36 protein-coding genes and 3 pseudogenes (1 of these 39 running past the window's edge) are annotated in these 57,671 nt (G+C 33.8%); 30 read left to right on the top strand and 9 right to left on the bottom strand.

Features of this window, described 5'->3' with window-relative positions; translation table 11 throughout:
* From mnmE to MT340_RS12410, 8 genes are all read left to right on the top strand, one after another.
* On the top strand, nucleotides 1-267 hold the final stretch of the coding sequence (mnmE, locus tag MT340_RS12445; RefSeq protein WP_243590200.1) for a tRNA uridine-5-carboxymethylaminomethyl(34) synthesis GTPase MnmE. It extends 1,113 nt beyond the left edge of the window; only the last 267 of its 1,380 coding nucleotides appear in the window; its start codon lies beyond the left edge, outside the window; its stop codon occupies nucleotides 265-267.
* Between the two features lie 85 nt (nucleotides 268-352).
* Nucleotides 353-2,230 (top strand): tRNA uridine-5-carboxymethylaminomethyl(34) synthesis enzyme MnmG, encoded by a 1,878-nt coding sequence (gene mnmG, locus MT340_RS12440; RefSeq protein ID WP_243603931.1) that lies wholly within the window; start codon nucleotides 353-355, stop codon nucleotides 2,228-2,230.
* Complete coding sequence (gene rsmG / locus MT340_RS12435) at nucleotides 2,230-2,952, top strand: 16S rRNA (guanine(527)-N(7))-methyltransferase RsmG (RefSeq protein WP_243590199.1); 723 nt, start codon at nucleotides 2,230-2,232, stop codon at nucleotides 2,950-2,952. The genes mnmG and rsmG overlap by 1 nt, the downstream gene beginning before the upstream one ends.
* Before the next feature lie 45 nt (nucleotides 2,953-2,997).
* Nucleotides 2,998-3,837: a nucleoid occlusion protein gene (gene noc / locus MT340_RS12430; protein ID WP_243590198.1), complete on the top strand. Its 840-nt coding sequence runs from the start codon at nucleotides 2,998-3,000 to the stop codon at nucleotides 3,835-3,837.
* A gap of 205 nt (nucleotides 3,838-4,042) precedes the next feature.
* On the top strand, nucleotides 4,043-4,405 hold the full coding sequence (locus tag MT340_RS12425) for a DUF3147 family protein (RefSeq protein ID WP_243590197.1): 363 nt from the start codon (nucleotides 4,043-4,045) through the stop codon (nucleotides 4,403-4,405).
* 18 nt (nucleotides 4,406-4,423) lie between these two features.
* Nucleotides 4,424-4,822, top strand: coding sequence for a DUF3147 family protein (locus tag MT340_RS12420; protein WP_243603930.1), 399 nt, complete (start codon nucleotides 4,424-4,426; stop codon nucleotides 4,820-4,822).
* Complete coding sequence (locus MT340_RS12415) at nucleotides 4,785-5,324, top strand: TetR/AcrR family transcriptional regulator C-terminal ligand-binding domain-containing protein (RefSeq protein ID WP_243590196.1); 540 nt, start codon at nucleotides 4,785-4,787, stop codon at nucleotides 5,322-5,324. The genes MT340_RS12420 and MT340_RS12415 overlap by 38 nt, the downstream gene beginning before the upstream one ends.
* Before the next feature lie 225 nt (nucleotides 5,325-5,549).
* Nucleotides 5,550-6,122, top strand: a complete 573-nt coding sequence (locus tag MT340_RS12410) for a helix-turn-helix transcriptional regulator (protein WP_243590195.1) — start codon at nucleotides 5,550-5,552, stop codon at nucleotides 6,120-6,122.
* A 58-nt stretch (nucleotides 6,123-6,180) separates the two neighbouring features.
* Here MT340_RS12410 and MT340_RS12405 read toward each other — a convergent pair whose 3' ends face one another.
* From MT340_RS12405 to MT340_RS12385, 5 genes are all read right to left on the bottom strand, one after another.
* Nucleotides 6,181-24,003 carry a Spy0128 family protein gene (locus tag MT340_RS12405; protein ID WP_243603929.1) on the bottom strand — a complete coding sequence of 5,941 codons (17,823 nt, stop codon included), beginning with the start codon at nucleotides 24,001-24,003 and terminating at the stop codon, nucleotides 6,181-6,183.
* 263 nt (nucleotides 24,004-24,266) lie between these two features.
* Complete coding sequence (locus MT340_RS12400) at nucleotides 24,267-24,458, bottom strand: VraH family peptide resistance protein (RefSeq protein ID WP_243590193.1); 192 nt, start codon at nucleotides 24,456-24,458, stop codon at nucleotides 24,267-24,269.
* A 43-nt stretch (nucleotides 24,459-24,501) separates the two neighbouring features.
* Nucleotides 24,502-26,385 (bottom strand): FtsX-like permease family protein, encoded by a 1,884-nt coding sequence (locus MT340_RS12395; RefSeq protein WP_243603928.1) that lies wholly within the window; start codon nucleotides 26,383-26,385, stop codon nucleotides 24,502-24,504.
* On the bottom strand, nucleotides 26,375-27,133 hold the full coding sequence (locus MT340_RS12390; RefSeq protein ID WP_243603927.1) for an ABC transporter ATP-binding protein: 759 nt from the start codon (nucleotides 27,131-27,133) through the stop codon (nucleotides 26,375-26,377). Before MT340_RS12390 ends, MT340_RS12395 begins: the two co-directional genes overlap by 11 nt.
* A gap of 25 nt (nucleotides 27,134-27,158) precedes the next feature.
* Nucleotides 27,159-27,560 carry a YxeA family protein gene (locus tag MT340_RS12385; RefSeq protein WP_243603926.1) on the bottom strand — a complete coding sequence of 134 codons (402 nt, stop codon included), beginning with the start codon at nucleotides 27,558-27,560 and terminating at the stop codon, nucleotides 27,159-27,161.
* A gap of 568 nt (nucleotides 27,561-28,128) precedes the next feature.
* On the opposite strand from MT340_RS12385, the gene lepB reads away from it, so the two are divergent.
* The 10 genes from lepB to MT340_RS12335 all read left to right on the top strand — a co-directional run bounded on the left by lepB (nucleotide 28,129) and on the right by MT340_RS12335 (nucleotide 41,512).
* Nucleotides 28,129-28,701 (top strand): signal peptidase I, encoded by a 573-nt coding sequence (gene lepB, locus MT340_RS12380; RefSeq protein WP_243590189.1) that lies wholly within the window; start codon nucleotides 28,129-28,131, stop codon nucleotides 28,699-28,701.
* A 192-nt stretch (nucleotides 28,702-28,893) separates the two neighbouring features.
* On the top strand, nucleotides 28,894-30,117 hold the full coding sequence (locus MT340_RS12375) for an ArgE/DapE family deacylase (RefSeq protein ID WP_243603925.1): 1,224 nt from the start codon (nucleotides 28,894-28,896) through the stop codon (nucleotides 30,115-30,117).
* 235 nt (nucleotides 30,118-30,352) lie between these two features.
* Nucleotides 30,353-31,417: an ABC transporter ATP-binding protein gene (locus MT340_RS12370; protein WP_243590188.1), complete on the top strand. Its 1,065-nt coding sequence runs from the start codon at nucleotides 30,353-30,355 to the stop codon at nucleotides 31,415-31,417.
* Nucleotides 31,401-32,432: an ABC transporter substrate-binding protein gene (locus tag MT340_RS12365; RefSeq protein ID WP_243590187.1), complete on the top strand. Its 1,032-nt coding sequence runs from the start codon at nucleotides 31,401-31,403 to the stop codon at nucleotides 32,430-32,432. Before MT340_RS12370 ends, MT340_RS12365 begins: the two co-directional genes overlap by 17 nt.
* A 1-nt stretch (nucleotide 32,433) precedes the next feature.
* On the top strand, nucleotides 32,434-34,086 hold the full coding sequence (locus tag MT340_RS12360; protein WP_243603924.1) for an ABC transporter permease: 1,653 nt from the start codon (nucleotides 32,434-32,436) through the stop codon (nucleotides 34,084-34,086).
* Nucleotides 34,087-34,101: 15 nt separating this feature from the next.
* Nucleotides 34,102-34,722, top strand: coding sequence for a metallophosphoesterase (locus tag MT340_RS12355; RefSeq protein WP_243590185.1), 621 nt, complete (start codon nucleotides 34,102-34,104; stop codon nucleotides 34,720-34,722).
* Between the two features lie 88 nt (nucleotides 34,723-34,810).
* Nucleotides 34,811-35,068, top strand: a complete 258-nt coding sequence (locus tag MT340_RS12350) for a hypothetical protein (protein ID WP_243590184.1) — start codon at nucleotides 34,811-34,813, stop codon at nucleotides 35,066-35,068.
* Nucleotides 35,069-35,633: 565 nt separating this feature from the next.
* A complete protein-coding gene (locus tag MT340_RS12345) occupies nucleotides 35,634-37,148 on the top strand; it encodes a type I restriction-modification system subunit M (RefSeq protein WP_243590183.1) in 1,515 nt (504 codons plus the stop codon).
* Nucleotides 37,138-38,409: a restriction endonuclease subunit S gene (locus MT340_RS12340; RefSeq protein ID WP_243590182.1), complete on the top strand. Its 1,272-nt coding sequence runs from the start codon at nucleotides 37,138-37,140 to the stop codon at nucleotides 38,407-38,409. The genes MT340_RS12345 and MT340_RS12340 overlap by 11 nt, the downstream gene beginning before the upstream one ends.
* The gene (locus MT340_RS12335) at nucleotides 38,393-41,512 is read left to right on the top strand and encodes a type I restriction endonuclease subunit R (RefSeq protein ID WP_243590181.1); all 3,120 of its coding nucleotides are present in this window, start codon (nucleotides 38,393-38,395) and stop codon (nucleotides 41,510-41,512) included. The genes MT340_RS12340 and MT340_RS12335 overlap by 17 nt, the downstream gene beginning before the upstream one ends.
* A 240-nt stretch (nucleotides 41,513-41,752) precedes the next feature.
* Here MT340_RS12335 and MT340_RS12330 read toward each other — a convergent pair whose 3' ends face one another.
* A complete protein-coding gene (locus MT340_RS12330; protein WP_243590180.1) occupies nucleotides 41,753-42,895 on the bottom strand; it encodes an MFS transporter in 1,143 nt (380 codons plus the stop codon).
* Between the two features lie 74 nt (nucleotides 42,896-42,969).
* On the opposite strand from MT340_RS12330, the gene MT340_RS12325 reads away from it, so the two are divergent.
* Nucleotides 42,970-43,836 (top strand): LysR family transcriptional regulator, encoded by an 867-nt coding sequence (locus tag MT340_RS12325; RefSeq protein ID WP_334311119.1) that lies wholly within the window; start codon nucleotides 42,970-42,972, stop codon nucleotides 43,834-43,836.
* A 91-nt stretch (nucleotides 43,837-43,927) separates the two neighbouring features.
* Here MT340_RS12325 and MT340_RS12320 read toward each other — a convergent pair whose 3' ends face one another.
* The 3 genes from MT340_RS12320 to MT340_RS12310 form a co-directional block, all read right to left on the bottom strand.
* On the bottom strand, nucleotides 43,928-45,646 hold the full coding sequence (locus tag MT340_RS12320) for an ABC transporter permease/substrate binding protein (RefSeq protein ID WP_243590178.1): 1,719 nt from the start codon (nucleotides 45,644-45,646) through the stop codon (nucleotides 43,928-43,930).
* Nucleotides 45,639-46,856 (bottom strand): quaternary amine ABC transporter ATP-binding protein, encoded by a 1,218-nt coding sequence (locus MT340_RS12315; protein WP_243603923.1) that lies wholly within the window; start codon nucleotides 46,854-46,856, stop codon nucleotides 45,639-45,641. The genes MT340_RS12320 and MT340_RS12315 overlap by 8 nt, the downstream gene beginning before the upstream one ends.
* Nucleotides 46,857-46,996: 140 nt before the next feature.
* Nucleotides 46,997-47,749, bottom strand: a complete 753-nt coding sequence (locus MT340_RS12310; RefSeq protein WP_243603922.1) for a DeoR/GlpR family DNA-binding transcription regulator — start codon at nucleotides 47,747-47,749, stop codon at nucleotides 46,997-46,999.
* 147 nt (nucleotides 47,750-47,896) lie between these two features.
* Between MT340_RS12310 and MT340_RS12305 the strand changes: the two genes are divergently transcribed.
* From MT340_RS12305 to MT340_RS12255, 11 genes and pseudogenes are all read left to right on the top strand, one after another.
* Complete coding sequence (locus tag MT340_RS12305; RefSeq protein ID WP_243590176.1) at nucleotides 47,897-48,652, top strand: ABC transporter ATP-binding protein; 756 nt, start codon at nucleotides 47,897-47,899, stop codon at nucleotides 48,650-48,652.
* The gene (locus MT340_RS12300; protein WP_243603921.1) at nucleotides 48,642-50,267 is read left to right on the top strand and encodes an ABC transporter permease subunit; all 1,626 of its coding nucleotides are present in this window, start codon (nucleotides 48,642-48,644) and stop codon (nucleotides 50,265-50,267) included. The genes MT340_RS12305 and MT340_RS12300 overlap by 11 nt, the downstream gene beginning before the upstream one ends.
* Nucleotides 50,268-51,278 carry an extracellular solute-binding protein gene (locus tag MT340_RS12295; protein WP_243603920.1) on the top strand — a complete coding sequence of 337 codons (1,011 nt, stop codon included), beginning with the start codon at nucleotides 50,268-50,270 and terminating at the stop codon, nucleotides 51,276-51,278.
* 13 nt (nucleotides 51,279-51,291) lie between these two features.
* A complete protein-coding gene (gene phnW, locus MT340_RS12290) occupies nucleotides 51,292-52,377 on the top strand; it encodes a 2-aminoethylphosphonate--pyruvate transaminase (RefSeq protein ID WP_243590173.1) in 1,086 nt (361 codons plus the stop codon).
* A 13-nt stretch (nucleotides 52,378-52,390) separates the two neighbouring features.
* Entirely contained in the window at nucleotides 52,391-53,167 is a 777-nt protein-coding gene (gene phnX / locus MT340_RS12285; protein ID WP_243590172.1) for a phosphonoacetaldehyde hydrolase, read from the top strand.
* Between the two features lie 222 nt (nucleotides 53,168-53,389).
* A pseudogene (locus tag MT340_RS12280) lies at nucleotides 53,390-53,590 on the top strand (GNAT family N-acetyltransferase); the annotation flags it as partial.
* A gap of 71 nt (nucleotides 53,591-53,661) precedes the next feature.
* A pseudogene (locus tag MT340_RS12275) lies at nucleotides 53,662-54,205 on the top strand (GNAT family N-acetyltransferase).
* Between the two features lie 196 nt (nucleotides 54,206-54,401).
* A pseudogene (locus MT340_RS12270) lies at nucleotides 54,402-55,074 on the top strand (IS6 family transposase).
* Between the two features lie 516 nt (nucleotides 55,075-55,590).
* A complete protein-coding gene (gene lqo / locus MT340_RS12265) occupies nucleotides 55,591-57,090 on the top strand; it encodes an L-lactate dehydrogenase (quinone) (protein ID WP_002451369.1) in 1,500 nt (499 codons plus the stop codon).
* 25 nt (nucleotides 57,091-57,115) lie between these two features.
* Complete coding sequence (locus tag MT340_RS12260) at nucleotides 57,116-57,226, top strand: SE2200 family small protein (protein WP_276311767.1); 111 nt, start codon at nucleotides 57,116-57,118, stop codon at nucleotides 57,224-57,226.
* 279 nt (nucleotides 57,227-57,505) lie between these two features.
* Entirely contained in the window at nucleotides 57,506-57,607 is a 102-nt protein-coding gene (locus tag MT340_RS12255; protein WP_110709549.1) for a type I toxin-antitoxin system Fst family toxin, read from the top strand.
* Nucleotides 57,608-57,671: the final 64 nt, after the last annotated feature.

The raw sequence follows: 57,671 nt of genomic DNA, 5'->3' as shown, positions 1-57,671 counted from the left end.
GAAATTCAAATTAGAGATTTATTCTTTGGTGGAGAAGTTCAAAACCAAGATATGACGTATGTTTCTAATTCAAGACATATTTCTTTATTAAAACAAGCGAGACATGCGATTCAAGATGCTATTGATGCTGCTGAAGCAGGTATCCCGATGGACATGGTTCAAATCGATTTAACACGTACTTGGGAATTACTAGGTGAAATTATTGGTGAATCTGCAAGTGATGAATTAATCGATCAATTATTTAGTCAATTCTGTTTAGGTAAGTAGTTAATTATAAATATTAAAAAATGAGACGGTAGGGTGTCTTAATTTCCATAAATAAAAGTAGGAAGATATGAAGGAGGTCAATAAAGTGGCTCAAGAATATGATGTAATCGTTATTGGAGCGGGTCATGCTGGGATTGAAGCAGGATTAGCTTCAGCAAGACGTGGCGCTAAAACACTAATGCTAACAATTAACTTAGATAATATCGCCTTTATGCCTTGTAACCCTTCAGTAGGGGGGCCAGCTAAAGGAATTGTAGTTCGTGAGATTGACGCGTTGGGTGGCCAAATGGCAAAAGCGATTGATAAAACGCACATTCAAATGCGTATGTTAAATACTGGGAAAGGCCCAGCGGTACGTGCGTTAAGAGCGCAAGCAGATAAAGTGTTATATCAACAAGAAATGAAACGCGTAATTGAAGATGAAGAGAATTTAGATATCATGCAAGGTATGGTAGATGAATTAATTATCGAAGATGACGAAGTTAAAGGTGTGCGTACGAATATTGGAACAGAATATCGTGCGCAAGCGGTTGTCATTACGACAGGCACGTTCTTACGTGGTGAAATTATCTTAGGTAATATGAAATATTCAAGTGGACCTAACCATCAGCTTCCTTCAATTACTTTAGCTGATAACTTAAAAGAACTTGGCTTTGAAGTCGTGCGCTTTAAAACGGGTACACCACCACGCGTAAATTCTAAAACAATTGATTATTCTAAAACTGAAATTCAACCTGGTGATGATGTAGGCCGTGCATTTAGCTTTGAAACAACAGAATACATTTTAGATCAACTTCCATGTTGGTTAACGTATACAAATGATAAAACGCATAAAGTCATCGATGATAATTTACATTTATCAGCTATGTACTCAGGAATGATTAAAGGTACTGGTCCACGTTACTGTCCATCAATTGAAGATAAATTTGTCCGTTTCAACGATAAACCTAGACACCAACTTTTCCTAGAGCCTGAAGGTCGCAATACGAACGAAGTGTACGTGCAAGGATTATCAACAAGTCTTCCGGAACATGTGCAACGCGAAATGTTAGCAACGATTCCTGGTCTTGAAAAGGCGGACATGATGCGTGCAGGTTATGCCATTGAATATGACGCAATCGTGCCAACACAATTATGGCCAACATTAGAAACTAAAAAGATTAAAAACTTATATACTGCAGGTCAAATCAATGGTACATCAGGCTATGAAGAAGCGGCAGGTCAAGGTATCATGGCAGGCATTAACGCTGCAGGTAAAGTTTTAGGCACAGGAGAAAAAATCTTAAGTCGTTCAGATGCATATATCGGTGTGTTAATCGACGACTTAGTGACAAAAGGTACGAACGAACCTTATCGTTTATTAACGTCTCGTGCTGAATATCGTTTATTACTTCGTCATGACAATGCGGACTTGCGTTTAACAGATGTAGGTCATGAATTAGGTATGATTTCAGAAGAACGTTATGCGCGTTTTAACGAAAAACGTCAACAAATTGAAGACGAGATCGAACGTTTAACAAATATCCGTATTAAACCTAATGAGCATACACAATCTGTGATTGAAGCAAATGGTGGTTCACGTCTTAAAGACGGTATCTTAGCTATCGATTTATTACGTCGTCCTGAAATGAGCTATGATACAATCTTAGAAATCTTAGAAGAAGAGCACAAATTACCTGAAGCGGTTGAAGAACAAGTTGAAATTCAAACGAAATATGAAGGTTATATCAATAAATCATTACAACAAGTTGAAAAAGTAAAACGTATGGAAGAGAAAAAAATTCCAGAAGACTTAGATTACAGCAAAGTGGATAGTTTAGCGACTGAAGCGCGTGAGAAATTAGCTGAAGTAAAACCATTGAATATTGCGCAAGCCTCACGTATTTCAGGCGTAAATCCAGCAGATATCTCAATCTTACTTGTCTATTTAGAACAAGGTAAATTGCAAAGGGTGAAAAGTTAATGAGTGGCGTAGAATGGCTAGCTAAAGAATTAAGTGAACATGGAATTGAGTTATCAGATAAACAGAAAGAACAATTCGAAACGTACTATAAGTTACTTGTTGAATGGAATGAAAAAATGAATTTAACAAGTATTACGGATGAACATGAAGTTTATCTTAAACATTTCTATGATTCTATTACACCAAGCTTTTATTATGACTTTAATCAACCACTTACCATCTGTGATGTAGGCGCAGGTGCTGGATTCCCAAGTATTCCATTGAAAATTGTTTATCCAGAATTAAAAGTAACGATTGTCGATTCTTTAAATAAACGTATTCAATTCTTAAATCATTTAGCAGCTGAGCTTGGATTGACGCAAGTAAGCTTTGTTCACGATCGTGCTGAAACGTTCGGTAAAGGCGTGAATCGTGAAACTTACGACGTCGTAACTGCACGTGCCGTAGCAAGATTAACTGTGCTGAGTGAATTATGTTTACCTCTTGTGAAAAAAGGGGGCCACTTCATCGCATTGAAGTCTTCAAAAGGAGAAGAAGAGTTAGAGGAAGCGCATTATGGGATTGGTATTTTAGGCGGTGTCTTCAGTGATTCTTATACATTCGACTTACCAGAAGATGCTGGAGAAAGACAGATGATTATTATTGATAAACGTCGTCAAACGTCTAAGAAATATCCTAGAAAGCCCGGTACGCCTAATAAATCTCCTTTATTAGAAAATTAATCAAAAAGACATGATAAAATTAATTTTAAGAGGAGTGAATGGATAATGAAAAAACCTTTTTCAAAATTATTTGGTTTAAAAAATAAAGAGGACATCGTTGGCTACATTGAAGAAGACCGTAATTCAAGCGTTGAATCCATTCAAATAGAGCGTATCGTTCCTAACCGTTATCAACCTAGACAAGTCTTTGATGCGAGCAAAATTGAAGAATTGGCAGAATCGATTGACGAACATGGGCTATTACAACCGATTGTAGTACGACCAATTGAAGAAGACATGTACGAAATTATAGCTGGTGAACGTCGTTTTAGAGCATTACAATCACTGCATAAAGCTCAAGCAGACGTCATTATTCGTCATATGAATGATGAAGAAACAGCAGTGGTCGCGTTGATTGAGAACATTCAACGTGAAAACTTATCTGCTGTAGAAGAAGCGGAAGCTTATAAAAAGTTGCTTGAAATTGGTGAAACAACACAAAGTGAACTCGCTAAAAGTCTAGGTAAAAGTCAAAGCTTTATTGCGAATAAGTTAAGATTACTTAAATTAGCACCCAAAGTGATTACACGTTTACGAGAAGGTAAGATTTCAGAGCGTCATGCCCGAGCTGTACTATCTCTTGAATATGAAGAACAAGAAAAGCTGATTGAACAAGTGATAAGCCAAAAATTAAACGTTAAACAAACAGAAGCTCGTGTAAAACAAAAAATTGGACCTGAAAAAGTGAAAGCTCAGAACTTCCAATTTGAGAAAGATTTAACACAAGCCCGAGATGAAGTTGGCAAAAGTATACAGGCTATCGAATCATCAGGTATACGCGTAGAACAACGTGATAAAGACCATGATGATTATTACGAAATAAAAATTAAAATATATAAAAAGTAAAGTTGACCTCCTTTCACGCTAAATTTAGCAAATATGAAAGGAGGATTTTTTTATGAAAAAATTGGTTTGAAATTATAAGTTGTACAGTTGAAATAATTTGAAAATTAGTGATACTTTATTCGATATTTACATCTGAGTAATTTCGTCTTACAATATTATTAAACGAAACGTTTCGTTTAATAATTGGTGAAGAAGGGTTTTCAAAGTGTTCGGGATATCAATTTCAAGTGCTATACTTCATTTTGTCATTGGTGGCTTAGCAGTTGCCTTTGCCTCTATTATGGCAGAAAAGGTTGGAGGTAAAATGGGAGGCATTATCGCCACTATGCCTGCAGTCTACCTCGCAGCCTTGATTGCCTTAGCTATAGACCATCGTGGCGATAAACTTGTTCAAATGTCTATTCATTTAAGTTCTGGTGCCGTTATTGGCATTGTTTCATGTATTATTACTGTCTTTTTAACGTCTCTCTATATTAGTAAAAGAGATTATAAAAAAGGAACGATTTTTGCATTAATTTGCTGGATCGTTATTTCAATTTCTATCTTTGCAGTTAGACATATTTCGTAATAGTTGGAGGCATTTTCAGTGAAATTGACATTAATTAAATTTCTTGTTGGCGGTATTGCTGTCACATTAAGCTACATTATTTCCGTTATTTTACCTTGGAAAGAACTGGGAGGCGTGTTTGCTACTTTACCCGCAGTCTTTCTAGTTTCATTATTTATCACAGGCATGCAACATGGCGATGTCATTGCGAAACACGTGAGTAGGGGCGCTGTTTTTGGAATGACTGGCGTATTATTTAGTATATTAGCAACTTGGGCAATGTTATACTATACAAACCAATGGTTATTAAGCATTATCGTAGGCTTTATCGTATGGTTTGTGAGTGCAGTTATTATATTTGAATTAGTAGAATTTATTGCGCATTTAAGAAGGGGAAAACATGGCTGGAAGACCAAAAGATCCGACAATCAATCATAAAATATTTAATGAAATAGATAAATTGTTAAAAACGACACACTTTAGAGAGATTACAATTGATCAACTTGCAGAGAACACAGGTATATCTAAAGCTACAATATATCGTCGTTGGAAAGATAAATCATCTATTATTGTAGATATGTTTGTTAGCAGAACACAGATTTTTGAAAATAAATACCAAGATTTGTATAGTGATTTATATCAATTTTTAATCAAAATTATGGAAGTATATAAAACTAATTTAGGACGTGCAGTCATTGAAATATTGATTAGTAATCAACAAAGTGAAGCACGTGAACTCTTTATGAAAGGTTACTTCGAAAGTAATCGAAAGAGTTTAAAGGCTATTGTAGCTAGACATATTGATGAAGAAGATCAGGATATATTTATCGATCTTATTTTCTCACCAATCTATTTTAATATTTTGATTAAACCTAATGTACTAGATGAAGATTATATCGAGAGAATGTTAAAAATTGTATTAAAAGCATTTGATAAGTGATACAAGAATGAAGCTTATTCTTGTATCTTTTTTTATGTTGTGTCAGTCTTACGGTTGTCTAAAAACATTGATATTACAGTATGTAAAAGCATTTTGACAACAAAAAAAGTGACTTTGTCTAAAAGGTTTGATAGCTTTTTAAGAGAAGTAGCGTTTCTATAAAGTTAGCATTATTGCTAACTACAAATTAAAACAAGATCACTTACTTGTAAGGAGCTAATAATAATGGAAATCGGTCAACAAATTAAAAAGTATCGAGAAAGATTTGGATACTCTCAGGAATATTTAGCAGAAAAATTATATGTTTCTAGACAAACGATATCCAATTGGGAAACGGAGAAGAGTTATCCAGATATACATAATTTGATGATGATGTGTACATTATTTGATGTCTCTTTAGATGATCTTGTTAAAGGAGACGTGAAAAACATGAACTTGGAAAAGATTAAAAAAGAAATGGATTTTTGGGCGTGGATGATGATTATTTTTATGGGATTAGGAGCTATTTTTTTCGGTCCATTAATGTATTTTTTCAGAATTTGGGGTTATGTCATAATTCTCATCATTTTATCTATAGGCGTGTATAGTTCTATAAGAATAGATAAAATTAAATATAAAAATGATATAGATAATTATGATAGAATAGTGGCATTTATGAATGGTAAAGATCCAAGTGAGGTTAAAACGACTAAAAAACGTGATTTAGTAACGAGTATTTTGTCATTTGTTTTTGTTGTTGGATTATTCATAATTATTGCGAGTTTAAGTGTTTGGGTAACATATACATTTTTACCTTAATTGAAAAAAGACCTAAGAAGAGCAAAGTCTTCTTAGGTCTTTTGGTAGTTAAAGGAGATTATTTATCTTCTTTTTTTCTTCTTCTACCGAATAATAAGATGCTACCTAAACCTGCAAACATTGTAGCTAATAATGGTGCGTTAGTGTTAGTTTCTTCGCTACCAGTTTTAGGAAGATGTTTTGGTTTATTAGGTTGTTCAGGTGTTGGTGGCACGTGATGTGTCGGTGGTACACCTGGTTTTTCCGGTGGATTGCCTGGCGGAGTCACTGGTGGTTTCTCCGGTGTTTTAGGCGGGTTATGTGGCGGATGAACCGGTGGTTTACCTGGTTTACGTGGTGGACAATATGGTGGTTTGTCAGGTTTTGGTGGTACTGGTGGTTTAACTTTATTGTTAAACTCAGTATCATTTAATCCGACTGCTTTACCACCTGTACTGATGTAACTTACAGTTGCTTGTAAATCACCAGTTGTTGGATTTTCAGTCACTACCACAGTTGCCACAATTGACATTGTATCGTAATCGACGTTTTGTTCTGTTCCCACTTTTTCAGTGATTAGGTAAGAGTAAGTTCCTACTTTATTGAATTTAATTGGTAAGAAGTTCACTTTACCATTAGCATCGTTTGTTGCTAATTGAACTGGGTGATCAGGGTTATTTAAGTCAGTTAAGATGAATGTGTAATCTCCACCTTTAAGTTGACCACCTTCAAGTTTCTTAGTCACTTTGAATTCAAAGTTAGCCGGTACTGGTTTCACTTTGTTGACACGTTTTTCTGATGGTTTTGGTGGTGGTACTTCGTTTCCACCTTTAACTGGATTGTAGAATTGAACTGATTGGTTCGCAACGTTAGTGATGTCTTTATTAGCTTTGGCATCGCCTTTAATTACGCCGACAATGTCAAATTTGTAGTAACGGCCAAATGGAATTTGTTCGTTATCTAATACGTGATCTTTCACTAAGCTTTCTTTAGATGTAGCAGTGATAACACCATTTTCGTTAGTGATATCGAATAAGTATGTTACATCTTTTCCAGTGATACCATCGTAAGCTTTAATGCTTTGTACTGCTACGCTTGATTCATCGTAATCATCTGTAATACCTAATTTATTAATTTTATTAGCAGCAGTTAATTGAGTAGTGTCTAACCATACTTGATATACGATTTTATCTCCACGATTAAGTGCTTTAGTATTAATATTTTCAGGTTCATTGTTACTTGATTGATCAGCGTATGGGTTGTTATTAGTGTCAGCGTATTTATTAGCTAATTCGCTGTCATCATCTAATAATTTATGACCTGTTACATCGAATTTTTCTACTGATAAATCGAATTTTTCAGGTTGGAATACAGGAGTTGGTGGAACTGGTGGTTTAACAGTGTTGTTAAATTCAGTATCATTAGCTCCTAAAGATTTACCACCTGTGCTTACGTATTTAACAGCCGCTTTTAGATTACCTGTTGCTTCATCTTTAGTTACATTTACGTTAACTACGATGTTCATTGCATCATAATCAACATTTACATCTGTACCTAATTTTTCAGTAACAAGGTAAGAATGAGTGCCGACTTCTTTGTATTTCATAGTTGAGAATTTCACAATACCATTTGCGTCGTTTGTTACTTCTTGAACGACTTGGTTAGGATTATCTAAATCAGTTAAGACGAATGTGAAGTCTCCACCTTTAAGTTGGCCGCCTTCAAGTTTCTTAGTCACTTTAAGCTCGATATCTGCTGGTGCAGGTTTCACTTTGTTCACACGTTTTTCAGTTGGCGGTGGAGGTGGTACTTCATTTCCACCTTTAACTGGGTTGAAGTATTGAACAGATTGGTTCGCAATGTTAGTGAAATCTCTTCCTGCGACTGCGTCAGCTTTCACTGTACCAACGATATCAAATTTGTAGTAACGTCCGAACGGCATTTGTTCATTGTCGATGACATGATCTTTCACTAAGCTTTCTTTAGATGTAGCTGTGATTACACCATTATTATTAACGATATCGAATAAATGTGATACATCTTGATCTGTTACACCATCGTAAGCTTTGATACTTTGTACGTCTACACTTGTTTCATCGTAGTCATCAGTGATACCTAATTTGTTGATTTTATTTTCAGCAGTTAATTTCGTAGTATCTAACCATACTTGGTAAACGATTTTATCTCCACGATTTAATTCTTTCGTATTGATGTTTTCAGGTTCATTGTTATTAGATTTGTCAGCGTAAGGATCTTTATTAGTATCAGCGTATTTATTAGCTAATTCACTATCGTCATCTAATAATTTATGACCAGTTAAATCGAATTTTTCTACTGATAAATCAAATTTTTCAGGTTGATATACAGGAGTTGGTGGCACTGGTGGTTTAACAGTGTTGTTAAACTCAGTATCATTAGCTCCTAAAGATTTACCACCTGTACTTACATACTTCACATTTGTTTTTAAGTTGCCAGTAGCTTCATCTTTAGTTACATCCACATTTACAACGATTGATATAGTATCGTAATCAACGTTTTGGTCTGTACCAACTTTTTCAGTAACAAGATAAGAATGAGTGCCGACTTCTTTATATTTAATTGGTAAGAATTTAACATTACCGTTTGCATCATTTGTAGCTTGTTGTACTGGTTGATCAGGGTTAGCTAAATCAGTTAAGACGAATGTGAAGTCTCCGCCTTTAAGTTGTCCACCTTCAAGACGTTTCGTTACTTTAAGTTCAATATTTGCTGGTTCAGGTTTCACTTTGTTGACACGTTTTTCTGATGGTGGTGGAGGTGGTACCTCATTGCCACCTTTAACTGGATTGAAGAATTGTGCAGATTGGTTTGCAACGTTTGTAATATCTTTTCCAGCAACTGCGTCAGCTTTTACTTTACCAACGATATCAAATTTGTAGTAACGACCGAATGGCATTTGATTATTATCAATCACATGATCAGTTACTAAGCTGTCTTTAGTAGTAGCTGTGATGACACCATTGTTGTTAACGATGTTGAATAGATGCGTTACATCTTGTCCAGTTACACCATCATAAGCTTTGATGTCAGAAACTTCTACGCTTGTTTCATCATAATCATCAGTGATACCTAATTGATTGATTTTGTTTTCAGCAGTTAATTTCGTAGTATCTAACCATACTTGATAAACAATTGTATCGCCACGACTTAATTCTTTCGTATTAATATTTTCAGGTTCGTTGTTATTAGATTGATCTGCATAAGGATTGTTATTCGTATCTGCATATTTATTAGCTAATTCGCTATCATCATCTAATAATTTATTACCTGTTAAGTCGAATTTCGGCACTGATAAATCGAATTTTTCAGGTTGGAAGTGTGGTGGAACTGGTGGTTTAACAGTGTTGTTAAACTCAGTATCATTTGCACCAATAGATTTACCGCCTGTACTGATGTATCTTACAGCAGTTTGTAAGTTACCAGTAGTTGGATTTTTAGTAACATCAACATTTACTACAATAGACATTGTGTCATAATCAACGTTCGTATCTGTGCCAACTTTTTCAGTTACAAGGTAACTATATGTGCCAACTTCTTTATATTTGATTGGTGAGAATTTCACATTACCGTTTGCGTCGTTAGTCACTTCTTGAACAGGTTGATCAGGGTTAGCTAAGTTTGCTAATACGAATGTGTAATCTCCGCCTTTAAGTTGGCCACCTTCAAGGCGTTTAGTTACTTTAAGTTCGATATTTGCTGGTGTAGGTGTAACTTTGTTCACACGTTTTTCAGATGGTTTTGGTGGTGGAACTTCATTGCCACCTTTAACCGGGTTGAAGTATTGAACAGATTGGTTCGCAATGTTAGTAAAGTCTTTTCCAGCCACTGCGTCAGCTTTTACTGTACCAACGATATCAAATTTGTAGTAACGACCGAATGGCATTTGATTATTATCGATGACATGATCTTTCACTAAGCTGTCTTTAGTAGTAGCTGTAATCACACCATTAGTGTTAACGATGTCGAATAAGTGTGTTACATCTTGACCTGTTACGCCATCGTAAGCTTTAATGTCACTTACTTCAACGTTTGTTTCATCATAGTCATCAGTAATGCCAAGTTTATTAATCTTATTCGCTTCAGTTAGTTTCGTAGTATCTAACCAAACTTGGTAGACGATCGCATCTCCACGATTTAATTCTTTCGTGTTAATGTTTTCAGGCTCATTATTATTAGCTTGATCTGCATAAGGATTGTTATTCGTGTCTGCGTATTTATTTGCTAATTCGCTATCATCGTCTAATAATTTGTTACCTGATAAATCGAATTTCGGTACTGATAAATCGAATTTTTCAGGTTGGAATTCAGGTGTTGGCGGAGGTGTGATAGTATTGTTGAACTCAGTATCATTCGCTCCGATTGATTTACCACCTGTACTTACGTACTTAACTTCAGTTTTAAGGTTGCCAGTAACTTCATCTTTAGTTACGTCCACATTTACAACGATTGACATTGTATCGTAATCAACGTTTTGTTCTGTGCCTACTTTTTCAGTTACAAGGTAAGAGTGTTTACCTACTTCATTATATTTAATTGGTAAGAATTTAACATTACCATTCGCATCATTTGTAGCTTGTTGTACAGGTTGTTCAGGGTTAGCTAAATCAGTTAATACGAATGTGAAGTCTCCACCTTTAAGTTGGCCACCTTCAAGACGTTTCGTTACTTTAAGTTCGATATTCGCTGGTTCAGGTTTCACTTTGTTGACACGTTTTTCAGTTGGTGGTGGAGGTGGTACCTCGTTGCCACCTTTAACTGGATTGAAGAATTGTGCAGATTGGTTCGCAACGTTTGTAATATCTTTTCCAGCCACTGCGTCAGCTTTGATTTTACCAACAATATCAAATTTGTAGTAACGTCCGAATGGCATTTGTTCATTATCAATCACGTGATCTTTTACTAAACTTGCTTTAGTAGTAGCTGTGATGACGCCATTGTTATTAACGATATCGAATAGATGAGTCACGTCTTGACCTGTTACGCCATCATACGCTTTGATTTCAGATACATCTACACTTGCTTCATCATAATCATCAGTAATACCTAATTGATTGATTTTATTTTCAGCAGTTAATTTAGTTGTATCTAACCATACTTGATAAACGATCGCATCTCCACGACTTAATTCTTTCGTGTTAATGTTTTCAGGTTCGTTGTTATTTGATTGATCAGCGTAAGGATTACTATTAGTATCTGTGTATTTATTCGCTAATTCGCTATCATCGTCTAATAATTTGTTACCTGTTAAATCGAATTTCGGTACTGATAAATCGAATTTTTCAGGTTGGAAGTGTGGTGGTGTTGGTGGTTTAACAGTGTTATTAAATTCAGTATCGTTTGCACCAATAGATTTACCACCTGTGCTTACGTATTTAACTTCAGTTTTAAGATTACCAGTAGTGGCGTCTTTAGTTACATCAACGTTTACTACAACAGACATTGTGTCATAATCAACGCTTGTATCTGGACCCACTTTTTCAGTAACAAGATAAGAATGCTTACCTACTTCTTTATATTTCATAGTTGAGAATTTCACAACGCCGTTGGCGTCATTTGTTACTTCTTGAACGACTTGATCAGGGTTTGCCAAATCAGTTAAGACGAATGTGAAGTCTCCGCCTTTAAGTTGGCCACCTTCAAGTTTCTTAGTCACTTTAAGCTCGATGTCAGCTGGTGCAGGTGTAACTTTGTTGACACGTTTTTCTGATGGTTTTGGTGGTGGAACTTCGTTACCACCTTTAACCGGGTTGAAGTATTGAACAGATTGGTTCGCAATGTTAGTGAAATCTTTTCCAGCCACTGCGTCAGCTTTCACTGTACCAACGATATCGAATTTATAGTAACGACCGAATGGCATTTGGCTATTATCGATAACGTGATCTTTGATTAAGCTGTCTTTTGAAGTAGCTGTGATCACACCATTTTCATTCGTAATGTCGAATAAGTGTGTTACATCTTGTCCAGTTACGCCATCATAAGCTTTGATGTCAGATACATCTACGCTTGATTCATCGTAATCATCAGTAATACCAACTTTATTAATTTTGTTTGCTTCAGTTAATTTCGTAGTATCTAACCATACTTGGTAAACGATCGCATCTCCACGATTTAATTCTTTCGTGTTAATGTTTTCAGGTTCGTTGTTATTTGATTGATCAGCGTAAGGATTACTATTAGTATCTGTGTATTTATTCGCTAATTCGCTATCATCATCTAATAATTTGTTACCTGTTACGTCGAATTTCGGCACTGATAAATCGAATTTTTCAGGTTGGAACTCAGGTGTTGGTGGTGTAGGCGGGATAACAGTGTTATTAAACTCAGTATCATTCGCTCCGATTGATTTACCACCTGTACTTACGTATTTAACATTTGTTTTTAAGTTGCCAGTAACTTCATCTTTAGTTACATCAACGTTAACTACGATTGACATAGTATCGTAATCCATATTAGCGTCTGTACCAACTTTTTCAGTAACAAGGTAAGAATGTTTACCTACCTCTTTGTATTTCATAGTTGAGAATTTCACAACGCCGTTGGCGTCATTTGTTACTTCTTGAACGACTTGATCAGGGTTTGCCAAATCAGTTAAGACGAATGTGAAGTCTCCGCCTTTAAGTTGGCCACCTTCAAGTTTCTTAGTCACTTTAAGCTCGATGTCAGCTGGTGCAGGTGTAACTTTGTTGACACGTTTTTCTGATGGTTTTGGTGGTGGAACTTCGTTGCCACCTTTAACTGGATTGAAGTATTGAACAGATTGGTTCGCAATGTTAGTGAAATCTTTTCCAGCCACTGCGTCAGCTTTCACTGTACCAACGATATCGAATTTATAGTAACGACCGAATGGCATTTGTTCATTATCAATCACGTGATCTTTTACTAAACTTGCTTTAGTAGTAGCTGTGATCACACCATTTTCATTCGTAATGTCGAATAAGTGTGTTACATCTTGTCCAGTTACGCCATCATAAGCTTTGATTTCAGATACATCTACGCTTGATTCATCGTAATCATCAGTAATACCAAGTTTATTGATCTTATTCGCTTCAGTTAATTTCGTAGTATCTAACCACACTTGGTAAACGATCGCATCTCCACGATTTAATTCTTTCGTGTTAATGTTTTCAGGTTCATTATTATTAGCTTGATCTGCGTAAGGATTACTATTAGTGTCAGCGTATTTATTCGCTAATTCGCTATCATCATCTAATAACTTGTTACCTGTTACGTCGAATTTCGGTACTGATAAATCGAATTTTTCAGGTTGGAACTCAGGTGTTGGTGGTACTACTGGTGGTGGAGGAGTCAACGTATTGTTGAACTCAGTATCATTTGAACCAATAGACTTACCACCTGTGCTGACGTATTTAACTTCAGTTTTAAGATTACCAGTAACTTCATCTTTAGTTACATCAACGTTAACTACGATTGACATAGTATCGTAATCCATATTAGCGTCTGTACCAACTTTTTCAGTAACAAGGTAAGAGTGTTTACCTACTTCTTTATATTTCATAGTTGAGAATTTCACAACGCCGTTGGCGTCATTTGTCACTTCTTGAACGACTTGATCAGGGTTAGCTAAGTCAGTTAAGACGAATGTGAAGTCTCCACCTTTAAGTTGGCCACCTTCAAGTTTCTTAGTCACTCTAAGTTCGATGTCAGCTGGTGCAGGTTTCACTTTGTTGACACGTTTTTCAGATGGTTTTGGTGGTGGAACTTCGTTGCCGCCTTTAACCGGATTGAAGTATTGAACAGATTGGTTCGCAATGTTAGTGAAATCTTTTCCAGCGACTGCATCAGCTTTTACTGTACCAACGATATCAAATTTGTAGTAACGTCCAAATGGCATTTGATTATTATCAATCACATGGTCAGTTACTAAGCTGTCTTTAGTAGTAGCTGTGATGACACCATTATTATTAACGATATCGAATAAATGAGTGACATCTTGACCTGTTACGCCATCGTAAGCTTTGATTTCAGACACATCTACGCTTGCTTCATCGTAATCATCAGTAATGCCAAGTTTATTAATCTTATTCGCTTCAGTTAATTTCGTAGTATCTAACCATACTTGATAAACGATCGCATCTCCACGATTTAATTCTTTCGTGTTAATGTTTTCAGGTTCATTATTATTAGCTTGATCTGCGTAAGGGTTGGCAGATGTGTCAGCGTATTTATTCGCTAATTCGCTATCATCATCTAATAACTTGTTACCTGTTACGTCGAATTTCGGTACTGATAAATCGAATTTTTCAGGTTGGAACTCAGGTGTTGGTGGTACTACTGGTGGTGGAGGAGTTAACGTATTGTTGAACTCAGTATCATTTGAACCAATAGGCTTACCGCCTGTGCTGACGTATTTAACTTCAGTTTTAAGATTACCAGTAACTTCATCTTTAGTTACATCAACGTTAACTACGATTGACATAGTATCGTAATCCATATTAGCGTCTGTACCAACTTTTTCAGTAACAAGGTAAGAATGCTTACCTACTTCTTTGTATTTCATAGTTGAGAATTTCACAACGCCGTTGGCGTCATTTGTTACTTCTTGAACGACTTGATCTGGATTTGCCAAATCAGTTAAGACGAATGTGAAGTCTCCACCTTTAAGTTGGCCACCTTCAAGTTTCTTAGTTACTTTAAGTTCGATGTCAGCTGGTGCAGGTTTCACTTTGTTCACACGTTTTTCAGATGGTTTTGGCGGTGGTACTTCATTGCCACCTTTAACCGGGTTGAAGTATTGAACAGATTGGTTCGCAATGTTAGTGAAATCTTTTCCAGCCACAGCGTCCGCTTTTACTGTACCAACGATATCAAATTTGTAGTAACGTCCGAATGGCATTTGATTATTATCAATCACATGGTCAGTTACTAAACTGTCTTTAGTAGTAGCAGTGATCACACCGTTTTCATTCGTAATATCGAATAAGTGAGTCACGTCTTGTCCAGTTACGCCATCATACGCTTTAATGTCACTTACTTGAACATTCGCTTCATCGTAGTCATCAGTGATACCTAATTTGTTGATTTTATTCGCTTCAGTTAATTTCGTAGTATCTAACCATACTTGATAAACGATCGCATCTCCACGATTTAATTCTTTCGTGTTGATGTTTTCAGGTTCGTTGTTATTAGATTGATCTGCGTAAGGATTACTATTAGTGTCAGCGTATTTATTCGCTAATTCGCTATCATCATCTAATAACTTGTTACCTGTTACGTCGAATTTCGGTACTGATAAATCGAATTTTTCAGGTTGGAACTCAGGTGTTGGTGGTACTACTGGTGGTGGAGGAGTTAACGTATTGTTGAACTCAGTATCATTTGAACCAATAGACTTACCGCCTGTGCTGACGTATTTAACTTCAGTTTTAAGATTACCAGTAACTTCATCTTTAGTTACATCAACGTTAACTACGATTGACATAGTATCGTAATCCATATTAGCGTCTGTACCAACTTTTTCAGTAACAAGGTAAGAATGCTTACCTACTTCTTTGTATTTCATAGTTGAGAATTTCACAACGCCGTTGGCGTCATTTGTTACTTCTTGAACGACTTGATCTGGATTTGCCAAATCAGTTAAGACGAATGTGAAGTCTCCACCTTTAAGTTGGCCACCTTCAAGTTTCTTAGTTACTTTAAGTTCGATGTCAGCTGGTGCAGGTTTCACTTTGTTCACACGTTTTTCAGATGGTTTTGGCGGTGGTACTTCATTGCCACCTTTAACCGGGTTGAAGTATTGAACAGATTGGTTCGCAATGTTAGTGAAATCTTTTCCAGCCACAGCGTCAGCTTTTACTGTACCAACGATATCAAATTTGTAGTAACGTCCGAATGGCATTTGACTATTATCAATTACATGGTCAGTTACTAAACTGTCTTTAGTAGTAGCTGTGATCACACCATTATTATTCGTAATATCGAATAAGTGAGTCACGTCTTGACCTGTTACGCCATCATACGCTTTAATGTCACTTACTTGAACATTCGCTTCATCGTAATCATCAGTGATACCTAATTTGTTGATTTTATTCGCTTCAGTTAATTTCGTAGTATCTAACCATACTTGATAAACGATCGCATCTCCACGATTTAATTCTTTCGTGTTGATGTTTTCAGGTTCGTTGTTATTAGATTGATCTGCGTAAGGATTACTATTAGTGTCAGCGTATTTATTCGCTAATTCGCTATCATCATCTAATAACTTGTTACCTGTCACGTCGAATTTTGGCACTGATAAATCGAATTTTTCAGGTTGGAACTCAGGTGTTGGTGGTACTACTGGTGGTGGAGGAGTTAACGTATTGTTGAACTCAGTATCGTTTGCACCAATAGATTTACCGCCTGTGCTGACGTATTTAACTTCAGTTTTAAGATTACCTGTAGCTGCGTCTTTAGTTACATCTACATTAACTACGATTGACATAGTATCGTAATCCATATTAGCCTCTGTACCAACTTTTTCAGTAACAAGGTAAGAGTGTTTACCTACTTCTTTATATTTAATTGGTAAGAATTTCACGTTACCATTGGCATCGTTTGTCGCTTGTTGTACTGGTTGATCAGGGTTAGCTAAATCAGTTAAGACGAATGTGAAGTCCCCACCTTTAAGTTGGCCACCTTCAAGACGTTTTGTTACTTTAAGCTCGATATTCGCTGGTTCAGGTGTAACTTTGTTGACACGTTTTTCTGATGGTTTTGGTGGTGGAACTTCGTTTCCGCCTTTTGTAGGGTTAAAGAATTGAACAGATTGGTTCGCAACGTTCGTAATATCTTTACCTGCTACAGCATCAGCTTTCACTGTACCAACAATATCAAATTTGTAGTAACGTCCAAATGGCATTTGGCTATTATCGATAACGTGATCTTTGATTAAGCTATCTTTTGAAGTAGCTGTGATGACACCATTATTATTCGTAATATCGAATAAGTGTGTTACATCTTGTCCAGTTACGCCATCATAAGCTTTGATTTCAGATACATCTACGCTTGTTTCATCGTAATCATCTGTAATACCTACTTTATTGATTTTGTTTGCTTCAGTTAATTTTGTAGTATCTAACCATACTTGGTAAACGATCGCATCTCCACGAGTTAATTCTTTCGTATTGATGTTTTCAGGTTCGTTGTTATTTGATTGATCTGCATAAGGATTACTATTAGTGTCAGCATATTTATTCGCTAATTCACTATCATCATCTAATAACTTGTTACCTGTTAAATCGAATTTCGGTACTGATAAATCGAATTTTTCAGGTTGGAACTCAGGTGTTGGTGGTGTAGGCGGGATAACCGTGTTATTAAACTCAGTATCATTAGGGCCGATAGATTTACCACCAGTACTGATGTATTTCACAGCAGTTTCAAGATTTCCAGTAGTTGGGTTTTCAGTCACATCAACGTTAACTAGGATAGACATTTTATCGTAATCAACATTAGCGTTTGTACCAACTTTTTCAGTTACAAGATAAGAATGCTTACCTACTTCTTTATATTTAATAGGTGTGAATTTAACATTACCTTCCGCATCATTAGTAACTTCTTGAAGTGGTTGGTCAGGATTAGTTACATCTGTTAATACAAATGTGTAATCGCCACCTTGAAGTTGACCGCCTTCAAGTTTTTTGGTTACTTTAAGCTCGATGTTCGCTGGTTCAGATTTAACTTTATTCACACGTTTTTGTGAAGGTTTTGGAGGTGGTACTTCATTTCCACCTTTAACTGGGTTAAAGAACTGAACAGATTGATTTGCGACGTTTGTAAAGTCTTTATTAGCTTTAGCATCAGCTTTCACTGTACCAACAATATCAAATTTGTAGTAACGACCGAATGGCATTTGATCATTATCGATAATATGATCTTTAATTAAGCTGTCTTTAGACGTTGCTGTAATTACGCCATTTACATTCGTAATATCGAATAAGTTTGTTACGTCTTGGCCAGTTACACCATCGTAAGCTTTAATGTCACTTACATTGACGCTTGCTTCATCGTAATCATCAGTAATACCTAATTTATTAATATTATTCGCACTAGTTAAGTGAGTTGTATCTAACCATACTTGGTAAACGATTTTATCTCCACGAGTTAATTCTTTCGTGTTAATGTTTTCAGCTTCGTTATTATTTGATTGGTCAGCATAAGGGTTGTTATTTGTATCCACATATTTATTCGCTAATTCGCTATCATCATCTAATAACTTGTTACCTGTTAAATCGAATTTTTCAACTGATAAGTCGAATTTTTCAGGTTGGAACACAGGTGTTGGTGGTACCGGTGGAATAACTTTATTGTTAAATTCAGTATCGTTTGCACCAATAGATTTACCGCCTGTACTTACGTATTGTACGTTCGCCTGAAGATTACCAGTAGCTGGATCTTTATCAACTTTAACAATGACGTTTACAGACATTTTATCGTAATCGACATTTGTTTCAGCGCCAACTTTTTCAGTGATTACATAGTTATAAGTACCTGATTGGTTATATTTAATTGCTTTAAAGTTAACATTACCGTCTAAGTCATTTGTAGCTTCTTGTACAGGTTGACCAGGGTTAGCTAAGTCAATTAAATCGAATGTGTAATCATTACCTTTAAGTTGACCGCCTTCAAGACGTTTCGTTACTTTAAGTTGAATGTTTGCAGGTTCAGATTTAACTTTGTTAACACGTTTTTCTGATGGTTTAGGTGGTGGTGTTTCATTATTACCTTTAGCAGGGTTAAAGAATTGAACAGATTGATTTGCGACGTTCGTAATATCTTTATCTGCTATAGCATCAGCTTTGATTGAACCTACAATATCAAATTTATAATAGCGACCAAATGGAATTTGTTCGTTATCTAATACGTGATCTTTGATTAGGCTTTCTTTAGATGTAGCTGTAATTACACCGTTTTCATTCGTAATATTGAATAAGTGCGTTACATCTTGACCAGTTACGCTATCGTAAGCTTTGATGTCACTTACATCCACGCTTGTTTCATCGTAGTCGTCAGTGATACCCACTTTACTGATTTTGTTTTCTGCACTTAAGTGAGTTGTATCTAACCATACTTGATAAACAATTTTATCGCCACGAGTTAATGTTTTAGTATTAATATTTTCAGGTTCATTATTATTTGATTGGTCAGCATAAGGGTTAGCATTTGTATCAGCATATTTATTCGCTAATTCGCTATCATCATCTAATAATTTATTACCTGTAATATCAAATTTTTCCGCTGATAAATCGAATTTTTCAGGTTGGAACACTGGTGTTGGCGGTGTTGGTGGTACAAATGTATTGTTGAATTCAGTATCTGCTGGTGCTACAGAAGTTGCTGTAAGTACATGTAAATCTTTAGTAACATTTACTGTTACAGTTGCTTTCATAGCATCGCTTGTTACACCTACTTCAGTGCTTGGTACTTCTTCTACTGTATAAGTGAATGACTTACCGGCATCCGCATTTGTATAAGTAGGGCGTTTACCATTCACAAATGTGAAATTGATTTTACCTTGAGCATTGTTCGTACCTGTCGCAATAACGTCGCCATTCGCATCTTTCATATTGAAGTGGAATTCTTGGTCTTTTAAGTCACGTCCAGTTAAAGCTTTAGTAAACTCAACATCAAAATTCAATTCTTTAGGTGCTACATAGAAGTTGTTAAATTCAGTATCATCTGGAGGTAATACGACAACGTCGTAGTTACCAGTAGTTGAATTTTTAGAAACATTCACTGTTACAGTTGCTTCCATTGGATCATAATCAATGTTTGTATCAGTGCCTACAACTTCTTTAACTTTGTAAGTATGCGTACCCTCTTTATTGTATGAAAGTTCAGCGAATGAAACTTTGCCACCTTTATTCGTCACGGTTTGAAGTACTTGGCCATTCTCAGAAAGTGTGAATTGGAATTCACCATCAGTTAATGCTTTACCAGTTAAAGCTTTAGTGAATTCAATTTTCGCTTTTGCTGCCGTTGGGTTGTAAATATTGTTGAATTCAGTATCACTAGGTGCCACAGAAGTAACAGTTAAGACATGTAAGTCTTTCGTTACATTAACAGTAACTTTGGCTTTCATAGGATCACTAATCATACCTTGTTCGTCACTAGGCACTTCTTCTACTGTGTAAATGAATGATTTACCAGCATCTGCATTTGTGAAAGTAGGGCGTTTGCCATTCACAAATGTGAAATTGATTCTACCTTGCGCATTGTTCGTACCTGTCGCAATAACGTCGCCATTGGCATCTTTCATATCGAAGTGGAATTCTTGGTCTTTTAAGTTACGACCGGCTAAGGCTTTTGTGAATTGAACATCAAAGTTTAATTCTTTAGGTGCAACGTAATAGTTGTTGAATTCTTTATCAGCTGAGAGTGTGAGTTCAGCTGTTAATAAACCTGTAGAAGGAACTTGATGAACGTTGACCACTGCAGTAGCTACCATTGAATCATAATCAATATTTTTATCAGAACCAGCTACTTCTTTGATTGTATACGTATGCATACCGACTGCGTCATACGTAATATCGTCGAATACTACTTTACCGCCTTTATTCGTCACGGTTTGAAGTACACGGCCATTCTCAGAAATAGTAAATTGGAATTCACCATCAGTTAAATTTTTACCTGTTAACGTTTTAGTAAATTCAATTTTTGCTCTTGCTGCTGGTGGAGTAAAGACATTGTTAAATTCTTTATCAGCAGGTGCCACAGAAGTAACAGTTAAGACATGTAAACCTTGATCTTCTGATTTTGCAACATTAACAGTAACCTTAGCTTTCATTGGGTCACTAGTAATGTGTGGTAAATTACTAGGCACTTCTTCCACAGTATAGTTAAATGTCTTACCAGCATCAGCATTTGTATAAGTTGGACGTTTGCCATTGACAAATTCGAAATTAATTATACCTTGCGCATTGTTCGTACCCGTCGCAATGACTTCGCCTTTATCATTCTTCATGTTGAAGTGGAACTCACCGGCATTTAAAGAACGACCAGCTAAGGCTTTTGTAAATTGAACATCAAAATTCAATTGTTTTGGTGTCACATAGTAGTTATTGAACTCTGTGTCATCAGGCATTTCGACTAAAGTATCTAATGTATGTGTAAGAGGACTTTCAAAGACACTTACCTTAACAGTGGCTTCCATAGGATCGTAATCGTAATTAGCGTCTGTACCTCTTACTTCTTTAATAGTATAAGTATGGCTTCCTTCACTATCATAAGAAAGCTCTTCAAATGTAACTTTACCGTTTTTATTAGTAACAGTTTGAAGTACTTCATCATTTTCAGAAAGTGTAAATTGGAATGCACCATCAGTTAATTTTTTACCTGCTAATACTTTAGTGAATTCAATTTTTGCTTTGGCTGGAGCTGGTGTATAAACGTTATTGAATTCAGTATCATGAGGTGCCACAGAAGTGACTGTAAGTACGTGAAGATTTTGGTCTTGGCTCTTAGTCACATTTACTGTTACAGTCGCTTTCATAGGGTCATAAGTAAGTCCACTTTCACTGCCAGGAACCTCTTCAACAGTGTAAGTAAACGTTTTCCCAGCATCAGTATTTGTATAAGTTGGGCGTTTGCCATCAATAAATTCGAAGTTAATTTGACCTTCGGCATTGTTTGTACCTGTCGCAATCACTTCACCCTTAGAATTCTTCATGTTAAAGTGGAACTCTCCGTCATTTAACGGACGTCCTACTAATTCTTTTGTGAAGTGTACATCGAAGTTCATTTGTTTAGGCGCAACAAAATAGTTAGTGAATGCTTGGTTATTATCATTGTCAGAAGCATACGCATAACTTACTTTTGATTTTAAGACGCCATTTTCTTCTGTTACTTTAACAGTTGCTGTTACTGTTAAAGGTTCAGCATCATAATTAGAACTTAAGTTTGTTTTATTTTCAGTGATTGTGTACGTATAAGTACCTGGTTTTGTGAACGCAATTTTATCAAATGTAACTGTACCATTCGCATCATTTGTTTTTGATTGCGATGCAGTTGGGATTGCTGGTGAATTAGGACCAGCTGCGATATTAAAAGTAAATTGTCCGTTGGTTAAAGACCCACCAGGTAAAGAAGCATTACCTTTAACTACTTTTTTCGCAGTTAATGTTACTTCAACAGGTTCGATTTTAGTGTAATAGTAAACAACTGGGCGTGCTTTAGTTAATAAGTTTTGTAAACGGAAGTTACTTCCTCGTCCTACTTCTACGCCATTGACTGATTGTTTAGGTGCAAAGACGTTACCTACAGCCCCTTCACCTGCACTAGATGGTTGAATAAGGAAAGGGTGTGAATAACCAGGAATAAGAATTTGTTTTCCTAAGTCATTCATATTTTTTTCGCCAGGTTTTAACGTTGCTTCATATACTTTTACATAGTTTTTAGTATCAATACCTGTATTTTTCGCTGATTCAGACATATGGTCAGCCGATAAAGTCCAAAGTTCAACACGAGTTGTACCATCTTCACCAACGATTTCTTTAATACGTTTTACACCACCGTTATTGGTTTCAGCATCTACGTATCTTAAACCTACTTGATAAGGACGTGTAATCGGACCAGTCATATTATCAGGGTCAGCTACTTGATATAAATGATAGCCTTCAAATTGACGTACGTTTGACGCAGTATAAGTTTGACCATCCATACCTTTAATTGTGTAATGAGCTAATTCTCTTTCTCTATTATTTGCTACATAAGTTTGAGCGTTAACATCAGTTTTATTTGCTTGATACGTAGGGTTGTTTTTATCTACTACACGATAATATGCAGTTTCAGGAACAATTTTAGGAATATAGTATTGCGGATCCGTAATAGTTGTTCCTTCATTTGCTTGGTTAAACACGTCATAGATTTGCATTCCACTACGTTCATCTTCTAAGCTACCTTGCTCATCTATCGCAAATCGCGCTCTGATTGTTGAAAGCGTGTTTTTGAATGAATCTAACGTTTGTAAAAACGTAAAGTTAATATGACCATATTTAGCTTTTTTAGGATCATGTGCAGCGACGGCTCTCGCTAAAGTAGTTTCACCCATTGATATCGTTCCAGGTGAGTTAATGCGTTTAGTTTCTACTACAGAATTTGTATCACCATCTATTAATTCAATTGTTACATTATCAGAATCATCGTATGGTTTTGATAAACGGTAATAATATTTTGTATGATACGCCGCGTTAAAGTTTTTCAAATCAGTAATCGCAAATGTATATTTAGTAGGATCTGGGTTCTTTTCAAATCTTACACCTGGAGTAGGGACTGTGTTTGAATCCTTAGGTTTAGGAGTTACTACATCTCTACTCTTAACCGTTGCACCATTTGCATTATCCATGCTTGGTGTTGCTTTAGTAGTTGTATCTGTTAATACACCTTCTGATGAAAGCGGAGCAGTTGCCGAACGGCGTGAGCGTTTATGGACTGTAGGTTGCTCTGTTGTATCAGAAGCGGCTGTAACTGTGTTTGTTTCAGTTTTAGCAGCAGAATCAGTTGCAACTTCTCTATCTTCAACTTTAGTTGGTGAAGTAGGCGCAACTTCAGCTTTGGCTGAGTCATCAGATACTGCTTTAGCTTCAGTACTTGATGCTTCGGATGTTGGTGTTTCTTTAACCACTGTATTCTCTTTATTTGTAGTTTCAGGTTGAGATATCTCGTTCGTATTGGCTTGAGTTACTGGGGCTGTAGCGTCAGGGTTTGCTGAGCTATTCGCCGTTGTTGAATTCTTGTTGTTAGCGTTCAATTCGCTGGCATGCGCAACGTCTTGAACACCCAAAATTAGAAACGTCCCTAATAAGACCGAACCCGTTCCAATCGTGAACTTTCTTATTGAGAATTTCTGTTGCAATCGTTGTTTCAAATCTTGATGTCCTCCAGTATTAAATTATAATCTAGGCCTATAGTTATATTATAATTTAAACAATGTAAAAAACAATGATAAATTAAAGTAATTATAAAATTAAAAATGAAATTTTTCCTGGGAAAATAAGTGCTTTTTACATACATAATTTAGTAGACTATTTAAGGCATACTATATAACTAAAATTATAAAAACCTATAATAAAAAACACCTTTAAAGGAGAGGTGATTCTCCTTTAAAGATGCTTCTCGATGATCTATATTTTATTTATTTTTTTCTTCTTGGCGTTTTAAGAAATAGCCTCCCCCAAGTAAACCTACAGGTACGCCAATAATTGGCGTTGTAATGCTACTTAATAAAAATACAATTAAGAGTAAAATGAGCCCATTGTACCAGTTCACTTGCAAACTTAATAAATCTTCATAAGATTGTTGAATTAGTTCTTTAATTTTCATAATGAAATCCTCCAGTATCTTGTTATACTTATGCCAAAAAATCTTAAATAGAATGTTTAATGATGCGATTAGAATGGATAAATGAAATCATCGCAAAGATGAGATATACCAGTGAATAAACGACCATAACAATAATAATGGCAGTTGGAGCGTATTCACCTAATAATTTCATAAAGGCCATCGCTGCAAATAATGCATGTAATAGGGCAACAATTAATGGTAAACCAAAGTTAAACAGAATCTTTAGTCCTAACCCTTTCATCATATCAGTATGTGTGAAACCGATACGTCTTAAGATGCGATAATTATTAATTTCATCTTCAGTTTCATCCATTTGTTTGATGTAGATGATGCAACCAGCTGCAATTAAGAACGCCAATCCTAAGAATGAAGATACAAACATCAAGATACCTGTGCTCTCATCAATCATTTTTTTCGATTCACTCTTTATTTCAACACCCTGACTCACTTTTTTAGCCAATTTTTCAGCTTTTGATAAGTCATGATGATTAGTGATATTGAAACCATAGTGATGTGAAATGTATTTTTTTGATTTTAATGCATCATACTTACTAGGACTGACTTTAAGCACTGGTCCACCCATAGATGCATTCATAGGAATAACTTCATCATCGTTACGTTTATCTACATGGAAAGTAACTTTTTTCTTACCTTTTAGCGTAATGTCCTTATCTGTATGAATATCCACCATACCTTGTAAAGGACCTTGTAAATTAGTAATCGTCGCATGATTTCCTTTAATATTTTTATCTGCCATAACTGCTACATTCGCATTTTGCATTAAATCTCCAGTTTTGCTTTTTATAACATCATTTTTTCCAATCGCAGTATTCGAATTTTCGTAAACTTTTTCTTTATATTTAATATTATTTTGTGCTAACGATTTTTCATATTTTTGTGCAGATTGTTCTTTTGAAAAGTTAATATCTTGAGGCGTTGAAGCCTGGATATTAAAGTCAGTATTTGCTTTACTAATTGCGCCGAAACACAACACTGATACTGTCACAGCAGAAATAGTAGCAATAATCGTTAATGACATCGCATTTTTCTTCATTCGGTGCATAATTGATGACGTAAACACAACATCTGTAATCGATACGCGCCCATGTTTAGACTTTTTCAGAGATTTAAAAATGACCGATACGGAACTTCTAAAGAATAAATATGCACCCACAACAGTTAAGAATAAAATGATAAACGGTGAAGCAAGCGCCATTGTTAGTTCCTGGAACTTGCCAAACATCTCAGTAGAAATGTAATAACCTAGCACCATCATCACGATACCTAACACACCCGCAATAAGCTCTGGCACCGTAATCTTCGCCTTAGTCGCCTCAGTCTTCGTACTATCCTTCATCATTGATAAGATTGTTCGTTTTTTTAGGAAAAGGAAGTTCTGCAACATAATCAACACAAACGCTAGAACTAGCATGAACATCGTTTGGAACAAAGCAGGCAACTCGAATCCAATTGACACGTGTACCGACAAGTGCATCATCTTCACTAATATATTCAGTAAAATTTCCGAGCCTACCATACCAATAAGAATTCCTAAAATACCAGTGACTATAAAGAAAGCTAATTGTTCAATAGCTAACATGCGTAAAATATTGCCACGTGTTAATCCAATCAATTGAAATAACGCAAATTCACGTGTGCGACGTTTGATAAATAAGTGGTTCGCATACATTAGGAAAATAATAATGATAATGAAGAGAAATACAGCACCTACTTTAGCACCACTTTGAATAATCTTAGGAGAGCCATCGTTATTGATGCTATGAGTATACTGCAAAGTTACAAAACTAAAATATAAAATAATACTTAAAATTAACGAGAATAGATATAAAGCATAGTTTTTGATATTACTTTTTAAATTTTTAAGAGTAATTTGATTAAACGTCATTTGCGACACCACCTAAGGCTGACTGTAATTGAATAATTTCCTCGTAAAAATCACGTTTTGATTTATTCTGTTGATGAATTTCTGAATGAATATTTCCATCTTTTAACATAATCACGCGCTCAGAGAAACTTGCTGCCGATGGATCGTGCGTAACCATGATAATCGTACTATTAAATTGTTTGTTCATTTCTTCAAGACGATTTAATAAATCTTGTGCGCTTTTTGAATCTAATGCACCAGTAGGTTCGTCCGCAAAGATAATGGAAGGCTTATGCACGAACGCACGCGCCGCAGCCGTACGCTGTTGTTGCCCACCAGAAATCTCACTAGGATATTTATTACTTAAATCATAAATGCCTAGCGCTTCAGTCACTTCTTTATAATGTTTCTCCATATCATCTTTACTTACTTTTTGAACAGATAACGGTAACATAATATTCTCTTTTACCGTTAATGTAGGTAGCACGCTATAGTCTTGGAAGATGAATCCCAATTCTTTTTTTCGAAATTGCGCTAACTTTTTATCTGACATTTTATTAATTTCGTTGCCACTTACTTCCACAGTGCCACCTGAGATATTATCAATAGAACTAATCACATTGAGTAGGGTAGTCTTACCTGACCCAGACGGTCCCATAATGGCGACAAATTCTCCTTCTTCCACTGAAAAGTTAATATCGTTCAAGGCTTTGTATTTTTGTTTGCTTCCATATACTTTCGATAAATGATTGACGTTTAAAATTGGCATAATGACTTACACTCCTTAATGAAATTTATAAATTTTGTTTTGCTTTCTCAGGAATATCTGATTTTTTTACTTCTTCGTATGACGTAATCGTATGAGATTTTTCACTGACTACAAGATAATGATTAGGTTTTAATTTTTTAGCAGCTGTATATTCAATTTTTTTAGTTTGTCCATCTTTTTCGTAACCTTTTTGGTCATAGTAATAAGTACGGAAATCTTTCTCTTTATCGAAGACTTCAACTTTAGATGGCTTTTGAGTTTTTACATAATATTCATGTGTCGGCGCCATTGGATTTAATTTGTTCCAATCGTTTACTGCTTGATTATTAGGGTGCTTATCAGAATATGCATTTAATCCGAATAATCCGCCCACAATAAGTACGGCAATAATGACAACAGTAATTAAAATATTTCTTAACGTTTTCACTATTTATCACTCCTTGTTTCTATTACATTTATAATTGTAGGAGCATGCGAGGACTGTTGCCTTTATCTAACCTTACAAAGACGGCCTTGTTTCTTACGAATATGAAAGGTTACGTTATTTTTTGAAAAAATAAGTGGGACGGCACGCTTAAATGTGACATCTTGAATAGGAATAATGACAGAGGTTTGTTACGATGAAGTTATCAAGATAATAGTGAGGGGACACTTTTATATGAGAATTTCATGGGTGTTATGGTGGGTTGTGACTGTATTTTGGTTAATATGTTTAGTTGGATTTATCTCTATGGCTATGTATTATGGTATAAAGTCGCTTAATGAAGCTTTTGAATTAATATGCATATTGTTATGTATATTTTTCACTCCAATAGTATGTCAGGTAGTATGGCTAATCACTAATTTAATAGTAGGACATAACATAAAGCATACATACGCTTCAGAAGAAAAATAAAAAATTTAACGTTATAATATTTAAAAATGAGTGCAACGACGTTGAAATGTAAGTATGATAAAGTAAATGATGTTTATAAAAGATGATAGGCGGGGTTAAATTGAAAAAAGAAATCATTGAATGGATTGTAGCCATCGGAGGAACCCTATTAGTCGTAGGTCTTGTATGGAAATTTATCGGTGTATCTTACACAGTGTCAGGTTCTTCGATGTATCCCACTTTCCAAGGTAGAAATAAAGTAATTGTAAGTAAAATTTCCAAAACTTTAAATCATATTGATAACGGGGATGTCGTCGTCTTTCATGAAGACGCCCAACGTGACTTTATCAAACGTGTCATCGGGACACCTGGTGATAAAGTAGAGTATAAGAAAGATCAATTATATGTGAATGATAAGAAAGTATCTGAACCTTATTTAGATTACAATAAAAAGCATAAACAAGGTGAATACTTAACAGGTACATTTAAATCTAGCCAACTTGAAGGCGCTAACGGAGAAACTAAAATACCAAAAGACAAGTATTTAGTCTTAGGAGATAACAGACAAAATAGCGTGGATAGTCGTTTCCCTGAAGTCGGTTTAATCGATAAGAAACAACTTGTAGGTAAAGTTGTCTTAAGATATTGGCCGTTCAATGAATGGAAAGCAGGCTTTAATCCAGGCACATTTTAAGATATAGAAGAAGTTGCTAAATACGTTGGTACGTGTTAAGCAACTTTTTTAGTAAAGATGACTTCAAATGCGTTAACCGGGACTCATTTTCAAAAAATAAAAAATTAAGTTGTGAAAAATAAAAAATTAATGTTTAATAAAATGAAATAAGGTATAGATAATACTAATACTTATTCAAAGGTTGTGAACAGATTGTCTAAATTTAGCGAAGAAGAAAAAATTCAATTATTAGCTGATATTGTTGAAATGGATACCGTAAATGATAATGAAATCGAAGTTTGTGAATATTTGAAAGATTTATTAGAAAAACATGATATCGAATCTGAAATATTAGAAGTTGAAGGTAAAAGAGCGAATTTAGTTGCTGAAATCGGAAGCGGGTCACCAGTATTAGCCATTAGTGGTCATATGGATGTTGTAGATATCGGAGATAAAAATGAATGGTCATACGATCCATTCAAATTAACTGAAGAAGACGGTAAATTGTATGGCAGAGGTACCACTGATATGAAGGGTGGACTTATGGCCATGGTTATCGCGCTTATCGAATTAAAAGAAGAAGATAAATTGAAAAATGGTACGATTCGTCTGTTAGCCACTACGAATGAAGAGAAAGAACAACATGGTGCTGAATACTTTGCTGAAAAAGGTTATTTAGATGATGTCGATGGTTTAGTCATTGGCGAACCAACAGACAATGCATTGTTCTACGCCCACAAAGGTTCAATGGGTTGTAGAGTCGTAGCTAAAGGTAAAGCTGCACATAGTTCAATGCCATTCTTAGGTGAAAATGCGATCGACTTATTAATCGAATTTATGGAAAAATTAAAAGCAGAATATAAAGAAATTAAAAAGAACGATAATGACCATGAACTTGACATTGCGCCTATGATTGATAAATTTGCTGGCGATTCAATTAGTAAAGAAGAAAAAGACTTCGCGTCTGGTCTTACTATGATTGGCTCAATCATTCAAGGTGGTAAACAGTTTAACTCTGTGCCAGAAGTCGCTTCAATTGAATATAACGTAAGAACTGTGCCTGAGTATGATAATGAGTTTATTAAAGATTTATTTGAAAAAGTGATTAAAAACGTAGACGAGGATCATTTGAAACTTGAAATAGCAAGTAGTCTTGACCCGGTGGTTAGTGATCAAGATAATCATTTAATCAAAGTGATTAATGAGACAGCGGCTAACTATGTGGATAAAGATGAAATTGTAGTGAGTGCATTAATCGGTACAACAGATGCTTCTAGTTTCTTAGGAGATAATGAAAATAACGTTGATTTAGCTATTTTTGGACCAGGTAAATCTTTAGTAGCACACCAAATTGATGAATACATCGAAAAAGATATGTATTTAAATTATATCGACATTTATAAAGATGCTTTCGTAAAATACTTAGAGAAAGAATAATAAAGAATAATAAGGTGAAAATTCATCATTTAATAAAGTATATAACTATTTATATTGAAGAACTGTTTAATTCTAGGAGAGGATTAAACAGTTTTTTTATATTTCATAAACTATTTTATAGATTAAATCTATATAAGCTTCAGCTTTTTATAAATTATTTTGATATACATTAATAATATATTCATTCAATATAAACATCCTTTTCTTATAGTTAATAGTGAAAAGAGGTGAAAGGATGACATTAGAGTTAATAAATATTAAAAAATCATTTGATACGAAAAATGTAATTAAAGATGTGAGTTTAACAGTTGAAAATGGGAAGTTCGTCTCTTTATTAGGAGAATCGGGATGTGGCAAAACGACATTATTACGTCTCATAGCAGGATTGGAAAAACCAGACTTTGGACAGATTATACATGACAAGAATACATACTATTCTACAGAAAATAAGCGTTTCATTTCACCAGCGAACCGAGATTTAGGGATGGTGTTTCAAGATTTTGCGTTATGGCCACATATGTCTGTATTTCAAAATGTAGCTTATCCGTTAAAAGTGAAAAAAGATACTGAAAATTTAAAACAACGTGTGATGGATGCGTTAAAAGAAGTTCACCTAGAAGAACATTGGGATAAAGCAATTCATCAGTTATCAGGAGGACAACAACAACGTGTTTCATTAGCACGTGCGATTATCTCTCAGTCGAAATTAATCTTGATGGATGAACCTTTATCAGCCCTTGATGCAACCTTAAGAGAAGATATGCAACTACTCATAAAACGATTAGTTAAAGAAAACAATATGACAGCTATATTTGTGACACATGATCAAAATGAAGCCATGACGATGTCTGATGAAATTATCGTCTTATCTCAAGGTCAAATTATTCAAAAAGGCTCACCAGAAAACCTATATTATCATCCAAAATCTAAAAAAATCGCTACATTTATTGGAAAAGGCACATACATTGAAGGAACTATAGATAATCAATATTTCAAAACAAGAGATGACTTTAAATTTGAAGTTCCCAAGTCACTTGAAAATGGTAAATGTGGTGTGCTTGTACGTCCAGAAAATATTCATATTTCAGAAAGTGAAAAATCACTACAAGCTACAATAGAAAATGTTCAATTTACAGGAGAACGTTACCAATATTTAGCACGCATCAATAATACGAAAGTTATGTTTTACGATACTCAACCTTATGCAAAAGATACACAAGTTCATTTAGCGTTTAATATTCCAGAAAATTATTTTATTTATTCAAATTCGGAGGAAAATAAAGATGAAACACGTTACTAAATATCTGTTTTTACTACTTGCATTAGTTGTCGTTTTAGCCGCATGTCAAAATAAACCTGAAAATAGCGATAGTAGTGATGATAAATCAAAATCATCTAGTAATGGCAAAGGGAAACTTGTTTTATACGCAGCTGGACCTGACAATTTAGTTAAAGATATGGTTAAAGAGTTTGAAAAAGAATCAGGAAAGAAAGTAGAAGTCTTCCAAGGGACAACAGGTGAAGTGTTAGGACGTCTAGAAGCTGAGAAAGATAATCCGAAAGCAGACGTTGTACAGCTAGCTTCTTTACCTGCAGCTTTAGATTATAAAAAGAAAGATTTAATTGAGCCATATAAAGTAAAAAATCATAACAAGTTATATAAAGATTGGATTGATAAAGACGGTTATTATTATGGATTTAGCGGTAGTGCTTTAGGTATGTCTTATAACACTAAAAATGTTAAAAATCCTCCTAAAGATGATAAAGATTTAACTAAGTCACAATTTAAAGACAAAATTGCAATCCCTGATCCATCAGAATCGGGTACAGCGTTAGATTTATTATCTATTAAAGTAAATAACGAAGGCAATAAAGCATGGGATGACTATAAAGCGTTAAAAAACAATGGCATGAAATTAGCTGGGGCTAATAAACCTGCATTAGAATCAGTAATTAAAGGTGAAAATGACGTTGTATATGGTGGCGTAGATTATATGGTATATGCAGCTAAAGCCAAAGGTGAACCAGTTGATATTGCTTATCCTAAATCAGGTACAGCTATATCTCCACGTCCTGCTTTCATTTTAAAATCTTCATCTCATAAAGAATTAGCTAAAAAATATATGGATTACGTAACAAGTTCAAAAGGACAAAAACAAGTAGACGATCACTACTTAATTCCAGCAGATAAATCTGCAGAAAAGAAAAAAGGTAAAGCAAAACGAGCAGATATTAAAGAATTTAAATATGATTGGGAAAATCTAAGCGATAAAAGTGAAGAAGTATTAAAACAATTTACGGAATTGATGAGATAGAATGAATAGCAAATTAATAAATAGATTTAATCAGATTTTAGCATTTATTGTATTATTTATTTTAATCATCATGCCTTTATGTCTGATACTGTTAAAAGGCTTTGTTCCAGAAGGTGGTCAAACATTTTTTGATCACCTTAAACAACTGGGACAATCGTACCATTTGAAGATATTATTGAATTCCATTCTGTTAGGTATTTCTGTAGTCATTTTATGTACCCTCATTGCACTGCCTTTGAGCTATATTATGACTAAAACGACACTAGAAAGACACCAATGGTTAGATTTGTTAATTATGGTGCCATTTATGACGCCTCCTTATATTGGATCGATGGGGTGGATGCTGACGATGCAACGAAATGGGTTGCTAGAACAAATTAGCCCGATTTTCACGCATATTACACCTTATTTTTTCAGCTTTTTTGGAATGGTACTCATTATGAGTTGTCATTTAACGCCATTTTTATATATTATTTTGAAAAATGCGCTTATGAACATCCATCAATCGCAAGAAGAAGCGGCCGAGATTTACGGTGGAACATTCTTTTATCGTTTTAAAAAAATTATCGCGCCATTATTTGTCTCGGGTTATAGCATGGGCGCTCTATTGATATTTGTGAAAACAATAGGAGAATTTGGCACGCCAGTTACAATGGGCAATCGTATAGGATTTAGAGTACTGACTTCTGAGATCCATCATAGCGCCTCAATATGGCCGATTGATTTTCAAAGAGCAGCGTTATTATCAACCTTACTATTAGCTGTCAGTATGTCAGTATGGGCCTTCCAACAATGGTTTCAGACTAAAACGAATATCAACTCTAGTGCTGGAAAAGGCCGGAAAATTAAAATTCATCAACAAAGTAAATGGAATATATTATGTTACGTATTTGTGATTTGTGAACTGATTATAACGATTGTTTTACCTTATGCAAGCATCTTCGCTAATGCCTTTATGAAAAAGATGTCGCAAGGATTTCATTTAAACAATTTTACCATTCAACATTTTAGTGATGTCTTATCAGGCAATGGAAGCATCGCATTATTTAATAGCTTTTTATTGGCAACAATATCAGCCACATTAGCGAGTTTAATTGGTTTATGGGTAGTGCTAATTACAGAAAGAGGTAATACGTTAGGTCGATTTATCGATTTTACAAGTTTATTACCTAATACAGTGCCGGGGATTATTGTAGTAATCGGTCTGATACTTTTTTGGAATAATAAATACAATGTATTACCTATCTACAATACGATTGCCATCTTAGCTGTCGCTTATACTGTGCTTTATATTCCATATGCTGTGCAAAATATTAAAACAGTCAATCAACAAATCAGTAAAAATCTGATTGAAGCGGCCGAAATTTCTGGTAGTAAGGGATGGATGTTGTTTAAAACAATTATATTGCCATTATTAATGCCCGGTATACTTTCAGGATGGATTCTGATATTTTGTATCTCGATGAGGGAACTTGTTGCTTCCTTAATGTTGAGACCACCTAATACAGATACGTCTTCTACATTTATTTATCGACAATTTGAACAAGGCGATTCTGCCCAAGGGATGGCAATGGCACTTTTATCTATAGGGTTAACATCTATCATTTTAATGATACTTGAAATATATCAAAGAAAGAGAAAACGAATTGGATAAGGAGGTACAATGCTGTTGAAGAAAAGAATTTTAGCTATTTCTGATATTCATGGCCACGTAGACTCCTTATCACAATTACTAGAGGCCACAAAATATAACTCGAAAAATGATCAACTTATCTTAGTTGGTGATTATGTGAATAAAGGCCCTGACTCAATAGGCACTTTGAAATTAGTGAAGCAATTGCAAGCAGAAGGCGCCATTGTGTTAATTGGTAATCATGAAATGAGATGGTTGGAAAGTGATGAGGACTTAGCTATGGAGTGGCGCCATTTTATTGAAGCATTGCCACATATTAAAACAGTAGATAACTATATTTTTGCCCATGCAGGCATTGATACAAACAAAGATTTACAACATCAAGAACGCAGCATCGTTACGGGACATCAACCTACGGAATTAAATTTCAATTTACCTGAAAATAAAGTTTTAGTTCATGGACATGTGCCGAATTTTAGACTCGGTTATGAAGATGACGAACTTCATTTTGAAAATAGGATCATAGGCATAGACACTGGGGCAGGCCATGATAAATATTTAACGTTAGTAGATTTAACAAATGAAATCAAATATTCAATTGATGTCTTAGATGAAAAGAAAGAAGTTGTTATTAAAAAATTGAGTGGAAATTTATAAGAAGACTTGATTTGGGTTCGAAATCATAAGCCTGTATAATATAAATGAAACATGGCGATAGTTAATATTAAAGAAGGAGTTTCAATAAATGGACAATAAGAAGTTAAATGAAGAGCCAGTGTGGTGTAAAACATTTAATTACATTTCAAATTTATTTATTGTCTTAGGCACGATAAGTTTAATTCTTATTCCTTTTTTTGATGTGATGGAAAATATTGCGCCGGTGTTATTCATGGTGGGGTATTTACTTAATATTATCCCCAATTTTTATAAGAAAAACTATTTTATTGTATATGTAGATATATTTGTCTTTGTGCTAATAATTATTATTAAATTAGTAACATAATTATTAATATATCAGAGGTAGGTGCTATTGTTGGAAAAAGAAAAACGTAGAAAAATCTTTCAACAAATAAAGTTTGACTTTATTACAGAGATTATTGGCAGGCTAGTGGTGGGAATGATTTACTTATTGGTGCGTGTCATCAAAAATATCAATTAGAACGCAGTTTATTTCTCCCTGTTTTTCTTCATGATAAGAATAATAGCAGGCACTGTGGACGAACCAATAATACATAAATAAAATATTATTGTGAATAGCATAAAAAAATCTCCTTTATATCTGAATATTAAGGATAAATCTATTATGTATTTGACATTTCTTATTTAAGTTAAGCATATAACAATAGATAGTTTATTTCAAAAAAGGTTCTATCATTAGTTTGAGTTATGATAGAACTAGTGAAAATATTATATATTTAGAAGCTAGCGGTAAAAGAGATCCGCTAGTTTTTTTAGTTGAAAATAAAAATGGTTAAAAATGTACTAATTATTAATATAAAGCAAAGTATTCATGATTTAGAAATACTTTGCTATATTTAAACTAAGAGAAATTAGAGAGGTGTTACGGGATGGCAACTATAGGATTTGAAGAAAAATTATGGCAAGCTGCTGATAAATTAAGAGGTAGCATGGATGCTGCTGAATATAAAAATGTAGCGTTAGGATTAATATTTTTAAAATACGTTTCAGATTCATTTGAAGAAAAATATGAAGAATTGAAGCAAGATCCATATGCAGATGAAGAAGACCAAGATGAATATTTAGCTGAAAATATATTCTGGGTGCCAAAAGAAGCTAGATGGCAATACATCAATGACAATGCTAAAAAACCAGAGATTGGACAGATTATTGATAAAGCAATGGTAGCGATTGAAAAGGAAAATGAATCACTTAAGGGTGTTTTACCAAAAGAATACGCAAGACCAGCGTTAGATAAAGAAAAACTTGGGGATATTATTGACCTATTTACTTTTAAAGTAGGGGATACTGAAAGTCGTAAACAAGATGTCTTAGGACGAGTATATGAATACTTTATCGCTAAATTTGCGAGCGCAGAAGGTAAAAACGCAGGGGAGTTCTATACGCCATCATCTATCGTAAAGTTATTAGTTGAGATGATTGAACCTTATAAAGGACGAATTTACGATCCATGTTGTGGTTCGGGTGGGATGTTTGTACAAAGTGAACGTTTCGTTGAAAAACATCAAGGTCGTTTGGATGATATCGCTATTTACGGTCAAGAATCGAATCCGACAACTTGGAAATTAGCCAAAATGAACTTAGCAATTCGTGGTATTGATAATAATTTAGGTGAGCAACATGCCGATACATTCCATAACGATTTACATAAAGGATTAAAAGCAGATTACATATTAGCCAATCCACCTTTCAATGCGAGTGATTGGGGCCAAGAAAGATTATTAGATGATTATCGTTGGCAATTTGGTATTCCACCTAAAGGGAATGCGAACTATGCTTGGATTGAACATATGATTTCTAAATTAGCACCAAGTGGTACAGCTGGTTTCGTATTAGCCAATGGATCAATGTCGACAAGTGGGAAAGACGAACTTGAAATACGTAAAAATCTTATTGAACGAGATTTAGTTGAATGTATCGTGACGCTACCAGGACAATTATTCTATTCAACGCAAATCCCAGTATGTCTATGGTTTATTACGAATAATAAAGGTAACAATGGAAAAAATGAAAGAAGTAACCAAATTTTATTTATTGATGCTCGTAATAAAGGACACATGGTTTCTAGAACATTAAAAGAATTTTCTGATGAAGATATTCAAGATGTAGCTCAAACGTATCATGCGTGGAGAGGTACAAATGATAAAGAATATGAAGATGTGGCTGGTTTTTGTAAAGCATCTAATTTAGAAGAAGTTAAAAGTAACGAATACATTTTGACGCCAGGTCGTTATGTAGGATTAGCAGAGGTAGAAGAAGATGAAGAACCATTTGAACAAAAAATGGAACGTATTACCTCTGAATTAAGTGAACAATTTGCAAAGTCAAAAGAACTTGAAGACCAAATCCGCAAATCATTGGAGGGGTTAGGTTATGGAGTATAAAATAAGTGATTTATGTGATATTAGAAGAGGAGCTTCTCCACGACCTATTAAAAATTATATAGTTGAAGATTATGACAATAGTTTTCCTTGGGTAAAGATAGCTGATGCAACTAAAGACTTAAGTAGATATATAAGTAATACTAAAGAACGAGTTTCTCTTGAAGGAAGTAAAAAATCCGTAGAAGTTTTACCAGGAGATTTAATTTTATCTAATAGTGCTACGCCAGGTCTCCCTAAATTCATGAAAGTTAAAGCGTATATCCATGATGGTTGGTTACTATTAAGAAATTTTAAAAATGTTAGAAAAGAATTTTTATATTATGTATTAATATTGAACAGACAAAAATTATTGCAGTTATCTAATGGTAGTGTTTTTAATAATTTGAAAACAGATATTGTAAAAAATTATATGGTAGATATACCTTCTATCGAGATACAAGATAAAATATTAAAAATTATAAATAATATAGAAAATAAATTAGATTCTAATAACAAATTAATAGCAAACCTTGAAGAGCTTTCCCAAACACTATTCAAACGTTGGTTTATAGATTTTGAATTCCCAGATAAAAATGGCACCCCTTATAAATCTAGTGGTGGAGAAATGATTGATAGTGAATTGGGTAAAATACCTAAAATATGGGGAGTAGAAACTTTAGAAAAGTTGGGTGCAATAGTTGGTGGAGGCACACCATCTAAAAAAAATATGGAGTACTACACAAATAATGGTATTCCTTGGATTACTCCAAAAGATTTATCGAAAAATAGAAATATATACATATCCCATGGTGAAAATGATATTAGTGAATTAGGACTAAATAAAAGTAGTACAAAATTATTAGAAAAAAATTCGGTATTATTTAGTTCAAGAGCGCCAATAGGCTATATTGCAATAAATAGTATACCTGTGACTACCAATCAAGGATTTAAGTCTATAGTCCCCAATAAAGAAGTGAACCCTTATTTTATTTATTTTATTCTTAAAAGGATGACTCCTCTAATAGAGCAAACTGCTAGTGGTTCAACTTTTAAAGAAATATCTACTAAAGGTATGAAATCTATTAAAATAGTTTTTCCATCGATAGAATTAATACAGCAATATGGAAATAATGTTAAAAAATATTTTGAAGAAATAAGAATTTTAGAAAATCAAAATGTAAAATTAACGGAACTTCGAGATACATTATTACCTAAACTTATGTCAGGTGAAATCGAAATTCCTGATGATATCGAGGTGAATGCCGATGAAATATCAATTTAATGAAGATGATTTAGAACAAGTCGCTTTGGAATGGTTGATGGATTTAGGTTATGAATATAAAAAGGGCAATGAAATTAGTGTTAAAGGTATTTCACCCGAACGTGAGAGTGATCAAGATGTCATTCTTAATCAACGATTAGAAAGTGCTTTGAGACGTATCAACCCAGAAGTTAATAATGATGCGATTGAACAAGCCATACATGAACTAGCAATTGAGAAGTCACCTAATCTTTTGGAAAACAACCTTAATTTCCATGAATATTTGATAAACGGTATTGAAGTTGAACACTATGATGAAGAGGGGCAAGCTATTGTTGATATTGTTTATATCTTTGATTTTAAACACCCTCGAAATAATGATTTTCTAGCTGTTAATCAACTTACTATTGTTAATGGTGATTATACAAAGCGTCCAGATATTATCTTATTTGTTAATGGGTTACCAGTTGTAGTCATAGAATTAAAAAGCTCTTCAAATGAACATGTAGGCATTGAAGATGGATATAATCAGTTACAAACGTACAAAATGAGAATTCCGAAACTATTTACATTTAATGAAATACTTGTAACGAGTGATGGTATTAATACTAAAGCAGGCTCGCTTACTGCTAATTATGATCGTTTTATGACGTGGAGAACGCGTGATGGAGAAACTGAAGCACCAATAAGTATGGCAAGTTTGGAAGTATTAATTCATGGAATGTTAAAGCCAGAAGTGTTGCTTGATTTAATTCGATATTTTGTATTATTCCAAGATGATGGTAAAGGAAATTTGAGTAAAATCTTAGCTGCTTATCATCAATATTATGCTGTAAATAAAGCGGTTAATAGAGCGCTTGAAGCGTCCTCCTCTACTGGAGATGGTAAAGGAGGCGTTGTTTGGCATACGCAAGGATCAGGTAAGAGTCTCACGATGGTCTTTTTCTCTGGTAAGCTAATACAAACATTAAATAATCCTACCCTTGTAGTCGTGACTGACCGGAATGATTTAGATAACCAACTATTTAGTACGTTTGCGAAATCTAAAGGCCGTTCTGGAAAAGGGTTGTTACGTCAAACGCCAAAACAGGCAAATAGCAGAAAAGAATTAAAAAATTTATTATCTGTTGAATCAGGTGGCATTGTATTTACGACAATGCAGAAATTTGAACCAGATAAAGAAGAAACCACTATGCCAGTACTTACTGATCGTCATAATGTGATTGTCATGGCTGATGAAGCCCACCGCACGCAATATGGCTTTAATGCAAAATATGATGATAAAGGTGATGGAATTAAGTATGGGTATGCGAAATATTTGCGTGATGCATTACCTAATGCCACATTTGTTGGATTTACAGGCACGCCAGTCGCTTCAACAGATAAAAATACACAAATGGTGTTCGGAAATTACATAGATGTTTATGATATGACACAAGCCGTAAAAGATGGAAGTACGGTTAAAATTTATTATGAAAGTCGTATCATTCCGCTTAATTTACCTCAAAGTTTAGATTTAGATGAGGCTTATGATGAAATTACTGAAAATCAAGAAGACGATATGAAGCAACGTTTGAAGTCAAAATGGTCTAGAATTGAAGCCCTAGCAGGGGCTAAACCACGTATTGAAACCTTAGCGAAAGATATCATCCAACATTTTGAAACAAGACAAAAAGCTATGCAAGGTAAAGGTATGATAGTAACTATGAGCCGACGTATAGCTGTTGATTTATATGATGAAATTATTCGTCAAAAGCCAGAATGGCATTCCGACGATGATGACAAAGGTGTTATTAAAGTGGTAATGACAGGATCATCAAGCGATCCAGAACGTTTCCAAAGACATATCGGACCTAAAAAGCGACGCGATTTATTAGAAAAACGTATGAAAGACGTTAATGATGAACTAAAACTCGTTATTGTCAGAGATATGTGGTTAACTGGATTTGATGTACCGTCAATGCATACGATGTATATAGATAAACCTATGAAAGGCCACAATTTAATGCAGGCTATTGCCCGTGTAAATAGGGTGTTTAAAGATAAACCAGGTGGTCTTATTGTAGACTATGTGGGCATTGCTGAAAATTTAAAAGAAGCGCTTAAAGAATATACCGAATCAGATAAAGAACAAACAGGTATAGATACTGATAAAGCAGTGGAACTGATGTTGATGAAATATGATGTCATTCAAGATATGCTTTATAATCTAGACTATTCAAACTTTAACTCTGATAAAAATTCGGAACGTTTTAATGCGATATCAAATACTATGGATTACGTTATAGGCTTAGGGGAAAGTGAACGTCAACGCTTTATTACTACGGTAACAGAGCTAGAAAAAGCATATGCATTATGTGCAACAGAGCCTGCTGCACAGGAACTTAACGACGAAATTGCATTTTTCAAAGCTGTTAAAGCTGGTTTAGTTAAATTATTACAACCACCTAAAGAAGGTAAAGTCAATAAAACACCAGCTGAAATTGAAGCTGAAATAAATCAGCTTGTATCGCAATCAGTAGTAACAGAAGATGTGGTAGATGTGTATAAAACACTTGGTTTAAATCATCCGGATATTTCTATTTTATCTGATGAATTTCTAAAGGATGTTGAAGGACTCAAACAGAAAAATGTTGCAGTCGAATTATTGAATAAATTACTTAAAGGACAAGTTAAATCACTGATGAAAACAAATACCACTGTTTCGAAACGTTTTTCAGAGATGCTTGGACAATCCATTAATAAATATAATAATCGTTCTATTGAAGCATCCAAAGTCATCGAAGAGCTCATCCAACTTGCGAAAGATATTAAAGAAGAGCAACAAAGAGGTATTGAATTAGGCTTGAATTCAGATGAAATTGCCTTTTATGATGCATTAGCTTCTCACGAAACAGCTAAAGAAGCTATGGGCGATAAAGAACTCCGTGCTATTGCTCATGAATTAACAAAAACAGTCAAAGATAACATGAGTGTAGATTGGTCCAAACGTGATAGTGCAAAAGCTAAAATGCGAGTAGCCGTCAGACGATTACTTAAGAAGTATGGTTATCCACCCGATTTACAAAAAATGGCTGTCGAGCAAGTCGTTGAACAAGCAGAGCTTATGGCTAGCAATCAATAAAAATAAACTAATAGCGCCTCCTTCAACGTAAAGTGAAAGAGGCGCTATCAATTTAAAAATAATGGATCTATAATAAAACAAGAGCATTCCTTATCACAAATGAAGGAATGCTCTTAATTTTAGTTATTTTTGCTTGTTCCATCTTGGATGTAAAAAAGCTAAATAGATAATAGCAAATAAAAGAACTGCTATTATCAACTAAAAATTAATAGCAGTCTAAGCCTTAGTTAAGCCACAGAGTTACTTACTTTTATCTATTTTTAAATTCATCAGTTGTAATAAGAGGCCTAGTAATCCTATAAATAAAGCTGAATATATTAAGTAGGTAATGTTAGCTGAATGATTTAATATTAATCCACCTAAAGCAGCGCCCACTGAACTTCCTAAATAGTTGATCGAGCTATTTAAAGCAACTGACGCACTACCATATGAAGAATGATGTTTTAATAAAATATGTTGTTGAGGTGCTTGAGTTGCCCATCCCATAGCGCCCCATAGTAAAAATATCAATAGACTCACCCATTTAAGATGGATGGTCATGGGTATTAAAGCGAAACTCATGGCCAAACCCATTAAAATGATAAGCATTAAAATATTAGTGTTTTTAAACTTATCTATCATTACACCAATTGAAAAGCTACTTACTATTCCTCCTAATCCCCAAGCTGTAAGATATAAAGTGAGATCGTCACTTCTATGATACATTTTTAAGATATCCGCTAAATAAGTATACAATCCTAAACTAGCTATTGCTGCACAAAAAGTAACTAAAATCACTCTTAGAACATGAAAGTTAGTAAATAATTTAAATCTTTCTTTTAAATTAGGAGGCGCCATAATTTTAAAATTAGGTAATAGAATTGAGATGCTGATAATCGCAAACAAACCAATGATTGCTATTAAGAATATTGATACTCGCCAAGATAGTAATTCAGAAATTTTCAAACCCATAGGTACTCCTAGCACGGTCCCAATACTCATTCCTCCCACAGTGAAAGCGATGGCTTTTCCTTTATTATGATTAGAGACAAGATGACTGCTAGTACTTACTGCTATCGGAGAAAAAATGCCAGCCCCTAACCCAGCGAAAGCTCGAGATGTAATGTAAACTTCGTATGTTTGAGCTAAAGACGTCAATACATTAGATAATGAAAATAAAATTAGAGCAGTCATTAAAATATTTTTCACACGATATTTAGCTAATAAAGTAGAAAAAACAGGCGCTGATATAGCGAAAAATAGTGTAAATACTGTAACTCCTTGACCTATCGAAGAAGCATTTTTATGAAAACTCATACTCATTGCAGGAATCAATCCAGCAACTATATAGGCATCCATACCTAAAGCAAACATTCCTATTGTTAAAGGCCATATTTTTCTCAAAGTTCAATTCTCCTCTCAACAAGTAATATAGATGTAGTATAACTAGGCATTCACTAAGTGGGAATTAGTAATTTATTAATGTTAGTATTAACGTAAAGTTAATACAGAAAGGAGAGTTTATTATAGACTTTAACTATCTTCACGATTTTATAGTAGTTGTAAAGCATAATAGCCTAAATAAAGCTGCGTTGGAATTAAATATTAGCGTTCCTGCTTTAAGTAAAAGGATGAAAAAGTTAGAAGACTATTGTGGGTTTCAAATGTTTCATAGAACAAATAAAGGTGTATTTCTTACAGGTAAAGGTGAAAAAGCTTACGATATGATAATGAGTATTGACGCTCAATTAAAAAATCTAAGTAAAATTGAAGAAGATGAAACAAACAATTACTTTAGATTAGGAATATTACCTAGTTTTTCACTTTCTAAATTAAATAACCGTCTTAATGATTTGGATTTTTTAAAAGTCACTATTGAAAATAACACAGCTATTTTATACGAAAAATTAAAAAGCAAAGCGTTAGATGTTATTTTAGGCGATATCAGTAGCTTAAAAGACCCGTCTTTATTTACGTATCAATTATATAGTGAAGAATTTATCGTTATCAGCTCACCACAATTAAAGATAAAAAATGGAAAAAATTTAAATATAGAAGATTTAAAGGATGATGTAGTTTATATTCAAAACCCTCCATGTGATACCTATACTTTTATTAAATCAAATCAACTTGATAAAAAAATGACAATTAATTATCTTGAACATCAAGAAACGATTTTAGCCCATGTTAGGGCAGGTAAAGGCATAAATATTCTTCCTAAAACGCTTGCGATACAAGTGGATTATAGACACTTGAACTATCAAGTGCTTTCAGGATATAGCAGAACAATCGGAATAGCGACTTATAATAAAGAATTATTCGAATACATTAAAAACCATTTATAATTCTCACATTAATATTAGTTCGCTTCCATTTGCGCTATAAAAAAGAGATTAAACAACTTAATGTTGCTTAATCTCAAGAATATTAATGCGTTTATTTAGTCCATTGATCTACTTTATCATGGTTATTATCAATCCATTCTTTAGTTGCATCTTTAGGATTTTTACCGTTTTCAATTTCAAGCATGATAGATTCCATATCATCTACAGACCACTTGAAATTATCTAATATTTTATAAGCTTCTGGCATATCTTTTTTAAGCCCTTTACGTGCCATTGTATTGATATTTTCTGATTTCCCCATGGTACCTTTAGGGTCTTTTAAATATTTTAAGTCATAACGTTGGAAAATCCAGTATGGGTTCCAACCTGTAATGACAATATCTTTTTTACTTTTAATCGCACGTTTTAATTCGGCATTCATAGCGCCTGTTGAAGAATTGACTTGTTTCCAACCTTTAAGGTTTGGATATGATTTCAATGTCTTATTTGTAGCTTGAACGATGCCAGCGCCTGGTTCAATACCAGTGATTTTTTTATCAGCTTGATTGTTTAAATCTTCAATTGAATCTACGTCCATATATTTTGGAACAACTAAACCAAGTTTAGCTTCACCGTCGATATGTGGACCTAGATTATCTAAATCATCTTTATATTCCTTATATTGCGCCTTATGAGTAATTGGAATCCATGCACCTGTCATAGCATCAGCTTCACCGTTAGCTACAGCTTTCCATGTGACAGGGATGTCTAAAGAAGTCATTTTAACATTATAGCCTTGTTCTTCTAATACTTGAGCAATAACATTTGTTGAAACCACTTGGTCGTCTTGTTGTGCATATGCTAACGTGATTGTTCCCTTACTTGAACCTGCATTACCTGGTAACAACAGTGTAATTATGATAGCAAGTATAGCTAAAATTGCTATAATAGCACCAATAATTAATTTTTTCTTTTTAGATAATTTAGTCTTATTTGGACGATTCATAGCTTGTGTAAAACGATCGATAATGATAGCTAAAATAACGATACCAATACCAAATACAAAGCCATTACCTACTTCTGAACGTTGTACAGCTGCTAAAACGCCCTCACCTAAACCAGGTGTACCTATCATTGAAGCAATGACTACCATAGATAGTGTTAACATGATAGTTTGGTTAATACCGGCGAAAATATTTTCTTTCGCCATAGGTAAATCTAGTTTAAATAGTCTTTGCCAAGGTGTTGAACCAAATGAATCAGAGGTTTCGACTAGCTCTTTTGAAATAGAGCGAATACCTAAATTGGTCATTCGGACAGTAGGTGGTAATGAGAAAATGACTGATGCAAATACACCAGGCACCATACCAATACCAAAGAATGCAACGGCAGGTATTAAATATACAAAGCCAGGCATTGTTTGCATTAAATCTAATAACGGTTTAACGATCTTTTCAACGGTGTCACTTTTAGACATGAGTATACCCAGTGGCACACCAATGATAATCGCTATAATACTTGAAATAATAACTAATGTGACCGTATTCATTAAATCGTCCCACATATCTTGATTATAAATAAACAATAATCCGATTAGAACAAATATTGGGAATCCTAATTTACGGTTAAACACGAAAAATGCAATGATAACTAATAGGGCGATCATTATAAATGGTGGGATTGCCGTTAAGATATCAGTCATAAAATTCATGATTGAATTACCAATTGTCTGTAAGAAAGAAAAGAGGCCAGACAAATTTTTAGTTAGCCAATCTACAATATTATCAATCCAATTGGAAAAAGGTAATTTTGAGATGAGAAAGTTAAACATTTGTTGTCACTTCCTCTCTATGATTAGAATTTGAATTTTTATTGCTCATAGCTCCTATGACACTACCACGAACAACTACGCCAATAAGACGATCATTTTCGTCAGTGACTGCTAAAGGTGTAGGTGAATCATAAATAATATTAAATATATCAATGATTAACGTATCTTTATGTATCGTCTGTACGTTTGGTTCATAAATATCTTTGATTGACGTACCTTCTTCTCTTGCTTTTAATGCCTTTTCAGCAGTAATGCTTCCTTTTAATTGACGCTTACTATCTACAGCTAATAGCATACTGACTTCTTCTTCTCTCATTCTTTGTAATGCGACATTAGGTCCTTCAGTTTCAATATTAATAGTTAGTGGCGTTTCCATTATGTTTTCAGCAGTGAGAATTTTGGAACGATCGACATCTTCGGTAAACTCACTAACGAAATCATTGGCTGGATTTGTTAGAATTTCTTCGCCAGTACCAATTTGTATAATTTTGCCATCACGCATTAATGCAATGCGATCTCCAATACGTAATGCTTCATTTAAATCATGTGTAATGAATATAATGATCTTTTTCATTTTTTCTTGCAATTTTAATAAATCGTTTTGCATATCTTTTCTAATAAGTGGATCTAGCGCAGAGAAAGCTTCATCCATTAATAATATGTCTGAATCATTAGCAAGTGCGCGTGCTAACCCAACACGTTGTTGCATACCGCCAGATAATTGATCAGGGTATTGATTTTTAAATGATAAGAGACCCGTATCATCTAACGCTTGTTCCGCTCGCTGTTGTCTCTCAGCTTTATTAACCCCTCTAATTTCTAGTCCGTATTCGGTATTTTCTAAGATAGTTCTTTTTGGAAAAAGACCAAAATTCTGAAAAACCATATTTACTTTGGTACGACGAATCTCCCGTAATTCCTTTTTCGACATTTTTGATATTTCATCATCATTGATGTAAATACTGCCAGATGTTGGTTCAATTAAACGATTAATCAAACGAATCAATGTAGATTTACCACTTCCCGAAAGTCCCATGATGACAAAGATTTCCCCGTCATTAACATCAAAATTAACATCGTAAACACCAACGGTAGCACCAGTTTGTTCAAATATTTCTTTTTTAGATTTGCCTTCTTGAACTAACTTCAATGCTCGTTGTTGTTTTCTCCCAAACACTTTCGTTAAGTGCCGTATTTTAACTTTGCTCAACTTAAAACACTCCCTATAAAAACTGTTTGTACATATTTGACTGTATCATAGGAAATAAAAAAAACAACTTTATCAAAATTAAAAATATTAAAATTCACATTATTTTCATTAATTTTATTACTTATAGAATATTTGTTTTATTAAAGCACATTGACGCTTAACTTTTTCATTTTAACTTTAAAATCATTATCCAAGTTATTATCAGTAATAAAAGTATCAATATCTGTTAATTCACATATTTTTACTGTAACTATCTGATTACACTTGGAACTATCTGCTGTTAAAAATTTGAGATTTGAAATATTTAATATTTTTCGTCTTGTTTCTATTTCTTCTAAATTATAGTCTGTAATTCCTTTTTCAAAAGATATTCCACTACAACAAATAAAGGCTTTATCTATATTTAAGCGATCGAAATTAAATAAGAAGTCATAACTTGTAATAGATTGCTCAGATGCTCGTACTTTTCCTCCGATACTAATGATTGTATGGCCTTGATCTAAAATTTCCATCATAACTGGAATCGAATTCGTTATAATTGTTAAATTTTTTCTCTTCCTCAATTCTTTAGAAATTTGTAAAGTTGTCGAACCACTATCTAAGAATATACAGTCGCCATCTTCAATCTGTGTTAAAGCTTTTTCAGCGATTTGTTGCTTCATCGCTAAATTTTTATTTAATCTTTTTTCAATAATTGATTCACCATTATTCTCTTTTTTAATTCTAATACCACCATATTCTTTGGATACCAAATCCTCTTTGACTAATTGTTGAACATCTCTTCGTAATGTTTCCATAGAAATATCCAAAGACTTATGAAGATATTTCAGCTCTAAAAACTCTTCTTTTTCCAATTTTTCAATAATTTTTTCACGTCGTTCAGTAGGAAGCATTTATTTTCTCCTTTTAATTGTATTAATGAAGTTGTTAAAAAGTTTGTAATAAGTTAGTCAAAAGTTAATAAATTTTTACAACTAATTTACTAATAGTTAATAAAAAGTTACTACAATGTAAGTATAACAAATAGTGAGGTGTGAATTATGCTTGAACTCAAAGATGTTTCGAAAAGTTTTGGGAGTAATGAAGTATTAAAAAATATAAATTTGAACATTGAAAATGGAGAAATTGTAAGTTTACTTGGACCAAGTGGATGTGGGAAAACAACGTTATTAAATTTAATTTTGGGATTAGAAAATGTGACATCTGGGAAAATCATTTTCAATAATCAAGAAATCCACGAGAAATCAATGCAAAAAAGAGGGTTTAATATTGTGTTTCAAGATTTTTGTCTGTTTCCTCATTTAGATGCCTACAATAATATCATTTATGGCTTAAAGAATCAGAAAAAAGATCCTCACAGTAAAGAGGTAACGGATTTAATCGAATTATTAGAATTACGTCCTCATTTACGTAAAAAAATTCATGAATTATCAGGAGGGCAAAAACAAAGAGTTTCAATTGCACGTACTGTAGTAATGGAACCTAAAATTTTATTAATGGATGAACCATTAAGTGCCTTAGATGGCGTCATTAAAGAGTCAATAAAAGATATGATTCAAAAAGTATCAAAATCAATGGGTTTAACAACGATTATCGTTACCCATGATCCTGAAGAAGCATTAACGATGTCAGATAAAGTAGTCGTGATTGAAGATGGCCATATCGCACAATTTGGTACGCCGTCAGAAATTATTAATACACCAGTCAATGCGTTTGTAGAGAAGTTTATTCTTAATCAGCTACACATTAAACGTGGAAATATTTATAGATTATTTGGTGAGAATTATGGCGCATAAAACTTGGAGTCAGCGTATTATATTTACGCTATTAATTATCTTTTTCTTGTTATTTTTAGTCATACCAATTATTGGTTTATTAAGCCAATCATTTTATCGTGATCATCAGTTTACATTTGCAGTCTATAAAGACATCTTTATGAATGATGAGATTACAACTTCATTCTTTAATAGTTTGAAAGTTGCAAGTTTAGCTGCATTGATTACGACTATTCTCGCATTTTTTATGTCCTATGCGATGAATATGACACAAGCCCATTCTTTAGTAAAAGGCTATAACAAAATGATGGTGCTATTACCTATGCTTGTGCCAACAATCACTTATGGATTTATTTTAATGTACATTTTCGGGAATGAGGGTTTGATTAAAGCCATCTTTGGACATATTCCCTTCGAAATTTATGGTAAAAATGGTTTGCTTATCGGCTATGTTATCTACACGTTACCAGCAGCATATTTAATTATTTCAGACGCTTTTGAATATGTGAATAAGCGCTTCTATTATGTTTCTCAGTTATTACAAGATAATCCGATGAGACGTTTTTATCACACACTACTTAGACCACTGATTGTACCCATAGGTAACGCGTTTGTATTGTCATTTATTTTAAGTTTTACTGACTTCGGAATTCCGGCATCTCTAGGCGCAGATTATAGTATGATTGCGACGAGTTTATATCAAATGATTTTAGGATCAATTCCAAAGTTTGCTGAAGGTGCTGTTATTGCAGTTATGATGTTAACTCCTGCAATTATTGGATTTATCTTATTAACTATTTTAGATAGATGGAATGTAAAACAAGAATCATTAAATTATACATCTCTTCCAAAAAGACCAGTACATGATGTAATTATTAATATTATCGCTGTAGTGATAAGTACATTAATCTTATTAATATTTGCAGTGATGTTTGTCGTACCATTTCTTAAAAATTACCCATATAACAACACATTTACTTTGTCGCATATCATTAATTTATTTAAAGATGAAATATTAGTACATATTTATATTCAATCTTTATTTGTAGCGATATGTACAGCAATATTTGGCGTGATTATTAGTATGGCAAGTGCGATTATCGCTGTGAGAACTAGAATTAAAGGTCGTAGAACAATGAATGTCGTTTCATTAATCGCAAATACTGTTCCTGGAATGATTCTAGGTTTATCGTATTTAGTATTTTTTAAAAATAGCTCAATAAAAAATACATTTTTAATTATTATTATCAGCATTATTGTGCATTACTATACAACACCATTCTTATTAGCGAAAAATGCTTTAGAAAAATTAAATCCCTCATGGGATATTAGTAGTTCATTAATGAAAGATAAATGGTATGAGACAGTCTTTAAAGTTGTAGTACCAAATATGAAAAAGACAATTATCGAAATGATGAATTATTACTTCATTAATGCAATGGTAACAATTAGTGGTGTTATTTTCTTAGTGGCAACGGCAACACAACTTGTTGCTACAGAAATAAACCAATTACAACATTTTAACCGATTTATCGATATTTTTATTTTGTCGATTTTAATTTGTATAACAAATATTGTCGTTCGTGGCCTTGCAAGTTTTGTACTTTATTCTCAAAGAAAAAGGGAGGAGAGATAAATGAAACTAAAAATAATGCTAGTACTTGGTGCACTCGTTTGTCTTGCTCTCTTATGTTTATCATACTTTGGACTTGGATCGAGTACAGATAAAGTCATTATTGCTACAAATGCTGATGAAGAGGCCATCGCTGTTATGAAAGAATCTTTAAATCAGCATGGTTACAAAGGACAATATATCATTCAACCTCAGGGCACCTCTGAATTAGGTGGGAAAATTATGGCAGAAGGATCGAATATCGAAGCAGATATTATTACTGAAGCAAGTTATTACTTAAAAAGTGCACAAGATCAAAATCACATGTTTGTCCCTATGAAAAATAAAACTCAACATAACACAATTGATAAATATCCAAACTACATTACCCCATTATTAGGTAACACAGGTTCATTATTTATTAATAAAAAAGCATTAGAAAAACACGATTTAGATGTGCCGCATTCAATTAAGGATTTAACTAAACCAGAATATAAAGGACAGGTCTCTATGCCGAACGTTATGGAATCCTCAACAGGATGGCTAGTACTACAAGGCATTCTAAATGAGTACGGTGAAAAAGAAGGACAAGACGTGATTAAAAAATTATTAATTAATGTTGGTCCACATTTAGAGGACGGTGGTTCCGGTCCGTTACAAAAAGTTGAATCCGGGGAAGTAGCTGTCGGAGTTGGTTTACGTGCGCAAGCTATTGAACAAGAGAAGAAGGGTAATATCATTAAACACATCGATCCTAAAGAAGGAAATTTCTCATTAGTTGAAGGCGCTGCCGTTGTTAAAAAAGGTGGCGAAAAACAGAAAAAAGCAGAAAAAATGGTTGAAGTGATTCAAAAATACGGTCGAAAAGATTTAATGAAACAATATCCAGTAACGCTATATAAAGGTGAACATATTGCAAAAGATCAACAACCAGAATATCCAAAAAAATGGAAAGATCCATTAACTGTAGATTTATTACAAAAACATCAAGATATATTCAATGCAGCTAAAAAAGAAGCAGAAAATGAAAAATAAAGGAGATAAGAAAATGGAAGAATATAAATTATTAACTCCCGGTCCATTAACAACTTCAAAATCAGTTAAAGAAACAATGATGAAAGATCGTTGTACATGGGACAATGATTATAAAGAATTAACACAACAAATAAGACAAGATTTACTTCAGTTGGCTCAAGCTTCAGACGAAGATTACACCGTTATTCTTCAACAAGGTAGTGGTAGTTTTGTGGTAGAAAGCGTCTTACAAACTGCACTTTCGAATACAGATCATGTGCTTATCATTTCAAATGGTGCATACGGAAAACGTATTGCTCAAATGGCAGAACGTATTGGAAAAAATTATACACATTTAGCATTGTCATTCGATAAAGCACCAAATATTGAAGAAATTGAAGATGTTTTAAACAGTAATGACGCTATTTCACATATTGCTTTCGTTCATTGTGAAACAACGACTGGAATACTCAATCCTTTAGAAGACTTAAGTGAGTTAGCACATCGCTATAATAAAAAATTAATTGTAGATGCGATGAGTAGTTTTGGAGGAGTAGAAATTAACGTAGACCAATTAAATATTGATTATTTAATTAGTAGTGCGAATAAATGTATTCAAGGTGTGCCCGGTTTCGGATTTGTGATTGCTAAAACCACAACTTTAGCTGAAACAGAGGGTAATGCTTCAAGCTTAGCACTTGATTTATATGATCAATGGCAGGTGATGGATGTTGATGGAAAATGGCGTTATACATCACCCACTCATGTGGTAGCTGCATTCAAACAAGCAATTGATGAGTTGCATGAAGAAGGTGGCATTAAACAACGTAGTGAACGCTATCACTCTAATAATCGATATATGAGAGAAGCGTTAGCACAGTTAGGTTTTAAAGCATATATTGATGAGGAATGGCAATCACCAATTATTACAACCTATCTATATCCTAATGAAACTTTTGATTTTAATCATTTTTATGAAGCAATGAAAGAAAAAGGGTTTGTACTATATCCAGGAAAATTAATGGAAACGCCATCTTTTAGAATTGGTAACATTGGAGAATTATATCGAGAAGATTTTGAAACATTAGTTAAACATATTAGAGAATATATGAATTATTAAGGAGTGAATAACTATGAGTAATATTAAAGGAATCATTTTTGACTGGGCTGGTACTACAATTGATTTTGGATGTTTTGCCCCTGTACAAGTATTTGTAGAAATTTTCAAAAATGAAAATATTGATGTAACAATTGAAGAAGCTAGAGAACCTATGGGCATGTTAAAACGTGATCATATCGAAGCTATGTTAAATATGGATCGTATCGCAAATGAATGGAACTCTGTTAAGGGACGTCCACATACTCAAGAAGATATTGATTATTTATACGCTAATTTTGAAAAATCATTAATGGAAACATTAAAAGATTATACAACGCCCATTCCTAATGTCATAGATACTATCAATCAACTAAGAAATCAAGGCTATAAAATTGGGTCAACAACAGGTTATACAAAATCAATGATGGAAGTGGTTACAACTGAAGCAAAATCGAAAGGTTATTCACCTGACTACTATGTAACTGCCGAAGCTGTTAATGGATATGGTAGACCTTATCCATACATGATATTTGAAAATATGAAACAATTAGAACTGGAACGTGTTGCTGAAGTAGTAAAAGTAGGTGATACTGCTTCTGACATGAAAGAAGCAGTCAATGCAGGCGTTATTGCTATTGGAGTAATTAAAGGTAGTTCTATTGTAGGACTTAGTGAAGACGAATGGAATGCATTAAGCGATAATGAAAAAGATGAACATCGACAAAAAGCTACTGAAAAATTCAAAGAAAATGGCGCATTATATGTTATAGATGATATTACTCAATTACCTCAATTATTAAAAGAAATTTAAAAAAAACTGCATTCTAAAACTAAGAATTTATTATGAAAATAAAGAGTGAACTCCCTTATTTGGAAGTTCGCTCTTTTTATTAAGAAATACCCTAACTATGCTTAAAATGGTGATGTAAAAAACATATTCATATTAAGTATTTACAATTTTAACGATAAAGTATGCTATTATATATGTAATTTACTGAATAATTTGAAATTTTTAACTGGAGGGGATAGGATGATGTTTGGTTACGAAGTAAATGAACATGTGAAGTTGAAAATTTTGGAAGAGCGTGAAGCGAATCAGTTATTTAAGTTAGTGGATGAGAATCGTGAGTATTTAGGGGAGTTCTTGCCATTTGTAGCATACACAACTGAAGTTGAACACAGTAAGAAGTTTATTCAGTCGGCGTTACAACAATTCACTCGTGGCGACGGGTTTCCATATCCACTTTAGTAGCGGTTTTTCTTTGAGATTTATTAATAATTAAATACATAGGCGGGATAGTTATGATTTTTGGTTACCAAGTAGATAAAGGTATTAAATTAAAGATATTAGAAGAACGAGAAGCAGAACAGTTATTTAAATTAGTAGATAGCAATCGTAACTACTTAGCAGAATTTCTACCTTTTGTCGAACATACAAAGAAGGTGGAAGATAGTAAACACTTTATCCATTCAGCGTTGCAACAATTTATCGATGGTAATGGATTTCATTGTGGAATATGGAGTAATAAAGAACTGATTGGGGGTCATAGGATTGCACTATTTAGACTTAGTTAATAAAACAACTTCGATTGGTTATTATTTAGCTGAAGACTTTCAAAAGAAAGGTATTATGACTAAATGCACTAAAGCTTTAATTCGTTATGTATATGAAGAATATGATATTAATCGTATTGAAATACGAATGTCTACCAAAAATAAGAAAAGTCGAGCTATACCTATAAGATTGGGATTTACACAAGAAGGCGTATTGAGAAGCGATGAGTGTTTATTAGGGGTATTCTCAGATAGTTATGTGTATAGTCTGCTCAGAGAAGAATATTACAAATAATTAATCATCTAAATTTTTCGTTTGTCAAAATAAATGATTTCTTTATAGTGTGAAATCATAAAGTTGTGCTAAACTCAAGTTGGCAAATAAATAAGGGGAGTGTTATATTGTGAAATTTTGTCCAGAGTGTGGGTTTAAGTGGTTCTGTTGCAAAGTTGAATTTATAGTATAATTTTAATAAAAAGGAGTCTTCTGTATGAACTATTTCAGATATAAACAATTCAGTAAAGATGTTATCACTGTAGCCGTTGGCTACTAACTAAGATATGCATTGAGTTATCGTGATATATCTGAAATATTAAGGGAACGTGGTGTAAACGTTCATCATTCAACGGTTTACCGTTGGGTTCAAGAATATGCCCAATTTTGTATCAGATTTGGAAAAAAAGCATAAAAAAGCCTATTATAAGTGGCGTATTGATGAGACATACATCAAAATAAAAGGAAAATGGAGCTATTTATATCGTGCCATTGATGCAGAGGGACATACATTAGATATTTGGTTGCGTAAGCAACGAGATAATCATGCAGCATATGCGTTTATCAAACGTCTCATTAAACAATTTGGTAAGCCTCAAAAGGTGATTACAGATCAGGCACCTTCGATGAAGGTAGCAATGGCTAAAGTAATTAAAGTGTTTAAACTGAATCCCGACTGTCATTGTACATCGAAATATCTGAATAACCTCATTGAGCAAGATCACCGTCATATTAAAGTAAGAAAGACAAGAGATAAAAGTATCAATACGGCAAAGAATACTTTAAAAGGTATTGAATGTATTTACGGTCTATATAAAAAGAACCGGAGGTCTCTTCAGATCTACGGATTTTTGCCATGCCATGAAATTAGCATCATGCTAACAAGTTAACACAAAGTATTATTTTAAAATTGAGATTAGACATTTATTTTTCAACTTTGCAACAGAACCAATATTCTTATGCATTGGACTGAAGGGTGTAATATGATATTTTATTGTAGACTCTTTACAATTATTACAAGACCACTTTTAATTGTCTGAAGACTCTTTTTTTATTGATTTCATAGGATTCAGTCGACGTCGAGACTCTTAGTACTAATATCAAAAAATAAAATCACTCAAAAGTAAGCTAAGCAATTCATTCATTTGTCTTATTTTTTGAATTTGAAGAAATATTTTTTGATCAATATCGAATTCAATATTGATCATATTATTTGCTTTTAAGTTCAAAGAAAAAAAGGAAAAAATAAAACAATTTCTATACTTTTCTATGCTCAACTTTGCAACAGAACCTTACAGAATATGTATCTATTCCATAAAAGAATAGTTCTTATTAAAAATAAGTATTTTAATTTCTGTATGTTTTGTATTACCCTAATATTTGTACTTAAAAGAAGGGAGTCAATTATGAATACAAAAGAGTCAAAAACAGTTGTTGTTATTGGTGCTGGTGTTTTAAGCACAACTTTTAGTTCTATGCTTAAAGAGTTAGAACCAAGCTGGAATATAAAACTATATGAACGTTTGGATCGTCCTGGTATCGAAAGCTCAAATGAGCGTCATAATGCTGGAACTGGTCATGCTGCTTTATGTGAATTGAACTATACAGTGAAACAACCTGATGGATCAATTGATATAGAAAAGGCAAAAGAAATTAATGAACAGTTTGAGATTTCAAAACAATTTTGGGGTCATTTAGTTAAAAATAATAGTATTTCCAACCCTAAAGAATTTATTCAACCATTACCTCACATTAGTTTTGTTAGAGGTAAAAATAACGTTCAATTCTTAAAGGATCGTTATCATGCTATGAAGGATTTTCCAATGTTCGACAATATTGAATATACAGAAGATATTGAAGAGATGAGAAAATGGGTTCCATTAATGATGGAGGGTCATAGCTCAAGTGATATTATGGCTGCTAGTAAGATTAACGAAGGTACAGATGTTAACTTTGGAGAGCTTACTCGTAAAATGGCTAAAAATATTGAACAACATCCTAATGCCAATGTCCAATATAATCATGAAGTAATAGACTTTAACCATCGAAAAGATGGTAAATGGGAAGTTAAAGTGCGTCAACGTAACAGCGGTGATGTTCAAACTGAACTTGCTGATTATGTATTTATTGGTGCTGGTGGTGGTGCTATTCCACTATTACAAAAAACCGGAATTCCAGAAAGTAAACATTTGGGCGGATTCCCTATTACAGGACAATTTTTAATTTGTACTAACCCAGACATTATAGCCCAACACGATGCCAAAGTTTACGGTAAAGAACCACCTGGCACACCACCTATGACAGTACCTCACTTGGATACTCGATATATTGATGGTGAACGTACATTATTATTTGGTCCATTCGCTAGTGTGGGTCCTAAGTTCTTAAAAAATGGTTCTAATCTTGATTTATTTAAATCAGTCAAACCATATAATATTACAACATTGTTATCTGCTGCTGCTAAAAACCTACCTTTAATCAAATATTCATTTGATCAAATATTAATGACTAAAGAAGGTTGTATGAATCATTTACGTACATTTTATCCAGAAGCACGTGATGAAGATTGGCAGTTATACACTGCAGGCAAACGTGTACAAGTGATTAAAGATACTCCCGAATATGGTAAAGGATTTATTCAGTTTGGTACAGAAGTTGTTAATTCTGAAGATCATTCGGTAATAGCTTTATTAGGAGAGTCTCCAGGAGCATCAACTTCAGTATCTGTAGCTTTAGAAGTACTTGAGAAAAACTTCCCTGAATATGAATCTGAATGGACACCTAAAATACAAAAAATGATTCCATCTTATGGTAAATCACTCATTAATGATACTGCGTTAATGAAAAAAATCCGTCAACAGACATCAAAAGATTTAGAATTAAATTACTATCAAAACAATAAATAGACTACAATACAATGCTAAAAAAGGAATGTTAAACGTGAAAAAATTATTAATAGTAACAATTATTAGTACTATTGGTTTTTGTGCACTCAAACGTTACCAAAAACATGTAAACCAAGTACCAAACATAGAATATTAGAGTCAAAATATTTATAAAAATTTTGACGTATATTAGTTTTATAAACCCAAATTCAATTTTTATTGATATTAAAAAGAGGTCTCATATATGAGATCTCTTTTTTCATTGATAGAGTTTTTGGATTCTGTAAGTATAGTAATATAAGAAATCAAGCAGTTTTAAAACACTACATAAGATGACTTATCAGAAGTTATATGTAACTCACCCATTACGGATGATACAATATAAAGGTCGCCTATCTCTCAGGCGTCAATCTAGACGTAGAGAGGAGGTGTAATTATGCTTGATAACTTTGTTCACATCATGACCACAGCAGCGAATGGTTGTATCGTCGCATTATTTGCGCATTGGCTACGCAATCGCAACGATAAGAAAAAATAGGCGACTATAGTCACACCTAAAAATCCCTTCACTACTTCCGATAGTGAGGGGATTGGTGCATTAT

The sequence above is a fragment of the Staphylococcus sp. NRL 16/872 genome (assembly GCF_022815905.2).
Lineage (GTDB): Bacteria > Bacillota > Bacilli > Staphylococcales > Staphylococcaceae > Staphylococcus.
The sequence above is the reverse complement of the archived record's forward strand: the minus strand, read 5'-3'. Positions and strand labels throughout refer to the sequence as shown.

Coding starts and splice junctions, on each gene's coding strand:
- MT340_RS12305 (WP_243590176.1), top strand. CDS start 47,897: ATGCTTGAACTCAAAGATGTTTCGAAAAGTTTTGGGAGTAATGAAGTA.
- MT340_RS12295 (WP_243603920.1), top strand. CDS start 50,268: ATGAAACTAAAAATAATGCTAGTACTTGGTGCACTCGTTTGTCTTGCT.
- MT340_RS12360 (WP_243603924.1), top strand. CDS start 32,434: ATGAATAGCAAATTAATAAATAGATTTAATCAGATTTTAGCATTTATT.
- MT340_RS12390 (WP_243603927.1), bottom strand. CDS start 27,133: ATGCCAATTTTAAACGTCAATCATTTATCGAAAGTATATGGAAGCAAA.
- MT340_RS12345 (WP_243590183.1), top strand. CDS start 35,634: ATGGCAACTATAGGATTTGAAGAAAAATTATGGCAAGCTGCTGATAAA.
- MT340_RS12310 (WP_243603922.1), bottom strand. CDS start 47,749: ATGCTTCCTACTGAACGACGTGAAAAAATTATTGAAAAATTGGAAAAA.
- MT340_RS12395 (WP_243603928.1), bottom strand. CDS start 26,385: ATGACGTTTAATCAAATTACTCTTAAAAATTTAAAAAGTAATATCAAA.
- MT340_RS12410 (WP_243590195.1), top strand. CDS start 5,550: ATGGAAATCGGTCAACAAATTAAAAAGTATCGAGAAAGATTTGGATAC.
- MT340_RS12415 (WP_243590196.1), top strand. CDS start 4,785: ATGGCTGGAAGACCAAAAGATCCGACAATCAATCATAAAATATTTAAT.
- phnW (WP_243590173.1), top strand. CDS start 51,292: ATGGAAGAATATAAATTATTAACTCCCGGTCCATTAACAACTTCAAAA.
- rsmG (WP_243590199.1), top strand. CDS start 2,230: ATGAGTGGCGTAGAATGGCTAGCTAAAGAATTAAGTGAACATGGAATT.
- MT340_RS12400 (WP_243590193.1), bottom strand. CDS start 24,458: ATGAAAATTAAAGAACTAATTCAACAATCTTATGAAGATTTATTAAGT.
- noc (WP_243590198.1), top strand. CDS start 2,998: ATGAAAAAACCTTTTTCAAAATTATTTGGTTTAAAAAATAAAGAGGAC.
- MT340_RS12370 (WP_243590188.1), top strand. CDS start 30,353: ATGACATTAGAGTTAATAAATATTAAAAAATCATTTGATACGAAAAAT.
- MT340_RS12260 (WP_276311767.1), top strand. CDS start 57,116: ATGTTAAACGTGAAAAAATTATTAATAGTAACAATTATTAGTACTATT.
- MT340_RS12340 (WP_243590182.1), top strand. CDS start 37,138: ATGGAGTATAAAATAAGTGATTTATGTGATATTAGAAGAGGAGCTTCT.
- MT340_RS12300 (WP_243603921.1), top strand. CDS start 48,642: ATGGCGCATAAAACTTGGAGTCAGCGTATTATATTTACGCTATTAATT.
- MT340_RS12350 (WP_243590184.1), top strand. CDS start 34,811: ATGGACAATAAGAAGTTAAATGAAGAGCCAGTGTGGTGTAAAACATTT.
- MT340_RS12320 (WP_243590178.1), bottom strand. CDS start 45,646: ATGTTTAACTTTCTCATCTCAAAATTACCTTTTTCCAATTGGATTGAT.
- MT340_RS12335 (WP_243590181.1), top strand. CDS start 38,393: ATGAAATATCAATTTAATGAAGATGATTTAGAACAAGTCGCTTTGGAA.
- MT340_RS12365 (WP_243590187.1), top strand. CDS start 31,401: ATGAAACACGTTACTAAATATCTGTTTTTACTACTTGCATTAGTTGTC.
- MT340_RS12255 (WP_110709549.1), top strand. CDS start 57,506: ATGCTTGATAACTTTGTTCACATCATGACCACAGCAGCGAATGGTTGT.
- lqo (WP_002451369.1), top strand. CDS start 55,591: ATGAATACAAAAGAGTCAAAAACAGTTGTTGTTATTGGTGCTGGTGTT.
- phnX (WP_243590172.1), top strand. CDS start 52,391: ATGAGTAATATTAAAGGAATCATTTTTGACTGGGCTGGTACTACAATT.